The following is a 57671-nucleotide window of genomic DNA, read 5'->3' as shown; positions in this document are numbered from 1 at the left end:
GCGGTGACACCGGCATGTGCGAAGAAGTGGTCGAACTGGCCCGCGGGGCCGACGTCCTGCTCGCCGAGGCGTCGTGGACGCACAGCCCGGATCGGCCGAAGGGGGTGCATCTCTCCGGCACCGAAGCCGGCCAGGTCGCCCGCCGCGCCGAGGTCGGGGAACTGCTGCTCACGCACATCCCACCCTGGACCTCGCGGGAAGATGTGATCGCCGAGGCCAAGGCCGAGTTCTCCGGTCCGGTTCACGCGGTGACCGCGAGCGGCGTCTACGACGTCTGAAGCCGTGTGCCCGGGCTCTCGGACCGGACGACTAGGCTTTCGGCTGTGACAACACGAGATGACGGTAGGGCGGACGACGAACTCCGCGAGGTCAAGATCACCCGCGGCTTCACCACACACCCCGCAGGATCGGTGTTGGTCGAATTCGGCAACACCAGAGTGATGTGCACGGCAAGCGTCGAGGACGGCGTGCCCCGGTGGCGTCAGGGCTCCGGGCTGGGCTGGCTGACCGCTGAGTACGCGATGCTTCCCGCTGCCACCCACACCCGCAGCGGACGTGAGTCCGTGAAGGGCAAGGTGGGTGGCCGGACCCAGGAGATCAGCCGATTGATCGGCCGTTCCCTCCGCGCGTGCATCGACCTCGCCGCCATCGGCGAGAACACCATCGCGCTCGACTGCGATGTCCTGCAAGCGGACGGGGGAACCCGCACCGCCGCCGTCACCGGAGCCTATGTCGCGCTGGTCGACGCAGTCACGTATCTGCGGGCGGCAGGCCGGCTCGCAGATCCGCAACCGATTTCCTGCGGAATCGCCGCGGTGAGTGTCGGCGTGGTCGATGGTCGTGTTCGACTCGATCTGCCCTACGAGGAGGATTCCAGGGCAGAGGTCGACATGAACGTGGTGGCCACCGACACGGGCACTCTCGTCGAGATCCAGGGCACCGGTGAAGGAGCCACCTTCCCGCGCAGCACCCTCGACAAACTTCTCGATTCGGCTCTCGCGGGTTGCGAGCAATTGTTCGAAATCCAGAAGACCGCACTGGAACTGCCGTATCCCGGCGTCCTGCCCGAACCCAAGGTCGTGGTGCCGAAGAAGAAGTTCGGGAGCTAGTCCGGTGCCGGGAACACGGGTGCTCGTGGCCAGCCGCAACGCGAAGAAACTCCGGGAGCTCCATCGAGTACTCGACGCCGCGGGGGTGAAGGGTGTCGAATTGGTCGGTCTCGATGACGTACCTCCTTATCCCGAAGCTCCCGAGACAGGGGCGACGTTCGAGGAGAACGCGCTGGCGAAGGCGCGCGACGGGGCTCGGGCCACCGGGTTGGCCTGTGTGGCAGATGATTCGGGCCTGGAAGTGGATGCCCTGAACGGCATGCCCGGCGTGTTGTCGGCGCGGTGGTCCGGCACGCACGGCCGCGACGAGGCCAACACGGCGCTGGTCCTCGCGCAGCTCGGTGACGTTCCCGACGATCGTAGGGGAGCGGCGTTCGTCTCCGCGTGCGCGCTGGTTGTGCCCGGTGGGGAGGAGACGGTGGTCCGCGGTGAGTGGCGGGGGACTATTGCCCGCGAGCCGGTCGGTGACGGAGGATTCGGTTACGACCCGGTGTTCGTGCCGGAAGGAAGTAGCCGCTCGGCAGCACAGTTGTCGCCGGAGGAAAAGGACGCGGCCTCACATCGAGGTCGCGCACTGACCCAGCTCATTCCCGCGCTGGCCAAGCTCGCCGAGAGCTGACGCCCGTCGGGTACGACAAATGTGGACGGGAGGGTTTCATGTCTCCGATGATGGTGCCGCAAACACCGCTCGGATGGTTGGTCTACGTGATCGCTGTGATTACAGGTCAGCCGGTCATCATGTGACCGGCTGATCAACGCCGACTATTCGAACACTGATCAGATCCCGAAGTCGGAACGGACCTGCTTGGTGCGCTGATGCTCCACGTAGAACGACAGGAACGGAATGGTCCCGGCGAGCAGTGTTCCGACGGTGCGACCCGCGGGCCAGCGGACCTTCACTGCCAGATCCAGCGTGACCAGCAGGTAGACGAAGTACACCCAACCGTGCACTACGGCAATCCACGTGGGCAGATTCTCGACCTGGAAGATGTACTTGGCGACCATTTCCGCTGTGAGGACGAGCAGCCACACACCGGTGGCATAGGCAAGAACCCGGTAGCGCAGCAGCGCGGGAGCGATCTTCTTACGCTTGTCCGCGTCGACGACCGAACCGGACACAGTCTCGTCCTGACCCGTGCTCACGTGGTGCTCCTATCGTTCTCGCGAGCTGCCAGCTCGGCGAGATACTCGTTGTACTGCTGAACCTGGAGAATTTCGAGGTCATCCGAACCGTCTTCGGCGGCGACTGCGTCGACCGTGGGACGAGGGGGGAGCACATCGGCCGGAATTTCCCGCACCTCGTCGGCTGCCTTCTCTGCCTCCGCCGGATCGGCGTCCTCGAGCTGCACGAAACGCCGATACGCGTAGATGAAGAACACCGCGAACAAAGGCCACTGGAACGCATACCCGAGGTTCTGACCGTTGCCCCCCACCGCTTCGAAGCGCTCCCACTGCCACCAACCCAGCGCGAGGCACGTCGCAGCCCCGGCGACCACCAGCAGCACGAGTGCAGGTCGGCTTCGTCTACGGTTTCCGGACACGATGACGACGGTACCCGAAACGGTGATTGCCCTGCTAGGAGAGGTGGGCGGTATGGGCGCGGTCACACGCCCACACCGACCCGAACCGTGCGCGAGGGGGGATTCGAACCCCCACGCCCTTTCGGACATCAGGACCTAAACCTGACGCGGCTGCCTGATTACGCCACTCGCGCGCGATGACAGACTACGCCATGGACAAGGCACCCCAGCACGCGCACGTCAGCCGGCGCGCTCACTCCTGTCGCGGCTCTTGCGCCCTGCCCATGACGCAGTCTGGCTGTGACAGTTGGGGCACAGAAATCGAACTTCCCGCAAGCGGGAGTCCAGTGGGTCTCCACGGATGTGGTCCACGTGCAGTATCAGCGGGCGTCCGCACCACTCACCTTTCACACCGCAAGTCGCGCATGCGTACGCCACTCCTGCCTCGATCAGAGCCCGTCGCAGTAGGTGAGGCTGAACGCGTCCGCTGCCGGGTGGGCGACGAATCAGTATCTCCTGCCAAGTCATTCGATTGCGGGCAGGTTTACCCTTCGTGTGCGCCTGTCCCGTGAAGTGGGAGGTGTCAATCTCGAGCGCTCTGATCCGCCGACTCAGGTGAGCGTGTGTTCCACCCGCGGGTTTCAGTCCGAGGTAGCGCATGACGCCTGCGTAACTCGTCGATTCTGCGACCGCCCGCTCGAGAACCTCCCGGGTGTACTTCACCGTGCACCCGTAAGCCGTCGCTGAGCTCGCTGGTACCGCCAGATCGCGTGGGAGAGGGTGGCCGCGGTGACATCGAAACGGACGGCGGCGGCCGCGAGGAGTTCCTCGGCCATCGCATTCGTCACCTCCACCTCTGGCGCAACAGCGTCGATGACGAAATCGTGGAGGAGGCAACGGCTTTCGGGAGTGTGAAGGCCGAGTTGCACCACGAAGCACTCCCATGTGGCGCTGCCGAAGCCGGCGATCTGGACGAGTGCAGAGCGGAGCACGTCGTCGTCCCGCAAGTCGGAGGACTGCCTGCGTCCGGCGGTGACCAGCGAGCGGGCGGCAAGTGCGACGGCCTCCGCCTTGGTGGTGTAGTTGCCCGGGACCCGCTGCCGGTTGCCCAGCACGGCGATCAGCTCCGCTGGGTCGTCGGCGTACTCGGACAGGTCTTCGAGGTCGTCGAGCGGCACGCCTCGGTGCGCGCGCCAGCGCCCTATGACGGCACGCACCCCGGAAGCCGGCGTGCCGTAGGTGGCGCGGGCGGAGAACGCCGCGTCGAGCAGCCCGGCCTCGATCTCGCGCGGCCAGCCCTCCGTCCAGTGTGGCCATGCGCCCGGAGGTAGTTCCGCGGCGATGTAGTCGATCAGGTCACGAACGTGTGCAGTGCTCATTGTTTCCCCCCGGAGAACGATGTGTGTGCGTGGATCGACTCGAACATTAGTTCGAGGGTCCGACACGCTCGAGGATCGAGCCGGCCGGACACGGTGACGTCACGGCGGATGGGCACGACCTAGGCGCTTCGTCAAGGTGGTAACAGATTGATAACGATTAATATGAGGCTTTCCTCAGGTTCTAGGACGTCCTTGCACCGCCGCGTCCAGCGACGACGTGACCTACCCGAGAGTCACTTTTCGAACGCTCTGTGATCGACATCACGCGTATGTGGCGCCATGTCGAGCTCATGGCGCTGCACTCGCCGCGAACGTGAGGAATTCCTCATGATTCTGTGTCAACCTTGTACAGCCCGGAAGTGCTGATCAGAGCCGATGCAGCAGGCACACGATGCCGAGGGCGGCAGACCAGCAATCCCCACCTCCCCGTAGGGGTGACCAGGAGAGGACTTACGCGTGACGATTGACGACACGACACCCGCAGGAAATGGAAGAAACTCGAAGGGTTCGCGGCGCATCGGCGTAGACCGGGACGACACTCGGTCGTCGAGCAAGACCACACTCGCCGACCGTCTGGTCGGCGGCGAATCGTATGCCCTCGCCTTCGGTGGCCAGGGTGCGCCCTGGCTGAGCTCGCTCGAGGAGCTGAGCCGCGACAACGGTCTCGAGCCGGCTTTGACCAAGCTCGTGAACGAGGCCGCCGAGTACCTCGCCCCGGTGGCGCAGGAGCTGCTCGTCGTGCGTCCGGTCGGATTCGACCCCATCGCGTGGATCCTCGAGCAGGAACTCGCCGACGAAGAAGACGGTGCCCCGGCGGCCGGACCTTCAGCCGCTGCTCTCACGTCTGCAGCAGTCTCCCTTCCCGGTGTCTTCCTGACACAGATCGCCGCGCTGCGTGCGCTGGCGGCTCAGGGCCTCGATCCCACCGTGACGGCACCCGTGTCGGTGATCGGCCACTCCCAAGGACTTCTCGCTGCGGAGGCCGTTGCGACCTCCGGCAACAAGGACGGCGAACTTCTCGCCCTCGCTCAGCTGATCGGTGCCGCTGCCGGACTGGTGGGTCGTCGTCGCGGAGTGATCTCTGCGGCCGACTCCACCCCGATGCTTGCCGTGTCCAACGTCGACCCGGCGCGCCTGCGTCAGATCGTCGAAGAGCTCGCCGAGGGCCTCGAGCCCGAGCGCGCCGCTGTACTCGGCATCCGTAACGCCCGGCGCCGCGTCGTGCTGTCCGGCCCGCCGGCCCAGCTGGCACGGGTGCAGCAGCGCTGCGAGCAGATCGAGGCGGACGAAGCCCGTGAGCGCGACGCCAAGAAGCGTGGCGGCTCCATCTTCTCGCCCGTGTTCGAGCCGCTCCCCGTCGAGATCGGCTTCCACCACCCGGCTCTCGCGGAGACCGTCGATATCGTCGGCCAGTGGGCCGCCCGTTGCGGTCTCGATGAAGACAAGGCTCGCGCCCTCACGAGTGCCTGCCTCGTCGACCCCGTCGACTGGGTCGAGGCCGTCGACAGCACCATCGACGCCGGCGCCTCCTGGATCCTCGATCTCGGACCCGGTGACCTCCTCACCCGCATGACGTCGGCCAGCGTGCGAGGGCAGGGCGTCGGCATCGTCGCCGCTGCCACCCGCGGCGGCCACCGCAACTTGCTCACTCCGGGTGCGGCACCCGAGGTGCCCGCTGCGTGGACCGAATTCCTTCCGAAGCCGGTCGCGCTGCCCGGCGGACGTATCGGCGTCGAGACCGCATTCACCAAGCTGACCGGTCGTTCGCCGATCCTGCTCGCCGGCATGACCCCCACCACGGTCGACCCGAAGATTGTCGCCGCAGCTGCCAACGCAGGTCACTGGGCCGAGCTCGCCGGTGGTGGCCAGGTGACCGAGCAGATCTTCGCCGACCACGTCGAGGAGCTCACCGGGCTGCTCGAGCCGGGTCGGGCCGTGCAATTCAACTCGATGTTCCTCGACCCCTACCTGTGGAAGCTCCACGTCGGTGGCAAGCGCCTCGTCCCCAAGGCCCGCGCCGCCGGTGCCCCGTTCGACGGCGTCGTCGTCACCGCCGGCATCCCGGAGCTCGAGGATGCCGTCTCGATCATCGAGGACCTCACCGAGGCCGGATTCAGCTACATTGCGTTCAAGCCGGGCACGGTCGCGCAGATCCGTTCGGTGATCCGCATCGCCAACGAGGTTCCCTCGTTCCCCGTCATCGCCCACATCGAGGGCGGCCGCGCCGGTGGTCACCACTCGTGGGAAGACCTCGACGACCTGCTCCTCGACACCTACGCCGAGCTGCGTACCCGACCGAACCTGGTCCTGTGCGTCGGTGGCGGCATCGGCACGCCGGAGCAGGCTGCCGACTACCTGACAGGCCGCTGGTCCGTCGCGCACGGCTTCCCGGCGATGCCGCTGGACGGCATCCTGGTCGGTACCGCCGCCATGGCCACACTCGAGGCGACCACGTCTCCCGAGGTGAAGCAGCTCCTCGTCGACACCCCCGGTACGGCGGACTGGGTCGGTGCGGGCACCGCCGAGGGCGGTATGGCCTCCGGTCGTAGCCAGCTCGGCGCCGACATCCACGAGATCGACAACGCCGCGTCCCGCACGGGCCGCCTGCTGGACGAGGTCGCCGGTGACGCCGACGCCGTTGCCGCGCGTCGCGACGAGATCATCGAGGCACTGAACGTCACGGCGAAGCCGTACTTCGGCGACGTCGAGACGATGACGTACGAGCAGTGGCTGCGCCGCTACCTCGAACTGGCCGTCGGCATCGACGCCGCGAAGGCATTCGACTGCGGTTCCGACCTGCAGGACGCCATCGACGAGGCCACCACCAGCCCTTGGCTCGACATCACCTGGCGCAAGCGTTTCGGTGAGATGCTGCAGCGCACCGAGTCGCGTCTGCACCCGGTCGACCGCGGACCGATCCCCACCCTGTTCGCCGACGACGCGATCCTGGAGCGTCCCGAGGCTGCCATCTGCGCACTGCAGGCTCAGTACCCGGACTACGCGACCACGGTTCTGCACCCCGCCGACGTGTCGTTCTTCGTCTCGCTCTGCAAGACGCCCGGCAAGCCGGTCAACTTCGTTCCCGTGGTGGACGGCGACGTCCGCCGCTGGTGGCGCTCCGATTCGCTGTGGCAGGCACACGACCCCCGCTACACCGCGGACCAGGTCTGCGTCATCCCCGGCACCGTCGCCGTCGCCGGCATCACGCGCGTCGACGAGCCCGTCGGTGAGCTGCTCGACCGCTTCGAGAAGGCCACCTACGACGAGCTGGTCACCGCCGGTGCGTCACCGCTGTCGCTGCTCGCGCGCCGTCACGCCGACATCGCGCGGGGCCTGCTCGACACCGTCCTGTCGGCTCCCGACATCCAGTGGGCCTCGCGTCTGACTCTGAACCCGGTTCGCCGGCTCGGCGACCTCGACAAGTGGTCGGTCGAATCCGACACCCGCGCGGTGCACGAGACCACCGGTGCCGAGCTCTCCGTGATCGGCGACGAGCAGGTGCTCCTCACTGTTCCGCTGGTGGCGGGCAAGTCCGTCCAGATCACCATCACCGTTCCGGCCTCCGTCGCGGACGGTGGCGCACCCCTGGTCACCGAGGCCGATGCCGAGAAGTCGATGACCGCACTCCTCGCGGTCGCGGCCGGTCAGGAACTGCCGGCCGTCAAGAACGGTGTCGCTCGCCTCAACCTGGCCTGGACCCCGGATCTGATCGCCGACCACGCCGGTGTCACCGGTTCGGGTCTGCCCACGACGCTGAGCGTCAGTGGCAAGGCGGTCCCGGACGTGGTCGTCGGCGCCTGCTGGCCGGCCGTGTTCGCCGTGCTCGGTGCCGCGAAGACCGAAGACTCGCTCTCGGTCATCGAAGGCATGCTCGACCTGGTCCACCTCGATCACAGCGTCGACTTCGTGGGTGAATTGCCTTCGGAGACCAGTATTCTCGTCGTCAAGGCCGAGGTCGCCTCGGTGCTCGACACCGATCTGGGCCGCGTCGTCGAGGTCAAGGTCGAGGTCGGCGCCATGCTCGGTGAGGGCCTCGACGCCCCCGCCGTCGTCACCCTCTCGGAGCGCTTCGCCATCCGCGGCCGCACCGGCAAGGGCGAGCTGTCCGATCCGCCCCGCGCCGGTGGTTCGCTCAGTGACGAGGCCGTGGACACCCCGCGTCGTCGTCGCCGCGACACCACCATCGTCGCGCCCCGCAACATGGGCTCCTTCGCTCAGGTGTCGGGTGACCACAACCCGATCCACACCTCCGACAACGCCGCGCTCCTCGCCGGCCTCGGCAGCCCGATCGTGCACGGCATGTGGCTCTCGGCCGCAGCCCAGCAGGTCGTCACCGCCGTGGACCCGGCCGAGACCAAGACGCCGCCGCGCCGTCTCACCGCCTGGACCGCCCGCTTCCTCGGGATGGTCCGCCCCGGCGCCGAGATCGACGTCCGCGTCGACCGCGTCGCCGTGGATCGTGGCGCCGAGATCGTCGAGGTCGGGTGCCGCATCGACGGTGAACTGGTGATGGTCGCAACGGGTCGCACCGCGGCTCCGAAAACCGTCTACGCGTTCCCCGGACAGGGCATCCAGCGTCCCGGCATGGGCCTCGACGCCCGCGCCCGCTCCAAGGCCGCCCGCGAGATCTGGGACCGCGCCGACAAGCACACCCGCAAGGCTCTCGGCTTCTCGATCCTCGCCGTGGTCCGCGACAACCCGACGGTCGTCAAGGCCCGGGGTGTCGAGCACAAGCACCCGGACGGTGTCCTGCACCTGACCCAGTTCACCCAGGTCGCGATGGCGACGCTCGGTGTGGCTCAGGTCGCCGAGCTCCGCGAGTCCGGTGCCTTCGTCGAGGGTGCCTTGCTCGCAGGCCACTCGGTCGGTGAATACAACGCCCTCGCGGCGGTCGCCGGTGTGCTTCCCCTGGAAGCCGTTCTCGAGGTGGTCTTCCAGCGTGGTTCCGCCATGCACGCCCTCGTGCCGCGCGACGAGGCCGGGCGCTCCGACTACCGGATGGCCGCTATCCGGCCGTCGCAGATCGGTCTCGCGGACGAGGACGTCGAGTCGTTCATCGGTGAGATCGCCGCGGCAACAGGCGAATTCCTGCAGGTTGTGAACCTGAACCTGCGTGGCTCGCAGTACGCCATCGCGGGCACGGTGGCCGGACTCAACGCGCTCGAGAAGGAAATCGACGTCCGCCGTGAGGCTTTCGGCGGCAAGCGCGCCTACATCATGGTCCCGGGCATCGACGTCCCCTTCCACTCGACGGTTCTGCGCGGCGGTGTCGACGACTTCCGTGGTCGCCTCGAAGAACTGCTTCCGCAGGACATCGACCCGGCCATCCTGATCGGGCGTTACATTCCGAACCTCGTGCCGAAGCCGTTCTCGCTGAAGCGTGAGTTCGTGCAGGAGATCGCGGACCTCGTGCCGTCGAAGCCGCTGCAGAAGGTTCTGAAGGACTTCGATTCGTGGGCGGCGCAGCCGTCGCAGCTCACGCGCATCGTGCTCACCGAGCTTCTGGCTTGGCAGTTCGCGAGCCCGGTCCGGTGGATCGAGACGCAGGACCTGCTGTTCGCCGACGAGTCCGAAGGTGGACTGGGTGTCGAGCGCTTCGTCGAGATCGGTCTGGGCTCCGTCCCGACCGTCGCGAACCTCGCCTCGCAGACCCTCAAGTTGCCGGGACGCTTCGGCTACCCGGTCGAGGTCCTCAACATCGAGCGTGAAGCCGCCATCGTGTACTCCACCGACGTGGATCCGGCGCCGGTCGAAGACGACGAGCCGGCAGCACCGGCAGCCGAGGCGCCCGCCGCGTCGGCAGCCCCCGCTGCCGCTCCGGCCCCCGCGGCAGCCCCCTCGGGTGGTCCGCGTCCCGACGACATCGCCTTCAAGGCAGCCGACGCCACCAAGGTTCTGATCAGCCTGTGGACCAAGTTGCGTCCCGATCAGGTCGGCCCCGTCGACACGATCGAGGCTCTGTGCGACGGCGTGTCCTCGCGGCGTAACCAGCTGCTCGTCGACCTCGGTTCCGAGCTCTCGCTCGGCGCGATCGACGGTGCCGCCGACGCCGACATGGGCTCGCTGGCTGCCACGGTCGACTCGCTGGCCCGTACGTACAAGCCCTTCGGGCCGGTGCTGTCCGACTCGATCAACGATCACCTCCGCAAGGTCTTCGGCCCCTCGGGTCGACGTCCGGCGGCCATCGCGGACCGAGTCAAGAAGGTCTGGGAGCTGGGTGACGGCTGGGCGCACCACGTCACCGCGGAGGTGGCGCTCGGAACCCGCGACGGTTCCAGCATCCGCGGCGGTGACCTCGGTGGCCTCGCAGGCGGCGGTCTCGCCGACGGCGCCGCAGTAGACGCTGTCATCGACAGCGCAGTCGCCGCAGTGGCCTCGCGCCGCGGGATCAGCGTTTCGCTCCCGGCAACGGGTGGCGGAGCCGGTGGCACCGTCGACGCCGCGGCACTGGGTGAGTTCACCGAGCACATCACGGGCCGCGACGGCGTGCTGGCCTCGGCCGCCCGCCTCGTGCTCGAGCAGCTCGGCTTCGCCGGTGACACGGCGACGGCAGCGGCGCCGACCGACACCGAACTCGTCGACCTCGTGTCCGCGGAACTCGGTTCGGACTGGCCGCGACTGGTGGCTCCCGCATTCGACGGAAAGCGGGCGGTCCTGCTCGACGACCGCTGGGCATCCGCCCGGGAGGATCTGGCCCGTCTGTGGATCGACGCGGCCGGCTCGGGATCGCTCGAGATCGAAAGTTTCGCCGGTGCAGGTAAGTCAGTTGCGGCGCAGGCCGCATGGTGGCAGGCCCGCGCTACCGACGAGGGTCGCGCGGCTCTGGCCGAGAAGTACGGGCGTATCGCCGCGGCGGCAGCCGCAATCGGTTCGGAGGCGGCAGCTGTCGTCACCGAAGAGACCCCGGAATGGGCAGACCAGGTCGCCGTCATCACCGGTGCCAGCAAGGGGTCCATCGCGGCCGCGGTCGCAGGCAAGCTCCTCGCGGGCGGCGCGACGGTCTTCGTGACCACCTCGCGTCTCGACGACAAGCGTCTCGGCTTCTACCGCGACCTCTACCGCCGCAATGCTCGCGCCGGCGCCGCCCTGTGGGTGGTTCCCGCGAACATGGCGTCGTACACGGACATCGACGCGCTCATCGAGTGGATCGGTGAGGCCCAGTACGAAACGGCCGGTGGATCGAAGAAGCTCATCAAGGAAGCGGTCACCCCGACCTTGCTGTTCCCGTTCGCCGCGCCCCGCGTGGCCGGTGACCTGGCCGACGCCGGCGCCCGCGCCGAAATGGAGATGCGAGTTCTCCTGTGGTCGGTGGAACGCCTGATCGGTGGACTGTCGAAGATCGGCTACGACCGTGACGTCGACACTCACCTGCACGTGGTTCTGCCCGGCTCCCCGAACCGCGGTCTGTTCGGTGGCGACGGCGCGTACGGCGAGGCCAAGGCCGCGCTCGACGCAGTGGTCGGCCGCTGGAAGGCCGAGCGCAACTGGGCCGAACGCGTCACCCTGGTGCACGCTCTCATCGGCTGGGTCCGCGGAACCGGACTGATGGGCGGCAACGACCCGCTCGTCGAGGCCGTCGAAGGTGCCGGAGTCCGTACCTGGTCCACCCAGGAAATGGCCACCGAGCTGCTGCAGTTGTGCGAGCCCGAGGCACGTCGCCTCGCGTGCGCCGAGCCGCTCGCCGCCGATCTGACCGGTGGACTCGCCCAGGCGAACCTGGACCTGCCCGCGCTGGCGAAGCAGGCTCAGGAAGCTGCTGCTGCCGAGGCCGACGAGGACACGGCTGAGCTCGACACCATCGCGGCTCTGCCCGCCCCGCCGCGGGTCTCGGAGTCGGCGGCACCGGCCTGGTCGGGAGTCACTGCGGCCCCGGAGGACCTCGTGGTCATCGTCGGTGCCGGTGAGCTCGGACCGTTCGGCTCCTCACGTACCCGCTTCGAGATGGAGGTCGACGAAGAGCTTTCGGCGGCAGGCGTTCTCGAACTCGCGTGGAACACCGGACTGATCGTGTGGGAGACCACACCGTCGCCCGGGTGGTACGACGCCGAGACCGGGGAACTGGTTCCGGAAGCCGAGATCGCGGACCGGTACCACGACACCGTCGTCGAACGGTGCGGTATCCGCCGCTACGTGGACGAAGGCGCGATGGTCGATAACACCGCACCGCTGCTCACGTCGGTCTTCCTCGACAAGGACCTGAGCTTCGTCGTCAGCACCGAGGCGGAGGCGCTGGCCTTCGTCGAGGCCGATCCGGACAACACGGTCGCGACTCCGGTCCCGGACAGTGGGGACTGGCAGGTCACCCGCCGGGCCGGTACCGAAATCCGCGTGCCGCGCAAGATGAAGCTCACGCGCAGCGTGGGTGGTCAGATCCCGACCGGATTCGACGTCACGAAGTGGGGCATCCCCGCCGACATGGCCGACTCCGTCGACCGCGTGGGCCTGTGGAACATCGTCGCCACGGTGGACGCGTTCCTCACCGGTGGGTTCACGCCCAGCGAACTGCTGCGGTGGGTGCACCCCTCGCTGGTCGCCAACACCCAGGGCACCGGCATGGGCGGCATGAGCTCGATGAGGTCGTTGTACATCGACACGCTGCTCGGTGAGAACCGGCCGAACGACATCCTGCAGGAAGCTCTGCCGAATGTTATTGCGGCGCACGTCGTCCAGTCCTACGTCGGCGGTTACGGCGCCATGGTTCACCCGGTTGCGGCGTGTGCCACGGCTGCGGTGTCCGTCGAAGAGGGCGTCGACAAGATCAAGCTCGGCAAGGCGCAGTTGGTCGTTGCCGGTGGCTTCGACGATCTGAGCACGGAAGGCATCATCGGATTCGGTGACATGTCCGCCACCGCGAAGACCGACGACATGCACGCCAAGGGAATCGAGGATCGCCGCTTCTCGCGGGCCAACGATCGTCGACGCGGCGGATTCGTGGAGTCGGCCGGCGGCGGCACGATCCTTCTCGCTCGCGGTGACGTGGCACTCGAGATGGGCCTGCCCGTCCTCGGTGTGGTTGCCTACGCCAGCTCGTTCGCGGATGGTGTCCACACATCGATCCCGGCTCCCGGAATCGGTGCGCTCGGTGCGGGTCGTGGGGGAGCGAATTCGCAGCTCGCTCAGTCCCTCGGCAAGCTCGGTCTCGGTGCCGACGACATCTCGGTGATTTCCAAGCACGACACGTCCACCGCGGCCAACGATCCCAACGAGGCGGAGCTGCACGAGCGTCTCGCCGGGGCCCTCGGCCGCAGCGAAGGTGCGCCACTGTTCGTCGTCTCGCAGAAGAGCCTCACCGGACACGCCAAGGGTGGTGCCGCAGCATTCCAGCTGATCGGTCTCTGCCAGGTGCTGGACAACGGTGTCGTCCCGCCGAACCGCAGCCTCGACTGCGTCGACGAGAAGATGGCCGAGTTCGAACACCTCGTGTGGGCTCGGGAGCCGCTCCGATTCGGTGAGCAGTTCCCCCTGAAGGCCGGTCTGCTCACGAGCCTGGGCTTCGGTCACGTCTCCGGACTGATCGCCGTCGTGCACCCGCAGGCGTTCGTCGAGGCAGTCCCGGCGGACAGGCGGGAGGCGTACCTCGCGCAGGCGCGCAAGCGCTCCGTCGAGGGTCAGCGTCGTCTGGTGAAGGCCATGGTCGGTGGCGGCAGCCTGTACGAGCGTCCTGCCGATCGTCGCTTCGGCGGCGACAGTGTGCCGGCCGCCGCGTCCCGTCAGCTGGAAGCGGACGTCCTGCTCACCGAGGCAGCACGCCTGGGAGCGGACGACGTGTACAGCTCGGGTCTGCCCGGCTGCAAGTAGGAACAGGATCGATGGGAGTTCTGGGAATCGGCTTCGACCTCGTCACGGTGTCGGAGTTCGCCGAGCAGCTGGACCGGCCAGGTACGGCAATGCTCGACAACTTCACACCGGGCGAACGTCGAGACGCCGTGACCCGGAGCTCCGATCCGGCTCGGCATTTCGCGGCCCGATGGGCGGCGAAGGAGGCGGTGATCAAAGCATGGTCCACCGCCAACTTCGCCAGCCCGCCGGTGCTGCCCGAAATGATCCACCACCTGATCGAGGTGGTGACGGATGCGTGGGGACGACCGAGCATCCGCTTACGCGGAGACGTCGCCGAGCATCTGACGGACGTGAAGATTCATATCTCGCTCACGCACGACGGCGACACCGCTGGTGCATTCGCGGTGATCGAAGCGGCGTAGGCGCTCCGCGCCCGTGCGCCTTTCTGGTAGCAGGAGCAACCAGAAAGGCGCACGGGACCGGAGGTCCTAGCCGGTGGTCGTAGTGGTGCGAGATTCCTTTTCGGCGACGAGCAGGTACGCCACCATCAGCCGTTTCAGCTCGGCGACGGCATCGGCGTGGCTCTGGTCGTCCTGCACCGAGAAGTTCAGCATCGAGTAGACGACGTGAACGAGAACCTCGGCCATCATCGTGCGCCGCTCCCGCGTGGTTTGCGGGGTGAGCGGTGCGAGCATCCGCGAGACCTGCTCCGCGAACGCCTTCTCATGGATGGCCCCCGTGGCGCGGGTCGACGGGGTCGACTGCATCGCCAGCCACACCTCGCGTCGTGACGGATCCGACATCCACAAACCGGCCATGTGGTCGACGAAGGCGTTGAGGAAGCGTAGCCAGTCGAGAGACGGAACCTCACCGTTGAACTGCGCGAGTTCGTGTTGAACGCCGACGAGGTCCTGCCTGTTGAGCTCGCACACGATCACATACTTGTTCGCGAAGAACTGGTAGAGCGTGCCGATCGGCACATCGGCACGAGCGGCTACCTCCTCGCAGGTGAACGACTCGAATCCCACATCCACCAGCAATTCCCGCGACGCGGCGAGTAGCGCATCGAACTTGCGGCGACTACGTTCCTGGGTCGGACGTCGGCGGGGCAGGAGCTCCTGCGGGTCCGACTGCAGCTCCAGCGCCGGGTCCACACGGCGCGGTGCTTGCTTGCTGGCTGAAGACTCCACCGCCCCAGGCTATCGGTCTTTGCTCCGGATTCCGAAGACCCGTCCCGGTGGCTCGTCGGGTTTTGCCAGGACGTGGCCACCGATCGGGTGGTTTTCCCGGGCGAACAATGTGATGGCCCACAAATAGCCGACGACAGGAATTCCGCCACATCACCACCCGGCGACGAGAGCGACTGAGACCGGTTGGTTGGCGGCGTTCAACGTCCCCTGAAAGTCGCACCCGGCCCGCGGAGGAGTTCGGGCGTACTGCGCCGAAGGCCGGGTGGGACGGAATGCGCTCAGACGGAAAGGTCCCGTCGCAGCTTGGCCACATGGCCGGTGGCGCGAACGTTGTACTGCGCGACCTCGATCTTGCCCTCCTCGTCGACGAGGAAGGTGGAACGGATGACGCCCTGAACGGTCTTGCCGTACATCTTCTTCTCCCCGAATGCGCCCCACGCCTCGAGTGTGGACTTGTCCGGGTCGGACAGGAGCGGGAACGTCAGTTCCTCGGTGTCGCGGAACTTGGCCAGCTTGGCCGGCTTGTCGGGGGAGATGCCGATCACGTCGATGCCGGCTCCGTTGAGTTCCACCAGATTGTCGCGGAAGTCGCACGCCTGCTTGGTGCAACCGGGGGTGCTGGCGGCCGGGTAGAAGTACACGACGACCTTGCGTCCGCGGTAGTCGGCGAGGGACACCTCGTTGCCGTCGGCATCGGGGAGGGTGAAGGCGGGTGGAGTGTCTCCGGGAGAGAGTCTGCTGTTGTCGGTCACGACACGTCACGCTACCGGGACGGCCCGACACCGGCGGTACATCCAATGGGGGAGACGGAGTCGCGGGTGGCGTGTTCTCGTCTACGGTTGACGCAAGTGTGGGATCTTCGCGATAGCGTCGCTCTCGCTGATCGAACCATTCGAACAAGTTGGAGGATACGTTGCCCAGGGACACCGACAGCATCGAGCGTGAAATCGAGAACGCGCGCAATCAGCTCGCAAGCACACTCGACGAATTGACGGTCCGCACCAACCCGAAGCGTCTCGTGGAGAACACGAAGCAGACGCTGATCGCGAAGTTCAACGAGCCGGCGGTCAAGTACGGACTGATCGCCGTAGGTGCGGTGGTGGGGCTCCTGGTGCTCCGCAAGGCGCTGCGCTGACCGATTCGTGGTGACGCCGCCGGGACTGTGACCGCACATCCCGGCGGCTGTTCGCTTTTCGGGCGGAACAACAAGCGCAAGAAGAAAGGCCCTCACCTTCCGAAGAAGGTGAGGGCCTTTCCTGCAAGTGCGCCCACAGGGACTCGAACCCCGGACCCAGTGATTAAGAGTCACTTGCTCTACCAACTGAGCTATAGGCGCTCGCTCTTGCGAGACAGAACAGTAGCGGACCGCTTCTCGGGAATGCAAATCGCCTGGTCGACGCCTCGCTTACCTCCCCGGCACGAGATACAACCCGTAACAACAGCACCGCTGGTCACGATTGATATTCGAACGTTACTGGCACGCCCGGCGCTTGGTTGGAACCGGTCTCCGGCGGCTGGCATCATTGGAGACCACACGGTCTCGACGTGCTGATTCGTCTCGCGATGGCGAGGGGCGTGCCGGCTTGAACGTGACATCGGAGCGAGGACGTGAAGTGGGGTTAACCATGGGTGTGGGGCGCGGTAGGCGCATGCGTGCGCGATCGGTCTCGAAGACCGCGACGATTGTGGCGGCATCACTCGTATTCGCATTGTCGATCGCGGGATGCACGGTGTCCGACGCCGGCACCGTCACCTCGGAAGGGGAGGCGCCGATCGACTCCAATCCGGTCACCGAGTTGATCAAACCGAAGGTGACCGCATCGGCCACCGACGGAGCTGTCGGCTTCTCGCCGGGTCAGCCGGTCACCGTGTCGGTCGCAGACGGGACGCTGGCCGAGGTCACGATGTACAACCCCGAGGGTGTGCCGGTCGACGGCGCGATCGCACCCGACGGTCTGTCGTGGGTCAATACGGAACCGCTGGGCTACGACAAGGAATACCGGCTCGAAGCCAAGGCGAACGGACTCGGCGGTGCGACCACGTCGACGTCGGTGTTCACCACCAGCGCGCCCGGTAACGTCACCAAGCCTTACGTGATGCCGGGCGATGGTGACGTGGTGGGCGTCGGCCAGCCGCTCGCCGTGCAGTTCGACGAAAACATCCCCGACCGACGGGCTGCCGAGGCTGCCATCACCGTCACGACGAATCCGCCCGTGGAGGGCGCGTTCTTCTGGGTCAACAACCGTGAGGTGCGGTGGCGTCCGCAGAACTTCTGGGCGCCCGGCACGACCGTGGATGTCAAGGTCGCCGTGTACGGCCGAGATCTCGGAGACGGACTGTTCGGACAGGAAGACGTCCACACCACGTTCACGATCGGTGACGCTCTCATCGCGACGGCCGACGACAACACCAAGCAGGTCACGTTCGAACGCAACGGTGAAGTGATCATGACGATGCCCACATCGATGGGTAAGGACGACACACCCACCGACAACGGCGTCTACATCATCGGCGACCGGTTCGCGAATCTCGTGATGGACTCGTCCACCTACGGAGTGCCCGTCAACTCTCCGCAGGGGTACAAGACGCCCGTCGACTGGGCCACGCGAATGTCCTACAGCGGCATCTTCTTCCACTCGGCGCCGTGGTCGGTGGGACAGCAGGGCTATTCCAACGTCAGTCACGGTTGCCTCAACCTCAGTCCCGCCAACGCGAAGTGGGTGTACGACAACACCAAGCGGGGAGACATCGTCGTCGTGAAGAACACGGTCGGCGGCACACTGTCGGGCACCGACGGCCTCGGCGACTGGAACATTCCCTGGAACGTGTGGAAGGCGGGCAACGCCAGCGACTGAGTCCCTGGGACTGAACGCAGACAAGAAAGCCCCCGGCCGAGGCCGGGGGCTTTCTGTTGGGGTGAGTGACGGGACTCGAACCCGCGACAGCCAGGATCACAACCTGGTGCTCTACCAACTGAACTACACTCACCATACGCTTTCGGCAGCCACCCGGAGGCGGTTACTTCGGCGAGGAAGATACTAGCGCGTCCGATGCCCGAGAAGCCAATCGGTATGTCAGGCGGGCCCGAGTTCTTCGACGATGGCGGCGATGTCGCTGGTAGACGGGCCGGGGTCGGGCACGAAGGCCGTTTTTCGGTAGTACCGCAGTTCGCGGATCGACTCCTTGATGTCGGCGAGGGCCCGGTGGGCGAGGCCCTTTTCGGGCTGCCCGAAGTAGATCCGGGGATACCAACGACGGCACAGCTCCTTGATGGAGCTCACATCTATCATCCGGTAGTGCAGGTAGGTGTCGAGGTCGGGCATGTCGCGCGCGATGAATCCGCGATCCGTTGCAATGGAGTTACCGGCGAGCGGTGCGGTGCCCGCCACGGGAACATGCTCGCGGATGTAGGCGAGCACCTGCTGCTCGGCGTCGGCGAGCGTGACCGTCGACTTGCGGACTTCCTCGGTCAGTCCCGAAGTCTGATGCATCTTGGTCACGACATCCGGCATGGCGGCGAGCGCTTCGTCGTCGGCGTGGATGACGATGTCGACACCCTCACCGAGAACGTTCAGCTCGCTGTCCGTGACCAGAGCGGCGATCTCGATCAGCTTGTCGGTACCGAGCCGGAGGCCCGTCATTTCACAGTCGATCCACACAAGTTTGTCCTGCACCAGGAACACAGTAGTCACGTGGGTCACGGGCTAAGGTCTGCGGTGGACACTTTCTCCCGACGTTCGTGATCCGAGGAGGGCTTCGATGACCCAGCAATCGCAGAACGGCGGGGCCGCCCCGACTCCCGCGCAGAAGGCGGAGGCGGCCAGAGCTGCCGCGGTCGAAGCGGCGAGGATTGCCGCCGAGGCCGCGGCCGCCGCGGAGGTGGCGGAGAAGGAAGCGCGGGAGGCGGAGGCGCAGGGCGCGACTGCCGCACCGCCTCTGTCGGGGCCTGCCGCAGAAATCGCGACGGGGTACTCGTCGGCTGGTGTAGCGCTCGAGCTCGGTACCGTCCTCATCGACGGAGTTGTCGATCCCGCGGCCAGGGTCCGGATACCGCTCGCGACGATCAACCGGCACGGCTTGGTGGCCGGTGCAACCGGGACCGGTAAGACCAAGACCCTGCAAGGAATAGCCGAGCAGCTGTCGGCGGCAGGGGTTCCCGTGGTGATGGCCGATGTGAAGGGCGACCTCTCCGGCTTGTCGAGGCCGGGAGAGACGAACGAGAAGATCACCGCTCGCGCCGCCGAAACCGGCGACGGTGACTGGGCGCCGGCGGGTTCGCCAGTGGAGTTCCTCTCCTTGGGTACGGAGGGTGTCGGCATCCCCGTGCGGGCCACCATCACTGCGTTCGGCCCGATCCTGCTCAGTAAGGTGCTGGGCCTCAACGCCACTCAGGAGTCGACTCTCGGGCTCATCTTTCACTGGGCCGACACTCGGGGTCTGGCGCTGCTCGATCTGAAGGATCTGAGGTCGGTCATCGCTCACCTCACAAGCGACGACGGCAAGGCCGACCTGGCGGTCATCGGCGGAGTGTCGCCGGCCACGGCGGGTGTGATCCTCAGGGCACTGGTCAATCTCGAGGCGGAGGGCGGTGACACCTTCTTCGGTGAACCCGAGTTCGCCACCGAAGATCTGCTCCGATTCGACAGTGACGGGCGAGGCGTCATCACGCTGTTCGAACTGGGCGCGCAGGCCGCCCGTCCCGCCCTCTTCTCCACCTTCCTGATGTGGGTACTGGCCGATCTGTTTCAAACGTTGCCCGAGGAAGGAGATCTGGACAAGCCGAAGCTCGTCTTCATCTTCGACGAGGCGCATCTCCTGTTCACCGACGCGTCGAAGGCGTTCCTGCAGCAGGTGGAGCAGACGGTCAAGCTGATCCGCTCCAAAGGTGTCGGCGTCTTCTTCTGCACTCAATTACCGACGGACGTCCCCAATGCGGTGCTGTCACAACTGGGTGCACGCATCCAACATGCGTTGCGCGCGTTCACGCCGGACGATCAGAAGGCGCTGAACAAAACGGTACGCACGTACCCGAAGACGCAATTCTATGATCTGGAGAAGGCGCTCACATCCCTCGGTATCGGCGAGGCGATCGTGACGGTGCTCTCCGAGAAGGGTGCGCCGACGCCGGTGGCGTGGACCAGGATGCGGCCACCACGTTCACTCATGGACACCATTGGCAACGACGCCATTCGGGCCGCGGCGGCGTCGAGCCCGCTGGCGCAGAGATACGGTCGGACCGTCGACCGCGAATCGGCGTACGAGAAGCTGACCGCGAAGGTCGCGGGAGCGCCTGCGACCGATGAGGACATCGATCTGCCATCGCTGCCGGGCCTGCCCGCGCCTGCGGAGCCCGACGGGCCGAACATGGCCGAGCAGATTCTGGGAAATCCGGCGGTCAAGAGTTTCCTGAGGTCGGCGGCCTCGGCCGCAGGACGAGAGATCTCGCGCAGTATCTTCGGCACCGGGCGCCGCCGACGGCGCTGACATCGGCTGCGCTCGGGGCGAACGTACCGTTCAGCGCGGTGGAAGCGTCGAACGGTACATTCGCCGCCGTCTAGTTGCCCAACTTCTTGTAGAAACTTCCCACGATCGGCGCCACGACGGCGCGCGGACTGTACTGTCCCGCAACGGACATCGCCTTACTGATGATGCCCGGCACCACACGCATCTTGTTGTCGGCCAAGCCGTCGAGCGACACCTTGGCGGTGTATTCGCTGGAGATCCACAGGAAGTCGGGGACCAGCTTGTCGACGATGGACGCGTCCGCGGGGTCGGGTTCCTCGGTGCGGACCGGTCCCGGGGCGAGCAGAGTCACGCTGACCCCGGAGCCCTTGAGTTCGCCGCGCAGCGACTCGGAGAAGGTGTTGACGAAGGCCTTCGTAGCCGCGTAGGTGGCGTTGTGGGGGATGGGCATGTTGCCTGCCGCCGATCCGACCATCAGGATCGCGCCGGACTTGCGTTCCAGCATGCCCGGAAGCACGGCGAGGGTGAGATCATGAACGGCAACGGCATTCAGTTCGACCTGCGCCCGTTCGTAGGCGGGATCGAGGTCGGCGACCGCGCCGAACGTTGCGATGCCGGCGTTGTTGCACAGCACGCTGATCTCCCGACCGGCGATCTCGTCGACCAGGGCGGAACGTGCGTCACGATCGGACAGGTCGCACGCCCGCACGTCCACCTCGACACCGTGTTCGGCGCGGAGCGTCGCCGCCAACGACTCCATTACCTCGCCGCGCCGGGCGACGAGGATGAGGGAATGCCCACGGGAGGCGAGATCCCTGGCCAGCGCCTCGCCGATACCGGACGAGGCGCCGGTGACGACGGCGCGGGCACTGGGGGTGGGGTTCGGCAAACTCACGGTCAGTCAGCGTAGTGCGTCAGATGCGCGCCGCGAGCCGGGTGCCCTGTTCGATGGCGCGTTTGGCATCGAGTTCGGCTGCGACGTCGGCGCCGCCGATGACATGGGTGCTGACCCCGGCGACGGTCAGCTCGTCGACCAGGTCGCGCACGGACTCCTGACCTGCGCAGATCACCACGTTGTCGACGGCGAGGGTGCGGGGCTTCTCGCGTTTGTCGCCGAAGGTGATGTGGAGTCCCTCGTCGTCGATGCGCTCGTAGTTGACGCCGGACAACTCGTGCACGCCCTTGTTCTTGAGGGCGGCGCGGTGCACCCAGCCCGTCGTTTTCGCGAGCCCCGCCCCGATACGCCCGCTCTTACGCTGGAGGAGGTACACCTCACGAGGCGACGGCTCGGGTATGGGTGTGGTGAGGGCGCCGGCTGCGGCCTCGGGTTCGGTGACCCCCCACTCCTGCTTCCATTCCTTCAGGTCGAGAGTCGGTGAGTGTTCGTGGGTGAGAAACTCGCTGACGTCGACGCCGATGCCGCCGGCACCGATCACGGCAACCGACTTTCCGACGGACTTCCGACCGCGCACCACCTCTGGGTACGTGAGCACTGTGGGATGGTCGATGCCGGGAATCGACGGGAGGCGCGGGGTGACGCCGGTGGCGATCACCACCTCGTCGTAGTGGCCGACGAGTTCGACCGCTGCGACGCGGGTGTCGAGCCGGACATCCACACCGGCGAGTGCGAGTTGCCGGTTGTAGTAGCGAATGGTCTCCGCGAACTCCTCCTTGCCGGGGATCTTGCGGGCGATGCCGAACTGGCCCCCGATTTCGGAGTCCGCCTCGAACAGCGTCACCGTGTGGCCCCGCTGCGCTAGGCCGAGCGCCGCGGACAATCCCGCGGGGCCGGCGCCCACAACTGCGACGCGCTTCGCGGTCCGGGTGGGGGAGAGCGTCAGTTCCGTCTCCCGGCCCGCACGCGGATTCAGCAGGCAGGACACGTGCTTGCGGACGAAGGCGTGGTCGAGGCACGCCTGGTTGCACGCGATGCAGGTGTTGATCTCGTCCGAGTTTCCGGCTTCGGCCTTGCGGACCCAGTCGGGGTCGGCGAGCATCGGGCGGGCCATCGAGATCAGCTGAGCATCACCGCGGGTGAGTATTTCCTCCGCGACCTCGGGCATGTTGATCCGATTGGACGCGGCCACCGGAATGTTCACGTGCTTCTCGAGCTTGCCGGTGATGTCGGCGAACGCCGCGCGCGGCACCGACGTGACGATGGTGGGGACGCGGGATTCGTGCCAGCCGATGTCGGTGTTGATGATCGTGGCACCGGCAGCTTCCACGTCCTTGGCCAGAGCGACGATGTCGTCCCACGTCTGACCGCCTTCCACGAGATCGGCCATCGACAAGCGGAAGATGATGATGAAGTCGCGGCCCACGGCGGCCCGGGTGCGGCGAACTATCTCGACGGCGATCCGGCGGCGGTTCTCAGGCGTACCACCCCACTCGTCGGTCCGCTTGTTGGTGCGTTCGCACAGGAACTGATTGATGAAGTAGCCCTCACCCGCCATGATTTCGACGCCGTCGTAGTTCGCCCGCTGTGCCAGCCGCGCGCACCGCACGAAGTTGCGGATCTGCCAGCGGACGCCGCGGCCGGTGAGTCTCCGGGGGCGGAACGGGTTGATCGGGGCCTTGATGGAGGAGGCGGAGACGCTGAACGGCTGATAGCTGTAGCGGCCTGCGTGCAGAATCTGCAGGGCGATCATGCCGCCCTCGTCGTGTACGGCCTGGGTAATCGCACGGTGCCGCCGGGCTTCCACGCGGTTGGTGAGCTTGGCCCCGAAAGGCAGCAGCCAGCCGGTGCGGTTGGGGGCGTACCCACCGGTGACGATCAGGGCGACACCACCGCGGGCGCGCTCGGCGAAGTACGCCGCCAGTCGAGGTACGTCCTTGGCGCGGTCTTCGAGACCGGTGTGGATCGAACCCATGATCACCCGGTTCTTCAGAGTCGTGAAGCCGAGGTCCAGCGGGGCGAGGAGCTGGGGAAACTGTGTCATGCGGCGTGTCCTTACTGCGAGAGGGCGTCGAGTACTTCTTGGCACCAGCCGGCGAACCCCTCTTCGACGCGGATGCCGCCGCGCAGGACGAGGTACTGGTGAAGGGCGGTGCCGGAGAGTTGGTCCGGCACCGGGAAGTCACGTTTTTCGATCATGCGGTAGATCTCGAGCCGGGCAGCGTGGCCGTCGCGGTGCCGGGCGACTTCGGCGGCCAGTGCGGGAATGTCCCCTTGCTGGGCGGCGCGGATCTTGACCGCAAGCTCGTTACGAAGGTGATTCGGTTCGGTGGGCTCGGCGATCCAACGCTGCAACTCGGCGCGACCTGCCGCGCTGACCCGATACACCTTCTTGTCCGGCCTGCTGTCCTGCGCTACGACTTCGGCATCCACCCACCCGGCTTCGTCCATGCGCTTGAGCAGCCGGTAGATCTGCTGGTGAGTGGCGCTCTGGAAGAAGCCGATCGATTTGTCGAATCGGCGTGCCAATTCATAGCCCGACCCGGAATGTTCGGTGAGGGAGACGAGAAGCGCATGTTCGAGTGCCACCCAGAAAGTATGTATGCAACGAAGTGCCTATGCAACTAAGTGCACGCAATCCGCTCGGTGCGAGTGGGACGTTGCGTCGGAGAGTACGAACGACCCGTTCGCTCACATAGGCTCGCGACATGAGCACCGAAGTTCGTCCGCCCGCCGGGATCGGTGAGGCTGCGACGCGCAAACAGGTCGTCGCGTGGGGTCTGTGGGACTGGGGGTCAGCCGCCTTCAATGCGGTGATCCTCACGTTCGTCTTTTCCGTTTACCTCACCGACGCAGTGGGGGAGGACCTCGAAGGATCGATCTCTGCGAGCACCTGGCTCGGGTGGTCGCTGGGGATCGCCGGATTCCTTATCGCGGTGCTGGCGCCGGTCACCGGGCAGCGATTCGACGCCGCAGGACGGCGCAAGCGCGCGCTCGGTGTCCTCACCTTCGCGACCGTGGCCTGCATGGCCGGCATGTTCTTCGTCCGCGACTCGGTCGAGTACCTCTGGCTCGGTCTGGTGTTGCTTGCTGCCGGTTCGGTGATCTTCGAGCTCGCCGGTGTGCCGTACAACGCCATGTTGCGGCAGGTGTCGACGCCGTCGAATATAGGTCGGGTGTCCGGCTTCGGTTGGGCAATGGGCTATTTCGGCGGGATCGTGCTTCTTCTGTTGTGCTACTTCGGCTTCATCGCCGGTGACGGGGACACCCGCGGAGCGCTGGGGTTCACTACGGACGGTGGCCTGAACATCCGGATGGTGGCGCTGCTCGCGGCGATCTGGTTCGCCGTCTTCGCGATACCTGTGCTGCTGAAAGTTCCCGAACTGCCGCGGCCCCAGGTCGATCCGGGCGCCGACAAGGCCGGTTTCGTGGAGTCGTATCGGATTCTCTGGCGAGATTTGCGCAGCCTCTGGTCTGTCGACCGCCGCACCGTGTACTTCCTCGGCGCCAGTGCGCTCTTCCGCGACGGACTGGCCGGGGTGTTCACGTTCGGTGCTGTCCTCGCCGTCAATGTGTACGGCATCAGTGCCGGAGATGTGCTGCTGTTCGGTGTCGCGGCAAATATCGTCTCCGCCGTCGGCGCACTCACGGCAGGCCGCTTCGACGACCGGGTGGGTCCCAAGACGGTCATCGCGGCGTCGCTGGCCGCGATGACCGTCGTCGGCATCATCTTGACGTTTGTGTCCGGACCGGGAATGTTCTGGATCTTCGGTCTCCTGCTGTGCCTTTTCGTGGGACCCGCGCAGTCCTCGTCGCGCACGTTCCTCGCGAGGATCACGCCGCCCGGCCGCGAGGGGCAGATGTTCGGTCTGTACGCGACGACCGGACGCGCGGTCTCGTTCCTGTCGCCGACGCTGTTCGGACTCTTCGCGTGGTGGTTCGGCGCAGACCGGGCCGGGATCGTAGGTTTGCTGATCGTGCTGGCCCTCGGACTCGCGGCCCTGACCGTGGTGCGTGCCCCGGAGCGGAGCTGACGCCTCCCGCGTCAGCTCCCAGAGACGACAATCAGCGGGCGGCCATTCCGGCCCGCCGAAGTATCGCCTCGGCGAGGTCCTCGGGGCACTGCTCGGGGATCCAGTGCGTCGCGTCGTCGAGGACGACGAACTCGTATGGTGCGTCCACGAACTCGCCACACTTCTCGGCTCCGGCGCGGCCCAGCGCTGTGTCGCCGGTACTCCAGACGTAGGTGGTGGGGATCGTGACGGCGGGGGTCTGGTCAAAATCTCTTGTCATTGCCCGGTACCAGTTCAGGGCCCCGGTGAGCGCGCCCGGCTCGGTGAGGACTGCGACATGCCGGTCGACGAGTTCGGGCGGGACGACATCGCCGAACATCGCCCGCAGCGACTGCGCGTTCTCGCGCAGGAGCACATGTTCGGCCTTGCCCTCCATCCGCAGCAGGCGAATGTAGGACGACCGTTCTTTCTGGTCGGCGTCCTCGCGCAGCGCCCAGCCGAAGGCGCCCGGATGAGGCACCGAAACGGTCGTGAGTGAAGTGATTCGGCCGGGGTGTCGCGCCGCCACGACCCACGCAACGATGGCGCCCCAGTCATGGCCTACGAGATGCGCTTTCTCGAGGCCGAGTGCGTCCAGGAGAGCGATGACGTCCCCGACGAGGTGGTCGATGCGGTAGGCGTCGGTACCCTCTGGCCGCGCACCAGCCGAATATCCACGCTGATTCGGTGCATAGGTCCGCATCCCGGACTGTGCGAGGAGGGCGGCGACCGGCGTCCAGGACGCAGCGCTTTCCGGAAACCCGTGCAGGAGAACGGCTGCTTCACCGTCGGAAGGGCCATTGACGGTGACGTCGAAGGTCAGGTCGCCGATGGGGATGGACACGTGTTCGGAGGTTGGCAGCATGCCCCCACCGTACGGCGGCAGGGTCAACTCCTCCGAGGATTCCACGCCGTCATGCCGAGCATGATGAGCCGTAGCTGGCGTTCGGCGCGGGCGACCACCTCGGCTTCGGTACGCACGCCGGGACGGTCGGCTTCGAGGAGGTCGACGACGACGGCGAACATCGTGGAGACGATCAGGTCGGCCGCCATCTCGAGGTCGTCGGCGTCCCACGACTCGAGGCCGCCGATTCGCGTGAGATCCACGGTCAGCTCGCTGACGAACAGTCGCATCTCGGTGGCGATGGCGCGGCGGATCTCGGGAACACCGCCGTAGCGCTCCCGACTGAGGAAGCGGAACTGTGCCTCGTGAGTGCGGACCTGGCGGACGAGGATGTCGAGAGACGCGCCCGCGCTCTTGGTACTCGGGTTGCGGCGGGCATCGCGCAGCATCTGTCGCAGCATTCGCATGCTCTCCTCGACGAGAACGACGCCGAGTTCCTCGATGGACGCGAAGTGCCGATAGAACGCAGTGGGCACGATTCCTGCATGGCGGGCAATTTCCCGCAGGCTCACACCCGCGAAGCTCCGATCCGCCATGAGGTCGAGGGTGCCGTCCAAGAGGGCCTTCCGGGTGCGCTCTTTACGTGCTGCCCTGCTCTCGGGTTCCGCACCGGTCGACTGACTCACGGCACCGAGTCTATTCGTGGCGACGGGAGCGTCGATCACGAGGACGTCGGCTGCCGCACCGTCCGTAACCACGGGCTGACCGTATTGCTCGTCCGTCATGTCTTTCCGATCTGTGCGAGGTGACGGCACTCGCGTGTGTGCCTGCCGTCACATTTCGATTGACAACTACCTGTCTGCACCTGTCACACTATTGTCAGTGTACAACCGTGCACTCAAATGGAGGAGGCTGCCGTGTCAGTTGCTCACACCAGTCGTCCGGCGGAGGGACGCAGGTTCTCGCTGCTGTCGTTGTTCGAGGCGATGGCCACTCCGCATCAGCTCGACCGTTACCTCGAACTCGTCACGCCGATGGTCACCGTGCGTGATCTGCGAGCCGAGGTGCTCGCGGTCGATCGGTCGACCGCGGACACCGTCACGCTCACGCTGCGCCCGACCCGTCAGTGGCGCGGATTCCGCGCCGGACAGTTTGTGCAGGTAGGGGTAGTGATCGACGGAGTTCGCCACACTCGTTGCTACTCGCCGGCCAACGCTCAGTCGTCGCCGGACGGCACCATCGAGTTGACGATCAAGGCGCACCCCGACGGCCTCGTGTCGCAGTATCTTCACGAAAACGCCCGGCCCGGACTGATCCTCGACCTGTCGCAGGCAGCGGGGGAATTTGTCCTGCCGACCACCCGGCCGCGCCGAGTTCTGCTCGTGAGTGGTGGCAGCGGGATCACCCCGGTCCTCTCGATGCTTCGCACTCTCGTCGAGGAGAAGCACGCGGGAAGCGTGACTTTTCTGCACTACGCGTACACCGAAAACGACGTCGCCTATCTGGACGAGCTTCGCGAGCTTGCCGACGCCAACCCCAACGTCAACCTCGTGCTGGCGTACACCGATCAGGAGACCGGCGGACATCTGCACGGCTTCTTCGGGCAGAAGCATCTCGATGCGGTCGCGCCCTGGTACGCCGAGGCCGAGACCTTTCTCTGCGGTCCGCCCGGCCTGATGCGTGGTGTTCGGGAGGTGTACCGGGAACTCGGCATCGAGGACCGTCTCCACACCGAGGAGTTCGCTCCCGCCGCGACGCCGGTCGAGGGTGAGGCCGGTGGTGAGCTGTCCTTCACGGCCAGTGGAGTCACGGCCGACAACTCTGGTGGGACCCTGCTGGAACAGGCCGAGGCCGCCGGACTTCATCCCGAGTACGGCTGCCGGATGGGCATCTGCTTCTCCTGCACCGCGGTGAAGAAATCGGGATGCACCAAGAACGTACGTACCGGCGACACCGATACCGATCCGGACAAGGCCATTCAGTTGTGTGTCTCGGTCCCTGTCGGCGACGTCGCCCTCGACATCTGACTCACTCGACATCACACACTTGGAGACCGACATGTTTGGACTCTCACTTTCGTTCCTGCCGTTCGTCGACGGCTCGGACGACACACGTTCGACAGCCCCCGTTGTGCTCACGCACGACCAGGTCGAGGAAATCGGCCGGGAACTCGACGCACTTCGTGATCGCACCGTTGCCGATCTCGGCGCGGAGGACCGCGAGTACATCTACAAGATCATCAAGGCCCAGAGGGGCTTCGAGGTCGCCGGCCGCGGGCTGATGTACCTCGGATTCTTTCCGCCCGCCTGGATCGCGGGCGTCGGTGCCCTGGGGATCTCGAAGATCCTCGACAACATGGAAATCGGCCACAACGTCATGCACGGCCAGTACGACTGGATGCGTGAACCGGGACTGAACTCGCGGGTCTTCGAATGGGACACCGTGTGCCCGGCCGACCAGTGGAAGCACTCCCACAACTACATGCATCACACGTACACGAACATCCTGGGGCGCGACCGGGACATCGGTTACGGCATCTTGCGGATCGACGAGGCCCAGAAGTGGAATCCGTACTACCTCGGCAACCCCGTCTACGCCTTCCTGTTGATGATGCTGTTCGAGTGGGGCGTCATGTTGCACGACCTCGAGGCCGAGAACGTCATTCAGGGCAAGAGGAAGTGGCACGACGTCAAGCCGCTACTCAAAGGGTGGTGGAACAAGGCCGGGCGCCAGGTGCTCAAGGACTACGCGATCTTCCCTGCACTGACCGGACCGTTGTTCATTCCCACGCTGCTCGGCAACGTCACCGCCAACCTGATCCGCAACGTGTGGGCGTACTCGATCATCTTCTGCGGCCACTTCCCCAGCGGTGTCCAGAGTTTCACCGAGGACGAGACCGCGGAGGAGACTCGCGGCGAGTGGTACGTGCGGCAGATGCTCGGCAGCGCCAACATCGAGGGCAGTCCGCTGTTCCACATCATGTCGGGCAACCTCTCTCACCAGATCGAGCATCACCTGTTCCCGGACCTGCCGGCCCACCGCTACCCGGAGCTCGCCCCCCAGGTAAGGGCGCTGTGTGAGAAGCACGGACTTCCCTACAACACCGGTGGCTTCTTCAAGCAGATCGGCTCCGTGTGGGGGAAGATCTTCAAGCTGGCGCTCCCGCCCGGCCTCCTCTCGTCCGACACCCCTCCCGGTGTTATCGTCGAGCGGCAGAAGACTGCAGCCTGAGAGGCGAAACACATGGTGGGGAAGTTCGAACGGCGCAAGGACACCGTGCAGGAACTGACGGAATCCGCGGCCACGCACGTGGGACACATCGCGACCATCATCGCCGGCGCGGTTCGCGACGTCACCCGGGAGATCGGTGACTGGGTGTCGGACGGAATCGAGATGCGGGAGGCCGCGAAGAAGGCCCGCGAGGACGAAGGCTTGGACGACAAGCCGATCGACTGATGACGAGACAGGAGGGCACGGCCGATGCGGCCGTGCCCTCCTGTCGTCTCGGGACCGCTCGGTCAGATGACGCCGAGTGAGATCATTGCGTCGGCCACCTTGACGAAGCCGGCGATGTTCGCGCCGTGGACGTAATCGCCGGGCATCCCGTACTCGTCGGCGGTGGCGACGGTGCGGTCGTGGATGCCGCGCATGATCCCGGCCAGTCGCTCGTCGGTGTACTCGAAGCTCCACGAGTCGCGGGACGCGTTCTGCTGCATCTCGAGTGCCGACGTTGCGACACCGCCGGCGTTGGCGGCCTTGCCTGGTGCGAAGGCCACGCCGGCGTCGCGAAACACCTGTACTCCCTGAGGGGTAGTCGGCATGTTCGCGCCTTCGGCGACGGCCTCGACGCCATTGGCCACCAAAGTCTTGGCAGCTGCTTCGTCGAGTTCGTTCTGGGTGGCGCAGGGAAGTGCGACATCACATCGGACGTCCCAGATCGATCCGTTCGGAACGAATCTCGCGTGCGGCACGGTATCGGCGTATTCGCCGATGCGCCCGCGCCGCACTTCCTTGATCTCCTTCAGGAGGTCGACGTCGAGGCCCTTCTCGTCGACGACATATCCCGACGAATCCGAGCACGCAACCGCGACGCCGCCGAGCTGGTGGATCTTCTCGATGGCATGGATGGCGACGTTTCCGGAGCCGGAGATCACCACCGTCTTCCCGTCCAACGAGGTGCGTGCTGCGTGCAACATCTCGGCGACGAAGTAGGCCACTCCGTAACCGGTGGCCTCGCGCCGCACCTGTGAACCGCCCCAGGTGAGGCCTTTGCCGGTGAGGACACCCGACTCGTAGGAGTTGGTGAGGCGTTTGTACTGACCGAACAGATAGCCGATCTCGCGTCCACCGACACCGATGTCACCGGCAGGGACGTCGACGTACTCGCCGATGTGGCGGTGCAGTTCGGTCATGAAGGACTGGCAGAAACGCATGATCTCGGCGTCCGAACGGCCCTTGGGGTCGAAGTCGGAACCCCCTTTGCCACCGCCGATCGGGAGTCCGGTGAGTGCGTTCTTGAAGATTTGCTCGAAACCGAGGAACTTCACGATTCCGAGATTCACGCTCGGGTGGAAGCGGAGACCGCCCTTGTAGGGGCCGAGCACACTGTTGTACTGCACCCGAAATCCGCGATTGACGTGCACACTTCCGGCGTCGTCCACCCAGGGCACTCGGAAGATGATTTGTCGTTCGGGCTCGCACAGGCGCTCGATCAGCCCGGAATCCGCGTAGTGCGGGTGATGGTCGAGAACGATCTGAAGCGACTCGAACACTTCTGCCGCCGCCTGATGGAACTCCGGTTCGCCCGCATTGCGTAGGCGGACCTGTTCATAGATTTCGGCTACTCGGTCGCGCGTTGACACCCACATCCACCCATCTGCCGCTGTGAGGCTTTCTTTACCTTACATTTAGGCGAACTATAGACGTCGGTGAGAAAGTGCAGGTGCCGGCGCCGGGATCAGGTGGTTCGGCTGTGTGAACGAGCCCGCATCGCGACGGCGGCTTGGTCGACCTCGCCGCCGCAATGCCGGCAGCGATGTTCGAGTTCGAGCACATGTCCGCAGTCGTGCAGTAGCTCGGAGGCCGGCTCCTCCACCGCCCACTTGCTACCCCACTCGAACAGCGACAGCAGGAGCGGCCGAAGCTCCTCCCCGGCCCGGGTCAGGTGGTACTCGAACCTGGGAGGCCGCTCGGAATACTGCCGGCGTTCGATGACGCCTACCTCTTCCAGCTTGCGAAGGCGTGCGGTGAGGATGTCACGCGAGACGCCGATGTAGCCGGCGATTTTGTCGAAGCGATGCACTTCGTAGCTCAGCTCGCGAATGACGAGCATGGACCAACGGTCGCCGATGAGTTCCATGGTGGCGGCGATCGCGCAGGGGCGCGGCGCCAGCGGCATGCGGTCCATGGCCATCTTCGGCGTCGTTCGATCGGCTCGACCCTCGTTCATGTCTCCATCATAGAGGGTTGTGTTTTCCAACTCATGGCGAATACGCTGACCGGACACAGTCAGTTGGATATCCAGACTTACTCGAAGGGGTCTTCATGACCAAGATTCACGACCGATCTGTCCTCGTCACCGGGGCCAATCGCGGCCTCGGCCGCGCTTTCGTCACTGAGGCCCTCTCGCGCGGGGCGCGAACTGTCTACGCGGCGGCACGCGACGTGTCGACGATCGTCGACCACCCCCAGGTGGTACCGGTGACCCTGGATGTGACCGATCCCGAATCCGTCTACGCTGCAGCGCAATACGTGGGCGACATTGGTGTGCTGATCAACAATGCCGGAATTTATCTCGGCGAGTCACTACTCACCGGTGACCTCGGCAAGATGCGCCGCGAACTCGAAACCAACCTCTTCGGCCCCCTGAATGTGACCAGGGCGCTCGCCCCCATCATCGCCGCCAACGGTGGTGGTGCGGTGCTCAACGTCCACTCGGTGCTGTCGTGGCTGGCGGTGGGTGGGTCGTACAGCGTCTCCAAGGCGGCGATGTGGAGTGCCACCAACGCGATGCGCCTGGAGCTCGCGGAACGGAACATTCAGGTGGTCGGGCTGCATCTGGCGTACATGGACACCGACATGACCGCGGGCCTCGACGTCCCCAAGATCTCGGCACCCGAGGTTGCCCGGTTGGCGTTCGACGGCGTGGAGTCGGGCGCCACGGAGGTGCTGGCCGACGATGTCAGCCGTACTGTGAAGGCGGCACTCGCCGGGGAACTCGAGGGCCTGTATCCGCAGCTCGCGGCCCAGGTCGTTGGGTAGGACGCGAAATAAGGAAACCCGCCACTCGCGGAGGCAGGTGACGGGTTCCCGAGCATCCGTCCTGTCGGGTGGGACGGTGCGACAACAGACTAGACGGTCTGTTTGCTACGCGCGAGTATCAGGGGCTGGGTTCGGAAGCGGGATGAAATACCTACCGGGCGCCTGCGGCCCTTTCGGGGGAACAGAGACATCGACTCGCGCCTGTTCCTACGGCGTCGCGCGCCTGCTGCGCAGCGCGATGCGGACGGAAACGCCGCGGATCGTGGGTTCGATCGTGCTCGGTGCACAGGCCACATCCGGTTCCCGCGACGGCGGGAAACCGGATGTGTGCCTATGCGGTGGCGCACTTGTGCCTAATGTGCCCCCGGCAGGATTCGAACCTGCGACCAAGAGATTAGAAGGCTCTTGCTCTATCCCCTGAGCTACGGAGGCGCGGTCGAAATATTACCTGTTGCCCGGACGCCGCTCGAGGACGGCTGCACAGCTCGTGTCGTCAGCTGATGGCAGCAGCCCATACCAGCATCCCGGCCAGAACGAGCTCCACGACAAAGTAGAACCAGACGGGGTAGAAACGCTGGGGTCGATCGACGAGCCCGGCGACGATGCGCCCCGCGGCCATGCCGACGAGAGCCACGGCCACCACGACGGCGGCCACCGATCTGATGCCCTCGACGTCGAACGCGGCGAATCCGAGCAACGCAGCCACCGCGACGCCGAATCCGCCGTACACCGCACGAACCTCGGCGCGGGCGGTCGGCGAGTCGGCGGTCAACCCGAACGGCGCCACGAGACGGGCAGGCGTGACCAGGCCGTAGAGGCCCATCCCTGCGAAGAACAACGCCACCAGAATGATCAGAAGCGCGGCCATACTGTCTCCTCGACTCCGCGGAAGGGGCTTCCGCCGACGGTAGCGGAGCATCCGCCGACCCTCGGTCTCCGACACGGCGTCGTAGGTCCTACCCTGGAGGTATGGCTACACCCCAGCTCACGGCCTCCGACTCGACGTCCAACAGTCCGGCTCGGGCCGATTCCACGGCCCTGTTCGTCGTGGCGGGACTCATTGCCGGGCTGGTCGCTGCACTCGTCGTCGGCTTGTCTGCCGCTCAGGCCCTCGTGCTGCTCGGTATCCCGGATCCGGGACCGGTCACCACCTATGGGCTGCCTGCGTTGCGGGCGGTGTCGGAGATCGCGGCCGTCGTCACCATCGGATCACTCCTGCTCGCCGCCTTCTTCGTACCGCCGCAGAAGTCGGGGGTACTGGACGTGGACGGCTACCGTGCGGTCCGGACGGCGTCTTATGGCGCCATCGTGTGGGCGGCGTCCGCGCTGGTCCTCGTTCCACTGACGCTGTCGGACACCTCCGGGCAACCGTTCACGGAAGCGGTGAAGCCGAGCAACATGTTCGCCGCGATCGACCAGGTGGAACTGGCCGGGGCGTGGCGCTGGACGGCGATCATCGCGATCGTCCTCGCGATCGTGTCCCGGTTGGTGCTGCGATGGTGGTGGACGCCGATCCTGCTCGTCGCAGGCATCTTGGGGTTGATGCCGCTGGCACTGACGGGGCACTCGTCCTCCGGCGGCTCCCACGACCTGGCTACCAACAGCCTGATCCTGCACCTGGTTGCGGCATCGCTGTGGGCAGGCGGGCTGTTCGCCCTGCTCGCGCACGCCCGTCGGCGAGGCGCCCACACCGATGTCGCGGCGAGGCGTTTCTCCTCGGTGGCAACCGTGTGTTTCGCCGTGATGGCAGCCAGCGGCGTGATCAACGCCCTAGTGCGTGTGCCCATCGGCGACCTCGTCGACACCACCTACGGGCGCCTGGTGGTGGCCAAGACGGTCGCGCTCGTCCTCCTCGGCGGGTTCGGCTGGGCGCAACGCCGCCGGGCTCTGCCCGCACTGCAGAAAGACCCCTCGAACCGCGGCAACCTCATCAGGTTCGCGGGCGCGGAAGCCATTGTCTTCGCCGCGACGATCGGTCTCGCTGTCGGATTGGGTCGGACGCCCCCGCCTGCACCGACTAGAGCACCGACTCTCACCGAGGTCGAACTCGGTTACAACCTCTCCGGACCGCCGACGTTCGCCCGACTGATGTTGGACTGGCGGTTCGATCTGCTCTACGGCACCGCTGCACTGGTGCTCGCCCTCGTCTATGTACTCGGTTTGCGCAAGCTCCACCGCCGCGGTGACAGCTGGCCGCTCGGCCGGACGCTCGCCTGGATGTGCGGATGCGCTGTGCTTCTCCTGGCCACGTCGTCCGGGGTGGGGCGCTACGCACCCGCGGTGTTCAGCGTGCACATGGGTGCGCACATGGCGCTGTCCATGCTGGCCCCGGTTCTCCTCGTTCTCGGGGCTCCGATCACTCTCGCGCTGCGAGCACTCGATCCGGCGGGCAAGGACGGTGTGCCGGGGCTACGGGAATGGATCCTGGCCGCGCTGCACAGCCGGTTCTCGCAATTCATCACTCACCCCCTCGTCGCGGCGGCTCTGTTCGTCGGCGGCTTCTATGCGCTGTACCTCGGCGGAATCTTCGGCGCCACCGTCGACTCACACTCCGCCCACCTCTTGATGAACCTGCACTTCCTGCTCAGCGGGTACCTCTTCTACTGGGTGGCGATCGGTGTCGACCCCTCCCCGCGCCAGCTGCAGCCCGTGACGAAACTCGCGATGGTGTTCGGGTCGCTGCCGTTTCACGCCTTCTTCGGGGTCGCGCTGATGAGCATGGGCGCCGTCATGGGCGAGTGGTACTACCGTTCGCTGGGCCTCGGCTGGAACTCGGACCTGGTGGGGGACCAGAAACTGGGCGGCAGCATTGCTTGGGCCACGGGCGAAATTCCTCTGGTGCTCGTCATGATGGCGCTCCTCATCCAGTGGTCGCGCAGCGACGACCGCACCGCGCGACGCGTGGACCGGGCGGCCGACCGGGACGACGACGCGGACCTCGCCGCCCACAACGCCATGTTCGCTGAGCTCGCGAAACGCGACCGCGAGGCTGGACTCTGACCGCTAGCACGCATCCCCGACACGACGGGCTGGTCATTCCCGGTTTTCGGTCGGTTATTCACACCCGGCCCGTTTCTCCACAGATTGTCGCGGGCGACGATTGCGCGGTTCCAGAGAGGCAGGCTGTGTCCAACGGCAATTGCAGAACGACACAGGAGGAGCGCGATGTACGAGACACACGGCACGGTGGTCGGCACGGTCATCACTACACCGGTCACACGATCCGGATCCGCCGGCGAGGAGTTTCTCGCCTTCCGGATGGCAAGCACGGTACGCCGCCGCGACTACACGACGGGGGAGTGGCGCGACGGCAGCACGCTGTACCTCACGGTCACCTGCCGGCGCCGGCTGATGTCCGGCGTGGTGCAGTCGCTGGCGAAAGGGGATCCGGTGATCGTCACCGGTGAACTGCGGACCAACGAATACACGACGCGAGACGGCGTCGCACGGACCGACCTCGAGTTGAGCGCCACCGCGGTCGGACCCGATCTTGCGCGGTGCACAGCCGTCGTCGACCGGGAACCCCGGACCGTTGCGCCTGTGGAAGCAATGGAAACTTCTTCCACGGAATCTGCCTCCACGGATTCGGTCTCCACAGAACAGGCAGCCGCAGAGACGCTCGTCGCCTGATGCGGCGCCGGGCACCCGCGCAGCCGGGTGCCCGGGCGAGCCGGAAAGCATCCGTTCACCTCTTCCCACGATCCGCAAATGTGGGTTCGACGCCCTACACCATTAGGCTGGCCACATGGCTGAGTTCATTTACACGATGAAGAAGGTGCGCAAGGCGCACGGTGACAAGGTCATCCTCGATGACGTCACGATGAGCTTTTACCCCGGCGCCAAGATCGGTGTGGTCGGCCCGAACGGCGCGGGTAAGTCCAGCATCCTCAAGATCATGGCGGGGCTGGATCAGCCGGGCAACGGTGAGGCATTCCTGGCTCCCGGTGCCTCCGTCGGAATCCTGATGCAGGAGCCCAAGCTCGACGAATCCAAGACTGTTCGCGAGAACGTCGAGGAGGGCATGGGCGAGACCATGGTCCAGCTCAAGCGGTACAACGAGATCGCCGAGCTGATGGCAACCGACTACTCCGACGAGCTGATGGAGGAGATGGGCAACCTTCAGGAAAAGCTCGACCATGCCGATGCATGGGAGATCGACTCCCAGCTCGAGCAGGCCATGGACGCTTTGCGTTGTCCGCCGCCGGAGGAGATGGTCACGCACCTCTCCGGTGGTGAGAAGCGCCGCGTCGCGCTCTGCAAGCTGCTGCTCAGCAAGCCCGACCTGCTGCTGCTCGACGAGCCCACCAACCACCTCGACGCGGAGAGCGTCCTGTGGCTCGAACAGCACTTGGCGGCCTACCCCGGCGCCATCCTGGCCGTCACCCACGACCGGTACTTCCTCGACCACGTCGCGCAGTGGATCTGTGAGGTCGACCGCGGCCGCCTGTACCCGTACGAGGGCAACTACTCCACCTACCTGGAGCAGAAGGCAGCGCGGCTCGAGGTTCAGGGCAAGAAGGATCAGAAGCTACAGAAGCGACTGAAGGAGGAGTTGGCTTGGGTCCGCTCCGGAGCGAAGGCCCGCCAGGCCAAGAACAAGGCTCGCCTCGACCGGTACGAGGAGATGGCGAACGAGGCGGAGAAGACCCGCAAGCTGGACTTCGATGAAATCCAGATTCCGGCGCCGCCGCGCCTCGGTGACGTGGTGGTCGAGGTATCGAACCTCGACAAGGGTTTCGACGGCCGTGTGCTGATCAAAGATCTGTCCTTCACACTTCCGCGGAACGGAATCGTCGGCGTCATCGGTCCCAACGGTGTCGGTAAGACCACACTGTTCAAGACCATCGTCGGTCTCGAGGAACCGGATGCCGGTGAGGTGAAGATCGGTCAGACCGTCAAGCTCAGCTACGTAGACCAGAACCGCACCGGGATCGACCCCGACAAGACGGTGTGGGAGGTCGTGTCGGACGGTCTCGATCACATCGTCGTCGGACAGACCGAAATGCCGTCCCGCGCGTACATCAGCTCATTCGGCTTCAAGGGACATGACCAGCAGAAACCTGCCGGTGTGCTTTCCGGTGGTGAGCGGAACCGGTTGAACCTGGCAATGACCCTCAAGCAGGGTGGCAACTTGATCCTTCTCGACGAGCCGACCAACGACCTCGACGTCGAGACGCTCGGCTCGCTGGAGAACGCGCTCGAACAGTTCCCCGGCTGCGCCGTCGTGATCTCCCACGACCGGTGGTTCCTCGACCGGACCTGCACCCACATCCTCGCGTGGGAAGGCGGCTTCGGTGACAACGAGGCTGCCTGGTACTGGTACGAGGGCAACTTCGAGGGCTACGAGGAGAACAAGGTCGAACGCCTCGGACCGGACGCGGCACGTCCGCACCGTGTCACGCACCGCAAGCTCACCCGGGACTGACGTGGGAGAGCCGGCAGTCTTCACCTACGAAGTGCAGGTGCGGTGGGGCGACTCCGACAGACTCGGGCACGTCAACAACACCCGATTCGTCGAGTACATGCAGGAAGCGCGAATCCATTTCCTGACGACGGAATTGGCTGCTGCCGGTGCACGTCCCGGTGCGATGGTGGTGCGCAAGATGGACGTCGAGTTCCTGCGCATCATCACCGACGACTCCGGTCCGTTGAAGGTCGACGTGACAGTGCAGCACGTGGGCACCTCGTCGTACACGATTCGGCATGTCGTCACCGACCGATCCGGGGCAGTGTGCGGGACGGGTGACGCCCTGCTGGTGGCCTTCGACGTCAAGACCGAACGCTCACGCCCGCTGTCCGACGCCGAACGTGCCGGGCTGGGGCGTTACCTCGCACCGGTCAGTACCGGCTGACCAGCGGGGTACGCGGCGGCCTGAAGTTCACCCTCCGTTCCGACCGCCGCGGGATAGTCTCGAGGAGTACTGCCCGCGGCGATCGGACGAAGAGGATGTGGTCACCGATGACGGAATCGGCAGCGCTGAGGGATGCGGAGTGGGCCCGGAACCTGCCCGAGGCGCTGAGATCTCAGGTGCCGGCCCTCGCTGCCACGTACTTTCGGCATGTCGATCGTGGCGACAGTGAAAGCGCGGTCAACGGTGCCTCCGACGCCGTGCTCGCCGCCCACCTGACACTGGCACTGCAACGCCCGCCGGAGCGGGCCGTCACCCGGGTGTATCGCCCCGGAGACGGCCACCACCTCGGCGCATCCCTGCAGATCGTCAACGACGACATGCCGTTGCTGGTGGAGTCGATCACCGGGCTGCTCAACCGACTCGGTATCGGCATCAGCGAATTCGTCCACCCCATCATCTCGGTACACCGCGATCCCATCGGCGCGCTGCGCGGAATCCTGCTCGGCGACAAGGACACTGACACCACCGAGCATCGCCTCACCGAGTCCTGGATTCACGTTCAACTCGACCCGCGCGCAGAAGCCACCGTCCTGGACAGGCTGGAGACGGAAGTCGGGAACGTCCTGTCGGATGTTCGCCAGGTGGTCCGGGACACCGACGCCATGCGGACTCTCCAGCGGAACCTGGCCGACCAACTCGAGGCGTCGGCGCCGAGGCCGGGTGCGACGAAAGAAGACCTGGAAGACTGCGCCGACCTCCTTCGGTGGATGTCGCAGGGCAATTACGCAGCGCTGGGGTACCGCCGATTCGAACTGGGCGAGCCCGACTCGTCAGGACAGCGGAAACTCGAGGTCGTCCCGGGTAGCGGACTCGGACTGCTGCGGTCCGACACCGTCACCGACGGACAGTTCGGCCTGCCCCCGGCGGCGGAGATTCCAGACCGCCCGCTGCTGGTTCTGACCCAGGGGTCGTTTCCGGCCACCGTGCACCGTTCGGTGTACCCGTTCTATGTCGGGGTCAGCATTCTCGACTCGAACGGCACCATCGTGGGCGAGCACCGGTTCCTCGGTGTCTTCACGGTCACCGCACTGCACGAGAACGTCCTCGACATCCCGGTCATCGCCCGCCGCGTGCGTGCAGTGATCGATCGGGCAGGCTTTCAGCTGAACTCGTACTCCGGGCAGGCCATGCTCGAGGTCATCCAATCGTTCCCGCGGGCGGAACTGTTCTCCAGCGACGCCGACACGTTGTTCGACACCGTCACGGCCGTGCACAGCATCGGGTTGCGCAGGCAGCTCCGTCTGTTCGTGCGGGAGGACTTTCTGGGCAGGTTCGTCTCCTGCCTGATCTACCTTCCCCGGGACCGATACACGACGCGCGTGCGGATCGCGATGCAGAACATTCTCCTACGGGAACTGGGAGGGGGCACACTCGAGTACACCGCACGGGTCACGGAACTCGACCTTGCACTGTTGCACGTCACCATCCGCAGGACTGCTGAGGAGATGGGCACCAGACTGGCTCTGTCGGACGTCGATCGTGAGCGCATCCAGGCGATGCTGTCCGAGGCGAGCCGCAGCTGGGACGATCATCTCGGTGATCTCGTCGCGGTCACACCCGGGGCGGATTCGGTTCTGGTGCAACGTTATGCGGACGCTCTGCCCGAGGGGTACAAGGAAGACTTCGACCCCGCGCGTGCTCTGGACGACCTGGTGCGACTCGAATCGCTGGACGAGGGCACGATCGATCTTCATCTCTACCGTGACCCCGACGCCGTGGTCGGTCACTGGCGTCTCACGCTGTACGTCGGGGGCGAGGGAATTTCGCTGAGCAAGGTGCTTCCCGTCCTGCAGAGTCTGGGAGTCGAGGTACTCGACGAACGGCCCTATGCGGTTCCCCGGCCGGACGGCTTCAGTTGCTGGATTTATGATTTCGGGCTGTCGGTTCCGGCCGAGTTGCTGCGCGATTCGGTGGAGGACGACCTGGACGCCGAGTTGGCGGACGAGGGTGCGAGCTCGGCGCCGAAACTGCAGGAACGGTTCACCGAAGCTTTCACCGCTGTGTGGTTCGGACGTTCCGAGGCGGACCGGTTCAACGAACTGGTCCTCCGGGCCGGGTTGGCGTGGCGGCAGGCGGCAATTTTGCGCGCGTACGCGAAATATCTGCGGCAGGCCGGGTTTCCTTACAGCCAGTTTCACATCGAGGGCGTGGCACTGGCCAATCCGCGTTCGGCGTGCACCCTGGTCGAACTGTTCGAGGCCATGTTCGATCCCGAAACTCCCTCCGTCGAACGGGTGTCCGAGCTCGAGACGCGGCTGCGGCACTTCATCGACAGAGTCGTCAGCCTCGACGCGGACCGCATTTTGCGGGGCCTCTTCGGCCTGATCCAAGCCACCTTGCGTACCAATTACTTCGTCACGGACGAGGCCGGCAACCGACGCGAGTATCTGTCCGTCAAGCTCGATCCGTCGAAAATTCTGGAGTTGCCGAAGCCGCGCCCGAAGTTCGAAATCTTCGTCTACTCACCGGATGTCGAGGGCGTCCACCTACGATTCGGGCCGGTAGCCCGTGGTGGTCTTCGCTGGTCGGACCGACGCGAGGATTTCCGCACCGAGATCCTGGGCCTGGCGAAGGCGCAGGCCGTGAAGAATGCCGTGATCGTGCCAGTCGGTGCGAAAGGCGGATTCGTGGTCAAGAATTCGCCGGTTCCCACGGGCGATGCGACGCTCGACCGGATGCAGGCGCTCGAGGCCGGTCAGAACAGGTACCGCACCTTCATCTCCGGGCTGTTGGACCTCACCGACAATGTCGACCAGGCGTCGGGCAAGGTGGTACCGCCCCCCGGGGTCGTGCGCCGGGACGGTGACGACCGGTATCTGGTCGTCGCCGCAGACAAGGGCACCGCCAAGTTCTCGGACCTCGCCAATTCCGTTGCCCAGCAGTACGGATTCTGGTTGGGTGACGCTTTCGCCTCCGGTGGGTCGGCGGGATACGACCACAAGGAAATGGGCATCACCGCGCGGGGTGCGTGGGAGAGCGTGAAGCGGCATTTCCGGGAAGTGGGGTTGGACACGGCGCGCGAGGATTTCACCGTCGTCGGTGTCGGGGACATGAGCGGTGACGTCTTCGGAAATGGAATGCTGCTGAGCCGGCACATTCGTCTGGTCGCGGCATTCGACCATCGCCACGTTTTCCTCGACCCCGATCCCGATGCAGCGCGGTCCTTTGGGGAGCGATCCCGCCTGTTCGCTCTGCCTCGTTCGTCGTGGGCCGACTACGACACCAGCCTGATCAGCGACGGCGGGGGCGTGTGGGACCGGACTCGCAAATCGGTTCCGATCAGCGCTCCGGCACGCGCAGCTCTCGGGCTGGACGACACGATCACCGAACTGTCCCCGCCGGAACTTGTCCGTGCGATCCTGCGGGCACCGGTCGACCTGTTGTGGAACGGCGGTATCGGCACATACATCAAGGCGTCGGGCGAAACCAATGCGATGGTCGGCGACAAGAGCAACGACGCCGTCCGGATCGACGGCAACGAGGTGCGTGCCCGAGTCGTGGGGGAGGGTGGCAACCTCGGGGTGACCGCTCTGGGACGAATCGAATACAGCCAGAACGGTGGACGAATCAACACCGACGCCATCGACAACTCGGCAGGGGTCGATTGCTCCGACCACGAAGTGAACATCAAGATCCTGCTCGATTCCCTCGTGAACAGTGGCGCGTTGCCGTCCGAGGAGCGCAACCCGCTCCTGGCCTCGATGACCGACGAGGTCGCCGACCTCGTCCTCGCCGACAACGTCGCACAGAACAACCTGCTCGGTGTCTCACGGACGAGTGCGGTACCGATGCTCACCGTGCACCGGCGGCAGATCGCCGACCTGGTGAAGCGGCGCGGACTCGATCGGAAAATTGAGGTGCTGCCCACCGACGCCGAGATCACGCGCCGCCGTCAGGCCGGTCAGGGTCTGACGTCGCCGGAACTCGCCACGCTCGTCGCCCATGTGAAGCTGGCGCTGAAGGATGATCTCCTCGCCACCGACCTGCCCGACAGCGACACGTTCGCGCCGCGCCTCCCGCGCTACTTCCCGAAAATACTGCGGGAGCGCTTCCGGACAGCGATCAAGGCGCACCCCCTGCGCCGGCAGATCGTGGCGACCATGCTCGCGAACGAGACCATCGACAACGGCGGCATCACCTTCGCGTACCGGTTGGCGGACGAGTCCGGAGCGAGCAGCACCGACGCCATTCGTGCCTACGCCGCAGTCACCGAAATCTTCGCCCTCCCCGATGTGTGGGCGCGCATCCGGTCCGAACACCTGCCGGCCGCACTCGAGGACGATCTGATTCTCGAATCGGGGCGGGTCCTCGATCGTGCGTCGCGGTGGTTCCTCACCAACCGGCCGCAGCCGCTGGCCGTGGGAGCCGAGATCGCGCGTTACTCCACCGATGTCCGGAAGATGTCCCCTAAAGTCCCACACCTACTCAAAGGCCATCAGGTCGAGGACCTCGAAACCCGGGTACGGCCGCTGATTCTCCGCGGGGCGCCCGAGGACATCGCCTTCGAGGTATTCCGCCTACTCGATCTGTACTGCCTCCTGGACATCAGCGACGTGTCGGACATCGCCGAACGGGATATCGACGAGGTGGCCGAGCTGTACTACGAACTCGACGCCCACCTCGGGATCGACTGGCTGCTCAGCGCTGTCTCCACGCTGGCTCGCGGTGACCGGTGGCATTCACTGGCGCGGCTGGCGTTGCGGGACGACCTCTACAGTTCGCTGCGGCAGCTCACGATGGAGGTGCTCCTCGGCGGCGAGCCGGACGAAAGTCCGCGCGAGAAGATCGACGACTGGGAATCGACCAATGCCTCCCGACTGGGTCGGGCGAGGTCCGCTCTCACCGAAATTTTCGAGTCTGGGACCCTTGACCTCGCGACGCTCTCGGTGGCGGCGCGTCAGGTACGCAGCATGGTGCGAGGTGTGGGCACCCGATCGGAGGTATGACGTTGAGCGAGGGTTTTCACGCGGAGGTCGAAGTTCGTTGGTCGGACATGGACGTCTTTCAGCACATCAACCACGCTCGCATGGTCACCTTGCTGGAGGAAGCGCGGATTCCCTGGCTGTTCGAGAATGATCGTCCGACGGTCACGCTGCGCGACGGTGCCGTCGTCGCCGACCTCCACGTTCGTTATCGCGGGCAGCTTCGGCACAGCGACTCTCCACTCGACGTCCTGATGTGGGTGCAGAAGGTGCGGGCGGTCGATTTCACGATCGCGTACGAAGTGCGCCCGAAGGGGGTCGACATATCGGTGCCGGCGTCGATCGTGGCGTCGACGCAGATCGCGGCCTTCGACATCGATACGCAGCGGCTGCGCAGGCTCACCGCCGTCGAGCGCGAGTATCTGGAGAGCTGGCAGCGTGTATGAGCGGACCCTGTCCATTCCGGATTCCACGGAGCGGGGTGACCTCGCCACGTTCGTCGCACGCGTCGTCCGTTTGGACGAATCCGCGGTGGTCCGCCTGCGCCAACGGGGCGCGAATCGGCTGACCGTTTGGGCGGCAACAGGATTCGATGTCCTCGCAGTGCGCACAGTCGGTGGGTCCGTCTCCCCGGACGATACGTCCGCCGCCGGTGACCAGCTGCTGACGGCACTGCGATCGGTGAACGCGGGTGACATCGACCCCGGATACTCGATGGACTCGGCGTGGCGGGGCGCACTGCCGCCCGCGGAGGGTTTCGTGCACATCGACGACGTCCCGGCGCGGGTGCTGGTCGACCTCGCCCAACGCGGAGCCGCCCTGGCGCAGGAGCACGGAAGCAGTCAGGGTCCTCCCGCGTCGCTGCTCGATCAAGAGGTGCTGCAGGTGCACGGTGCCGGGCAGACGGTGGGTGTGGCCATGCGGGTGGTGTTCGCCCTCACAGCACTCGGATTCATTCCGCACGCGGGCTCGGATCGCTTGACTGCCGACATCGACCTCGAACGCATCGACGCCTCGGAGCTGGTCCGGGTCCGCGCCACCGCGTCGTGGCTGCGGGTGGATGCCCGGTTCGGGTCCGTCTACCGTCACCGCGGCGGGACGATCCCGCTGTCGGTCACCCGGTAGCACCTGACGGTGTTCGCAGTGTGCTCACCGCGAGGACGGCAAGTGACGCGACCACCGAGGCCATCCCGATGCCCGCGACGACGGTCAGTTCCTCGCCGAGTATCGCGGTACCCAGGAGCGCCGCGACGACGGGCTCGGTGAGCGTGAGCGTGGCAACCGTGGCGGGCGGGAGACGGCGCAGCCCGGCCGCGAACAGTAAGTAGGCCAGCACCGTCGGAACGAGCACCAGATAGCCGGCCGCGGCGGCCCCCGCTGCCGTGTTGAGACCGCCGGGCCAGGTCGCGATCAGAACGGGCAGCAAGAACAAGCCGCCGAGCCCGAACATCTGTCCCATGGCGGCCTCGGGACCTGCCCCAGCTTCCATCAGGGACGAGCCCGCCACCGTGTAGGTGGCGTAGCCGAGGCCCGCGATCAGTGCGGGGACTGCGCCGGCGAGCATGTCGGACGAGTCGGTGTTTGCGCCGGTCCCCGCCACGATTAATGCCATTCCGGCCACTGCGATCACCGTGGATACCGCCCATAACGGGCCGGGCCGGTGTCGATGGACCGCCCATTGGAGTGCGCCGGTGAATGCGGGGCCGGAGCCGAGCGCGATCATCGTCCCGGCCGCGACCCCCGCGCTCTGCACACCACTGAAGAACCCGAGTTGGTAGGCGGCCACACCCAGTCCGCCGCACACGGCCGGCAGGTACCGACGGGCTCCGGGTGCGCATTCGAATCCGAGGCCTCCCCGTAGCGCCGCGAAGGCGGCGAGAAGAGCCCCGGCTGCGGCTACCCGGGCAGAGCCGACTGCCAGCGGGTCGAGATCGAACCCGAGTGAACGGGAGGCGAGTGCCTGAGCGGTCCCTGTGGTTCCGAACAGGATCGAGGCGGCGACGACGGCCGCGACGGCAGGGGTGCGCGTCAGATGAGCCACGCAGCAGCGTCAGGGGGCAGCTGCCCGTCGACGAGGGGCGCGCTGCTCAGAAGTACTTCGCCCGGCGGCAGCGAGATGGGTGCATCGGTGGCATTCAGCGCGCAGATGAGACCACCGCCACGACGGAACGCGAAGCAGCCGGGGGGACTCCCGTACCAGTCGACGCCGGGACCGGAGAACTCCGGGCGGAGCTCGCGCAGTTCGAGCGCAGCGCGGTAGAGGGAGAGAGTGGAGGTGACATCCTCGAGCTGCGCCTCCGCCGTGAGCGACGACCAGTCCTCGGGCATTGGAAGCCACGTCGACGCGCCGGTGGTGAACCCGAACGGCGGTTCGGTGCCCTCCCAGGGGAGCGGGACTCGGCACCCGTCACGACCCCGTTCGGTGTGTCCGGAACGCTCCCACACCGGGTCCTGCAGGGCGTCGTCGGGAAGGTCTACGTTGGGCAACCCCAGCTCGGCGCCGTTGTAGATGAACGTGGTGCCGGGCAGCGCCAGTTCGACCAGAGCCATGGCGCGGGCGCGGGCGAGGCCGATCACACCACCGCCGTAACGGGTGACCTCCCGGTCGACGTCATGATTGGACAGCGTCCAGGTGGGCGTGGCACCCACCTGTTCGACCGCTGCCAGGGAATTCTCGATGGCCTCGCGCACGGATTCCGCCGAGAATTCGGCCTCGGCAAGGCGGAAATTGAAGCCGAGATTCAGCTCGTCGGGGCGGATGTACTCACCGAAGCGCACGTTGTCGCGCACCCAGATCTCCCCGACCGCCATGGCGCCGGGGTATTCGTTCAGGATCTTGCGTATCCCGCGGTGGATGTCATGGACGGACGGGTGGTTGAACCGCGGGTCGTCATCGGCGTTCTGCAGAAGTGCGTTGGTGTCCCAGTCGTGGTCCGGCAAGCCCTCGGGTTTGGCCATTCCGTGGGCGACGTCGATGCGGAAACCGTCGACGCCCCGATCGAGCCAGAATCGGAGCGTCTTCTCGAGGTCCTCGAACACCTCGGGGTTGTTCCAGTTCAGGTCGGGCTGTTCCGCGGCGAACAGGTGCAGATACCACTGCCCGGGCCGGCCGTCGGGCTCGGTGATCCTCGTCCATGCGGGACCACCGAAGATGCTCGGCCAGTTGTTCGGCGGTTCGGAGCCATCCGGTCCCCGGCCGTCCCGGAAAATGTAGCGGTCCCGTTCGGGGCTGTCCGGCGACGCCTGGAGGGCGGCTCGAAACCACTCGTGCTCGATGCTGGTGTGATTGGGGACCAGGTCCATCGTGACTTTGATCTGGCGAGCGTGCGCGGCTTCGATCAAGTCGTCCATGGCGTCGACGTCGCCGAACAGCGGATCGATGTCGCGAGGATCGGACACGTCGTAACCGTGATCGGCCATGGGTGACCGCATCACCGGGCTCAACCAGAGGGCGTCGACACCCAGCAGTTCCAGGTATCCCAGTTTCTCCTGCACACCTCGGAGGTCGCCGACACCGTCACCGTTCGCGTCGGCGAACGAGCGCGGGTAGATCTGGTAGAAGACCGCTTCGGACCACCAGGGTGCCGGCTGCATGTCGTCGGCGGACGTTTCGGCGGGAGTACTCACAAACGCCCATCGTGCCAAAGGTTCGCGTGCACCACGAGTCGACCGGCGGAATCGACGCGGCGCCCGTTCAGAACGCGGAGTTCACCATCGACGCCGCAGCCATCTCCATGTAGTCGGTCAGGGCGCGCCGATGTGCGTCGTCCAGGGTTTCCGAATCGATGGAGGCAATGGCCGTGTGCATGCATCGCAGCCAGGCGTCGCGCTCGAGGGGGCCGATCTTGAAGGGGTGGTGGCGCATCCGCAGGCGCGGATGTCCCCGTTCGTCGGAATAGGTGTGCGGTCCACCCCAGTACTGCTCGAGAAACATACGCATCCGGCGCTCGGCCGGACCCAGATCTTCCTCCGGGTACAGGGGCCGGACGATGTCGTCGTTGGCGACTTCCTCGTAGAACCGCGCGGTGAGCTTGCGGAACGTCTCCGCTCCGCCCACCGCCTCGTAGAAGGTCTGCTGCACGTCAGTCATGGCATCTCCCATTGTGCACGTGCCTTCGGGGAACTCGTGCCGCCGGATACCCCGGCCGTTCCCGGCAGGGCGTTTCCACGGCGGCGTCACCGTCCGTTCATCCGCCGTCCCTGCAAGTTTGTCGAAAAATGGGCGTGCACGGGCAGGCATTTCATGATGCACTTGGTGGCAATCTCTCGGAGGTCGCATGAAGAATCGACACAGCGCCCGCGCGCACCGACAACGTGTGCCCACTGATGCCCGGAGTGCCGAGGTGTCAGGGGCGTTTGCACTACAAGTGATTACCGAAGGCTCCGCGCAGCGCGCAGGGCCTTCTTTCCCGGTCGAGAACGCGGTACCCCTCTGGGTCAAGCGTCGGGTGCTGCTGCTCAATGTCACCTATGAGCCCCTCACCGCCCTCCCGGCCCGACGCGCAGTCGTCCTCATGACCTGCGGAAAAGCCGACACGGTCCACGAAGATCCGCAGGCGCCGGTCGTGCACTCCGAGCAGTGGTCGGTGCAGGTACCGTCCGTGATCCGTCTCCGGAACTATGTCCGTGTGCCCTATCGCGCCCGCATCCCGATGACCCGTGCGGCACTCATGCACCGCGACCGGTTCCGCTGCGCGTACTGCGGGGCCAAAGCGGAGACCGTCGATCACGTCGTTCCCCGCAGCCGCGGTGGGGAGCACTCGTGGGAGAACTGCGTGGCCTGCTGCGCGCCGTGCAACCATCGCAAGGCGGACAAACTCCTCAGCGAACTCGGATGGACGCTGCGGGCCGCCCTGGTACCGCCCTCGGGTCCGCACTGGCGTCTGCTGGCATCCACCAAAGATCTCCATCCTTCGTGGATGCCCTACCTGGGCGAAGGCGCAGCCTGACACTCCGGTCGCTCGCTCGCGGAGAACTTCGGCCCTGACGCTTCGTCGCACACGGTTCTCGGCTACCGTTTGCCGTGTGAGCATTCTCGAGACAGTGCTGATATTCGTAGGAATCCCGGCGTTGATCACCGCTTTCTTCGCGGCGATGTCGTTCGTCGGCAAGAAGACGTCCGGTCCCGTGCCGCCTGCATTCCACCTCGGTGAGGAATGGACGCACGCACCCGTGTTGTGGAGTGCCGTCGACGAGGTGACCACCCATGGTCACCACGGGGGGCACCATTCCGCTGTGGCCGGCTCGGCAGATCTGATTGGAGGCAGGGCAAGTGGCAAGTGGTGATCTGATTCCCGCGTCCCGGGTATCCGAGGAAGATCTGCCCGTGGGCCACGTGGTGACGGCCAGTGGCCGGATCTCGGGCGTGCACCGCGCGGGTGAGCCTTTCGAGGACGACCTGCCGTTCACGACGGACGAACTCGTCCGCCTCGACGATGCTCTCACCGAAGGCACCCGGAAGACGAAGGTACGGTTCAACGCCTACATCGGCGATCTCGGCGTCGACACCGCTGTCGGAGCGGATGCACTGTTCCCGAGCACGCCGGAGGCGGAGCGTTCCGTTCTGATCGCAGTCTCGCCGAACCAGCGGACGGTCGAGATCCGCAGCGGCGTCGCGGTGGCCGATCGCGTGACCGACCGTGTTGCCCAGCTCGGCGCCACCGCCGCCGTCGCCTCGTTCGGCGACGGCGATCTGATCGACGGACTCGTCAGCGCGATCCGCGTGATGAGTGCGGCGATCTCTTCCCCGTAACTCCGGTAGTACCTGCTTTTCCGACGGCCCGGCGAGATTCAGTCCACTGAACCGCGCCGGGCCGTCGGCTGTCGAACAGGTGCCGGGAGGGGGTCGAGCGCCTTCCGCGAGGAGGACACTCGACTTCTGTCGGTGGTCGATGCGAACATATGTTCGTGTCGTCGTCTTCGCGCTCCCGGATCTCGAGCGGTCCCGACGCGACCATCTTGCATGCCGACCTCGATGCGTTCTATGCCTCGGTGGAGCAGCGAGACGATCCCAGCCTGCGTGGCCTGCCGGTGATCGTGGGGGGCGGTGTCGTACTGGCAGCCAGTTACGAGGCAAAGGCCTACGGGGTTCGCACGGCCAGCAGCGCATCTCGGGCGCTTCACCTGTGCCCGCATGCAGTCGTGGTGCCTCCGCGTATGTCGGCGTACGCGGCCGCGAGCAAGGCCGTGTTCGACGTGTTCGCGCACACCACCCCGCTCGTGGAAGGCCTGTCGATCGACGAGGCTTTCCTCGACGTCGCCGGCCTACGCAAGATCGCGGGGACTCCGGTCGAGATCGCCGCACGACTGCGCCGCGAGGTGCGCGAGCAGGTGGGCTTGCCCATCACCGTCGGCGTTGCCCGCACCAAATTTCTCGCGAAGGTTGCGAGTGCGGTGGGAAAGCCCGACGGCCTGTTGCACGTGCCGCCCGATCGGGAACTGGAGTTCCTCCATCCGTTGCCGGTCGAACGGCTGTGGGGCGTCGGTGCCATCACGTCCGGAAAGCTCCGCGACGCGGGGATCGGGACAGTGGGTCAGTTGGCCCACTACCCGGAAGAGGTGTTGGTCACCATCGTCGGCCCGGCCGCGGGGCACCACCTACACGCGCTCGCGTGGGCCCGCGATCCCCGTCCGGTGGAGGTCGGACGAAGGCGGAGATCGGTGGGCGCCCAGCACGCGCTCGGTAGGCGCCCGAAGTCGCGGGAGGACGTCGACGCTGCCCTCGTCACCTTGGTCGATCGGGTGACGCGCCGGCTTCGCCGCGGTCGACGGGTCGGGCGAACGGTGGTACTCCGGCTGCGTTTCGACGACTTCACCCGGGTCACCCGCTCGCATACCCTCGTGCAGCCGTCGGCGCAGACGCAGACCATCCTTCTCTCGGCGCGGGGCTTGCTGGACAAGGCGATGCCGATGATCGAGTCGAAGGGAATCACCCTCGTCGGTGTCGCCGTCGCGAATCTCGAGGACGACTGTCCGCAGCAGCTGGCGCTGCCGTTCGACCCTTATTCCAGCAGTTCCCTCGACACCACACTCGACAGCGTCCGCGACCGCTTCGGGTCTTCGGCCGTCACGCGTGCCGTACTCCTCGGCCGGGACCCCGGCATTTCGGTGCCGATCCTGCCGGACTGACACGTCCTCTGACAGGCTCGTCGTCCTCGTCGTCCTCGGCGGACGCTGCGGGGCGAAGGAACCTTTCGGCGCACCTGACGCGTCGAAAGATCCATTCGCCCCGCGACGCGGTCAGCTCGCGTCGAACTTGCGTGCTGCCAGGGAGCGGACGATGCCCGCGCGGCCTTCCACCACCAGCCGGCGTAGAGCGGGCGGGTGGTCACCGGCCAGGAACTCGTCGGCCGCTGCCACCGACTTCTCGCTGATCGACCAGGACGGGTACAGGCCGACCACGACGGTCTGTGCCACCTCGCTCGACCGCCGCTCCCACACCGCGGGAATGTCCGCGAAATAGCGGGCCACGTACGGCTCGAGCAGTTCCGACTGACCCGGTCCGGAGAACCCGCCGATGATGGCGCGGGCGGTGATGTTCGGCAGCGAGTCGTCGCCGATCACCTTGGTCCAGGCCTGTTCTTTGACGGCCGCCTGCGGCCGGAGCGTGGCCACGGCCGCAGCCTGACGGGCCCCTGCGGCCGTGGGATCGCGCTTGGCTTCGGCGTCGATGAACGGCGATTCGACGCCGTCCGCATCGATCTCACCGGCTCCGGCCAGTGCCCCCACGATCCGCCAACGGAGATCGGTGTCGACCACGAGGCCGGGCAGCCCGACGGTGTCGGGTTCCGCGTCGAGCAGCTCCTGCAGGACCTCGGTGTGCCACGCCGACAGCTGCGCACCAGTCAGCGCGTTCACGAACGCCAACTGGTGGTCCGACCCTGCCGCGGCCTCCCGGGCCAGTTCGAGGAGCCGGTTCGCGAAGTCGGGCCACCCGTGCTCCTTCGCCCACTCGGGGTCGGCGTAGCTTCCGAGCGCGGTGTGCGCCTGCATCAGGAGCCGCTGCACCACACCGACTTCGGTTTCGGCGCTGATGCCGCGCTGCACCAGAGCGACGAAGTCCCGTGCCTTCAGCTCTGCCTGACGTGTCATCTCCCACGCTGCGGACCAGACGAGGGTGCGGGGGAGCGATTCCGCAATGTCCCCGATCCGCTCGATGGCCGTGGCGAGGGAGTCCGGATCGAGGCGCACCGAGCAATAGGTGAGGTCGTCGTCGTTGACCAGGATCAGTTGGCCCCGCTCCACACCCACCAGTTCGGCGACGTCGGTGCGTTCCGTGGCCTCGAGGTCGAGTTCGGCCCGATGGGTACGCACCAGCTTGCCGTCTCGATCGCCGTAGACGCCGACGGCGATGCGGTGCACGCGGCGTTCGCCGGCACCCGGTGCGGCACCTTCCTGAATGACGCTGAAGCGAGTGAACTTACCGTCGGCGTCCACCTCGAAGTCGGGGCGCACGATGTTGAGGCCGGTGGTCTTGAGCCACTGCGCACCCCAGTCCGACAGGTCGCGGCCCGAGGACTTTTCGAGCGCGCCCAGCAGGTCGTCGAACGTCGCGTTGCCGAACGCATGCTCGCGGAAGTAGTCCCGCAGCCCCGCCAGGAACGGCTCCAGCCCGACGTAGGCGACGAGCTGCTTGAGGACGGACGCGCCCTTGGCGTAGGTGATGCCGTCGAAGTTCACCTCGACGGCGGCGAGATCGGGGATGTCGGCGGCGATCGGGTGCGTGGACGGCAGTTGGTCCTGGCGGTAGGCCCACGACTTCTCGACATTGGCGAAGGTCGTCCACGCGCTGGTGTACTCGGTCGCCTCGCTCTGGCACAGCACCGATGCGAAGGTGGCGAACGACTCGTTGAGCCACAGGTCATCCCACCAGCGCATGGTGACGAGGTCGCCGAACCACATGTGCGCCATCTCGTGCAGTACGGTCTCGGCCCGGCGTTCGTACGACGCCCGGGTCACCTTGGACCGGAACACGTAGTCCTCGAGGAAGGTGACGGCGCCGGCGTTCTCCATTGCCCCGGCATTGAACTCGGGCACGAAGAGCTGATCGTATTTGCCGAACGCGTAGGGCGTGCCGAAGTTGCGGTGATAGAAGTCGAAGCCCTGCTTCGTTTCCGTGAAGAGGCGCTCGGCGTCCATGTGCTCGGCAAGCGAGGCGCGGCAGAAGATTCCGAGAGGAATGGCACCGTGCTCGTCGGAGTACGTGTCGGTCCACTCGGCGTAGGGTCCGGCGATGAGCGCCACCAGGTAGGTACTCATCTTCGGGGTGGTGCGGAAGAGATGGCGTCCGGCCTCGGCCTTGACGGATTCGACGGTGGCAGAGTTCGAGATCACCTTCCAGTCGGCGGGGGCGGTGACGTGCACATCGAACGTCGACTTCAGATCCGGCTGATCGAAGCAGGCGAACATTCGCTTGGCGTCGGCAGTCTCGAACTGCGAGTACAGGTAGACGGCCTGATCGGTGGGATCGACGAATCGGTGCAGTCCCTCCCCGGTATGGGAGTAGACGCAGTCGGCCTCCACGACCAGTTCGTTCTGCTCGGACAGGTCGGTGAGCGCGATACCGGTGGCCTCGTCGTAGTCCGCCACGTCGACAGGTGAACCGTTCAAGGTGGCCGAATGCACACGGGCCGCAACGATGTCGATGAAGGTGGACGTGCCGGCGACGGCGCCGAAGGTGACGGTGGTGCGTGAGCTGAACGTCTCCACACCGGGCTTCCCGGCCCCGTCGGTGAGATCGAGTTCGATGAGGTAGTTGTCGACGGTCAGCAACCGGGCGCGTTCGGCTGCCTGCTCGCGGGTCAGGTTCGGTGGGGCCACAGAGGTCTCCTCGGGGATGGGCGGCGGTGCTCGTACTCGATGCTGCCATCCCATCACGAGTGGACCGGGGCCGTTAACCGGAGACGTCGACCAAAGGGACTGCCGGATCGGCCAGACGGTCGGGGTCGACCGGAGCCGACGAGGACACCAGTTGCTTGATCTGATCTGTCACATCCCAGATATTGACGTTCATTCCGGCGAGCACCCGGTTACCGGAATCGAGCCAGAAAGCGATGAACTCGCGGGTGGCGTAGTCGCCGCGCACGATGACCCGGTCGTAGGAATCGTGCGGTGCGTATCCCACGTACTCCATGCCGAGGTCGAACTGGTCGGTGAAGAAGTACGGCAGGTTGTCGTACTGCGCCGTGTGGCCGAGCATCGTCGCTGCGGCGACTGCGGGCTGGTTCAGCGCGTTCGCCCAGTGCTCGACCCGGATTCGTGTTCCGAGCCGAGGATGCAGATGCGCGGCGATGTCGCCCACGACGACGACGTCGGGATCACTGCTCTGCAGTCCTGCGTCGACGAGGACGCCGCCGCCGTCGACGTCGAGTCCCGCCTGCTCGGCGAGTTCGATGTTCGGGGCGGCGCCGACCGCTACCAGGACCGCGTCGGCGGGCAGCACGGTGCCGTCGCCGAGTCGCACGCCGGTTGCCCGGCCGTCCTCGACCAGTATTTCCTCGACCTTGGCGGCCAGATGCAAGTGGACGCCGTGCTCGCGATGCAGCTCCGCGAAGACCGTCCCGATCTCCGGGCCGATCGAGCCGCTCAGCGGGACCTCCGCAGCCTCCACCAGTGTCACGTCGGCGCCTCGTTCCCGGGCCGACGCGCCGACTTCGAGCCCGATCCAGCCGGCACCGATCACGACCAGACGGCCGTGCTCGCCGACTGCTTCGATGAGGGCGTCGGACTCGTCGACAGTGCGAAGGTAGTGAACCCCTGCAGCGTCCGACCCCGAGATGGGTGGCCGGCGAGACCGGGAGCCGGTGGCGAGTGCCAGCTTGTCGTACGAGAGGGTCGAACCGTCCGGGAGCGTCACGGTGTGGGCGGCGAGATCGAGGGCGGTGGCAGCGGTGCCGAGCCGCAAATCCACATGGTGGTCGCGGTACCAGTCGCCGCGGTGCACGATGAAATCGGCGAGCGCCTTCTTGCCTGCGAAGTGTTCCTTCGACAGTGGAGGCCGCTCGTAGGGGAGGTGATCCTCCTCGGACAGGAGGATGATCGAACCGTCGAAGTCTCTGGCGCGCAACGCTTCCGCGGTTTTCGCGCCTGCGAGACCACCGCCGACGACGATGAACGTACGAGTGGAAGACATGGGGAACTCCCTTCCAGCCGGTGCCACTGGCTGATCATCTCGACCCTACTGCGGCGCAGCGGACCGGCGGGAAGGATTGGCCGCGACTCCGTGTTGACACCCGTAGACCTGGAATGGGCCGACGACACCACCGAGAAGGAGTAACACGTGAGTGCAGGTACGAACGCTGGAACCACGAAGGACACCGCGGATTTCTGGTTCGATCCGCTGTGCCCCTGGTGCTGGATCACGTCCCGATGGATCCTCGAGGTCGCGCAGGTCCGTGACATCGAGGCCAACTTTCACGTGATGAGCCTGGCGGTTCTCAACGAAGGTCGGGACCTGCCCGAGCAGTATCAGGAATTGATGGAGAAGGCGTGGGGGCCGGTGCGAGTGCTGATCGCGGCTGCGCAGCAGCATGGCGACGACATTCTGCTGCCCCTGTACACGGCGATGGGCACGAAGATCCACAACGAAGGCAACAAGGATTTCGCCGACGTCGTGGTCAAGTCTCTCGCCGAGGTGGGACTGCCCGCCGAGCTTGCGGGCGCAGCCGAGTCGGACCGGTACGACACCGCGTTGCGTGAGAGCCACGCTGCGGGCATGGACGCCGTCGGACCCGATGTCGGAACACCGACCATCCACGTCAACGGTGTCGCGTTCTTCGGCCCGGTGCTCTCACGTATTCCGCGCGGTGAGGACGCCGGCAAGGTGTGGGACGGCGCTGTCGCGTTGGCCGGCTACCCGCACTTCTTCGAGCTCAAGCGCACGCGCACCGAAGACCCTCAGTTCGACTGAGGTTCGTTCACATCCGGGCGGGCCCGGCCGGGTCGATCGCGTACTGCAGCTGCTGCGGATCGCGGTAGATCTGGCCGGGCTTGACGAAGAGATGCCCGTGTCGGGTGCGGTTACGCAGCGCTGCCGCCCGCCAGGTGAGAACCGGATGTCCGGACAGCAGATTGACGAACCACGGAAAGAATCCGCGTTCGGTGGTGGCCCTATCGGCGAGTTCGTCGAAGCCGACGACGCTGACGAGGTATTTGCCCGCACCGAGGACGCCCATCGCGCCGCGAGCGCCCTGGGGCCGCACGCAGAAGCCGTGATTGTCCGCGGTGTACTCCATGGACCGGAACAGCGCCGATCCGACGACGGGAATGTAGTTGGCCGCGAACTGTCCCAGCTGCCGCCAGTAGGAGGCGTGACCCGCCGCGATGTGTCCCACCTCGTGGCCGATGATGAAGGCGAGGGCGTCCGGTTCGCGCGCCTCCCCACCGATCTCGAAGAGGTCGCTGTACACCACGACGAAACGTCGGAATCCGTGCCCGGACGCGAACGCGTTGATCCGGCCGTTCCCGAGCACCACATAGGCGTCGGGCGGCTCGGCCATTCCGAACCGTGCCGCCGCCTCGGCCACCATGCGGTAACCGTCCGGGAACTGGGTGGGCGTCATCTTGATGCCGTTCACCTGTTGCGAGCCGTACAACTGCCCGCGAGCGATGGCGATGAGGATCGGGGCGACGAGTACGACCACAACCCAGGTGGAGACCACACCGAGTACGAGCGACACGATCGCCGCCGTGTAGGCCACGACGGTGAGGGCGACGGCGCACACCAGAAGCGGAATCTCCCACGAATGCCGCGCCGGGCGGTCGTTCGGCATCAACCCCGGGGCAGGCAGCGGGGGAGGTGTCCATCCCATTCCGCTGTTCCACTGCGGCTGCCCGGATGCCGGCAGGTGTCCCGGATGCACGTGTCCCCAGTTCTGTCCGTTGTCGGGATACATGCTGATCACGATAGGCGCACCGGGGTCGTGAGACGATTCGCTCCCACCGCCTGACAGAATCTCCAGTCATGCGCGTATACCTGGGTGCCGACCATGCCGGATTCGAACGTAAGAACGAGATCATCGAACACCTCACCGCCACCGGTCACGAGGCCGTCGACTGCGGTGCTCACGTCTACGACGCCGTCGACGACTACCCCGCCTTCTGCATCGAGGCGGCTCGCCGGGTGGTCGAGGACGAGGGCAGTCTCGGCATCGTTCTGGGCGGCAGCGGCAACGGCGAGCAGATCGCAGCCAACAAGGTGCCCGGCGCCCGCTGCGCGCTCGCGTGGAGCGTGGAGACGGCTCAGTTGGCGCGTCAGCACAACAACGCCCAGCTGATCGGGATCGGCGGACGCATGCACTCACTCGAGGAGACCCTGGCGATGGTCGACGCCTTCCTCACCACGGAGTGGTCGAACGAGGAGCGGCACCAGCGCCGGATCGACATCCTCGCCGAGTACGAGAAGACCGGCGTCGCCCCGGCAGTGCCCGAGGCCTGACGAGAGAACTTCCATGCCCGAGGGCCCCACACTTCACCGGCTGGCACGCTTGCATCAGCGCCGATTCGGTCGTGCTCCGGTGCGGGTGTCCAGCCCGCAGGGCAGGTTCGCGGAAGAGGCGGCGATTCTCGACGGGCGCGTCCTCCTGAAGGCGGAGGCGTGGGGCAAGCATCTGTGGCACCACTACGAGGGCGGGTTCGCCGTCCACGTTCACCTCGGTCTCTACGGCACCTTCACGGAGGCGCCCGTTCCGATGGACCCGCCGGTGGGCCAGGTCCGGATGCGGATGGTCGGTGCCGAGTTCGGCACCGACCTTCGAGGTCCCACCGCGTGTGAATTGCACGACGAACTTCAGGTCGCCGCTGTGGAGGCCAGGCTCGGACCTGATCCACTCCGCACGGACGCAGATCCCGAGAAGGCGTGGAAGCGGATCGCCTCGTCGAAGACGGCAATCGGAGCCCTGCTCATGGACCAAGCCGTCGTCGCAGGAATCGGCAACGTCTACCGGGCGGAGGTGCTCTTCCGGCATTCGATCCACCCCGAGCGGCCCGGCCGCGAACTGTCCCACGACGAGTGGGACGCAGTGTGGGCCGATCTCGTCGACCTCATGAAGCTGTCGGTGCGCCGCGGTCAGATTCATGTGGTCCGGCCCGAAGACGACCACGGCGAACCGCCCTACGCGAAGGGGCGTCCCCGAACCTATGTCTATCGTCGGGCAGGGGAGCCGTGCCGGATCTGTGGAACAGCGGTTGCCCATTCGGTCATGAAGGGGCGCAACCTCTTCTGGTGTCCCACCTGCCAGCCGTCCTGACCCGGCGGCGTCGCGCACACCAATTCCCGGTCACGAGACGGCGACTCAGATGTCGAAACCGCCGAAACCGCCGTCGCCGCCGAAGCCCATGAACCCAT

At 66.0% G+C, this 57671-nt stretch carries 49 protein-coding genes and 4 tRNA genes (2 of these 53 only partly in view); 27 read left to right on the top strand and 26 right to left on the bottom strand.

Annotation, left to right across the window (positions count from 1 at the left end; all coding sequences use genetic code 11):
• The 3 genes in view from L1080_RS14575 to rdgB are tightly spaced (at most 45 nt apart) and all read left to right on the top strand, a layout consistent with a single transcriptional unit that may run on beyond the window.
• A protein-coding gene (locus L1080_RS14575) for a cyclic nucleotide-degrading phosphodiesterase (RefSeq protein WP_204164907.1) crosses the window boundary here: on the top strand, positions 1-278 show its 3' portion. The gene continues 481 nt to the left of window position 1, outside the view; 278 of the gene's 759 nt are visible here — the last part of the coding sequence; the start codon falls outside the window, past its left edge; its stop codon occupies positions 276-278.
• A gap of 45 nt (positions 279-323) precedes the next feature.
• A complete protein-coding gene (gene rph, locus L1080_RS14570) occupies positions 324-1109 on the top strand; it encodes a ribonuclease PH (RefSeq protein ID WP_159921260.1) in 786 nt (261 codons plus the stop codon).
• 4 nt (positions 1110-1113) lie between these two features.
• Complete coding sequence (gene rdgB, locus L1080_RS14565) at positions 1114-1728, top strand: RdgB/HAM1 family non-canonical purine NTP pyrophosphatase (protein ID WP_159921262.1); 615 nt, start codon at positions 1114-1116, stop codon at positions 1726-1728.
• A gap of 158 nt (positions 1729-1886) precedes the next feature.
• Here rdgB and L1080_RS14560 read toward each other — a convergent pair whose 3' ends face one another.
• The 5 genes from L1080_RS14560 to L1080_RS14540 all read right to left on the bottom strand — a co-directional run bounded on the left by L1080_RS14560 (position 1887) and on the right by L1080_RS14540 (position 4008).
• Positions 1887-2252 carry a DUF3817 domain-containing protein gene (locus tag L1080_RS14560; protein WP_109328772.1) on the bottom strand — a complete coding sequence of 122 codons (366 nt, stop codon included), beginning with the start codon at positions 2250-2252 and terminating at the stop codon, positions 1887-1889.
• Positions 2249-2650 carry a transcriptional regulator gene (locus L1080_RS14555; protein WP_159921264.1) on the bottom strand — a complete coding sequence of 134 codons (402 nt, stop codon included), beginning with the start codon at positions 2648-2650 and terminating at the stop codon, positions 2249-2251. The genes L1080_RS14560 and L1080_RS14555 overlap by 4 nt, the downstream gene beginning before the upstream one ends.
• An 88-nt stretch (positions 2651-2738) precedes the next feature.
• Positions 2739-2823: transfer RNA gene (locus tag L1080_RS14550), tRNA-Leu, on the bottom strand.
• Between the two features lie 46 nt (positions 2824-2869).
• Positions 2870-3352 (bottom strand): HNH endonuclease signature motif containing protein, encoded by a 483-nt coding sequence (locus L1080_RS14545; RefSeq protein WP_159921266.1) that lies wholly within the window; start codon positions 3350-3352, stop codon positions 2870-2872.
• The gene (locus tag L1080_RS14540) at positions 3349-4008 is read right to left on the bottom strand and encodes a hypothetical protein (RefSeq protein WP_250771239.1); all 660 of its coding nucleotides are present in this window, start codon (positions 4006-4008) and stop codon (positions 3349-3351) included. The genes L1080_RS14545 and L1080_RS14540 overlap by 4 nt, the downstream gene beginning before the upstream one ends.
• Before the next feature lie 456 nt (positions 4009-4464).
• Here L1080_RS14540 and L1080_RS14535 point away from each other — a divergent pair, with 456 nt between their 5' ends.
• Positions 4465-13806 (top strand): polyketide synthase, encoded by a 9342-nt coding sequence (locus tag L1080_RS14535; RefSeq protein WP_308202143.1) that lies wholly within the window; start codon positions 4465-4467, stop codon positions 13804-13806.
• An 11-nt stretch (positions 13807-13817) separates the two neighbouring features.
• Positions 13818-14210 carry a holo-ACP synthase AcpS gene (acpS, locus tag L1080_RS14530; protein ID WP_109328781.1) on the top strand — a complete coding sequence of 131 codons (393 nt, stop codon included), beginning with the start codon at positions 13818-13820 and terminating at the stop codon, positions 14208-14210.
• A gap of 66 nt (positions 14211-14276) precedes the next feature.
• On the opposite strand, the gene L1080_RS14525 is transcribed toward acpS, so the two are convergent.
• Positions 14277-14978 (bottom strand): TetR family transcriptional regulator, encoded by a 702-nt coding sequence (locus tag L1080_RS14525; protein WP_109328783.1) that lies wholly within the window; start codon positions 14976-14978, stop codon positions 14277-14279.
• A gap of 278 nt (positions 14979-15256) precedes the next feature.
• Positions 15257-15730: a thioredoxin-dependent thiol peroxidase gene (gene bcp / locus L1080_RS14520; protein WP_159921272.1), complete on the bottom strand. Its 474-nt coding sequence runs from the start codon at positions 15728-15730 to the stop codon at positions 15257-15259.
• Positions 15731-15891: 161 nt separating this feature from the next.
• On the opposite strand from bcp, the gene L1080_RS14515 reads away from it, so the two are divergent.
• The gene (locus L1080_RS14515; RefSeq protein ID WP_109334997.1) at positions 15892-16113 is read left to right on the top strand and encodes a DUF3618 domain-containing protein; all 222 of its coding nucleotides are present in this window, start codon (positions 15892-15894) and stop codon (positions 16111-16113) included.
• 128 nt (positions 16114-16241) lie between these two features.
• Here the strand turns inward: L1080_RS14515 and L1080_RS14510 are convergent.
• Positions 16242-16314: transfer RNA gene (locus L1080_RS14510), tRNA-Lys, on the bottom strand.
• Between the two features lie 289 nt (positions 16315-16603).
• Between L1080_RS14510 and L1080_RS14505 the strand changes: the two genes are divergently transcribed.
• A complete protein-coding gene (locus L1080_RS14505; RefSeq protein WP_159927078.1) occupies positions 16604-17833 on the top strand; it encodes a L,D-transpeptidase in 1230 nt (409 codons plus the stop codon).
• Between the two features lie 57 nt (positions 17834-17890).
• Here L1080_RS14505 and L1080_RS14500 read toward each other — a convergent pair.
• Positions 17891-17966, bottom strand: a tRNA-His gene (locus L1080_RS14500).
• An 86-nt stretch (positions 17967-18052) separates the two neighbouring features.
• Positions 18053-18652, bottom strand: coding sequence for an oligoribonuclease (gene orn / locus L1080_RS14495; protein WP_109334998.1), 600 nt, complete (start codon positions 18650-18652; stop codon positions 18053-18055).
• Positions 18653-18737: 85 nt separating this feature from the next.
• Here orn and L1080_RS14490 point away from each other — a divergent pair, with 85 nt between their 5' ends.
• Complete coding sequence (locus tag L1080_RS14490) at positions 18738-20462, top strand: helicase HerA-like domain-containing protein (RefSeq protein ID WP_250771243.1); 1725 nt, start codon at positions 18738-18740, stop codon at positions 20460-20462.
• A gap of 70 nt (positions 20463-20532) precedes the next feature.
• Here L1080_RS14490 and cmrA read toward each other — a convergent pair whose 3' ends face one another.
• From cmrA to L1080_RS14475, 3 genes are read right to left on the bottom strand one after another with little or no spacing between them, the layout of a single operon-like run.
• The gene (cmrA, locus tag L1080_RS14485) at positions 20533-21336 is read right to left on the bottom strand and encodes a mycolate reductase (protein ID WP_250771246.1); all 804 of its coding nucleotides are present in this window, start codon (positions 21334-21336) and stop codon (positions 20533-20535) included.
• 19 nt (positions 21337-21355) lie between these two features.
• Positions 21356-23380: an NADPH-dependent 2,4-dienoyl-CoA reductase gene (locus tag L1080_RS14480; RefSeq protein WP_250771249.1), complete on the bottom strand. Its 2025-nt coding sequence runs from the start codon at positions 23378-23380 to the stop codon at positions 21356-21358.
• 11 nt (positions 23381-23391) lie between these two features.
• Entirely contained in the window at positions 23392-23925 is a 534-nt protein-coding gene (locus tag L1080_RS14475) for a PadR family transcriptional regulator (RefSeq protein WP_250771252.1), read from the bottom strand.
• Positions 23926-24044: 119 nt separating this feature from the next.
• On the opposite strand from L1080_RS14475, the gene L1080_RS14470 reads away from it, so the two are divergent.
• Positions 24045-25370 carry an MFS transporter gene (locus L1080_RS14470; RefSeq protein WP_250771255.1) on the top strand — a complete coding sequence of 442 codons (1326 nt, stop codon included), beginning with the start codon at positions 24045-24047 and terminating at the stop codon, positions 25368-25370.
• A 31-nt stretch (positions 25371-25401) separates the two neighbouring features.
• Here the strand turns inward: L1080_RS14470 and L1080_RS14465 are convergent, their stop codons facing one another.
• Positions 25402-26253, bottom strand: coding sequence for an alpha/beta fold hydrolase (locus L1080_RS14465; RefSeq protein ID WP_250771259.1), 852 nt, complete (start codon positions 26251-26253; stop codon positions 25402-25404).
• A 23-nt stretch (positions 26254-26276) separates the two neighbouring features.
• Complete coding sequence (locus L1080_RS14460; RefSeq protein WP_250771262.1) at positions 26277-27017, bottom strand: TetR family transcriptional regulator; 741 nt, start codon at positions 27015-27017, stop codon at positions 26277-26279.
• Positions 27018-27149: 132 nt separating this feature from the next.
• On the opposite strand from L1080_RS14460, the gene L1080_RS14455 reads away from it, so the two are divergent.
• Genes L1080_RS14455 through L1080_RS14445 form a run of 3 tightly spaced genes read left to right on the top strand, consistent with a single transcriptional unit; the run spans position 27150 to position 29688 of the window.
• Positions 27150-28259, top strand: a complete 1110-nt coding sequence (locus L1080_RS14455; RefSeq protein ID WP_250771265.1) for a ferredoxin reductase — start codon at positions 27150-27152, stop codon at positions 28257-28259.
• A gap of 31 nt (positions 28260-28290) precedes the next feature.
• On the top strand, positions 28291-29463 hold the full coding sequence (locus L1080_RS14450; protein ID WP_250771268.1) for a fatty acid desaturase family protein: 1173 nt from the start codon (positions 28291-28293) through the stop codon (positions 29461-29463).
• A 12-nt stretch (positions 29464-29475) separates the two neighbouring features.
• Positions 29476-29688 (top strand): hypothetical protein, encoded by a 213-nt coding sequence (locus L1080_RS14445; RefSeq protein WP_109328805.1) that lies wholly within the window; start codon positions 29476-29478, stop codon positions 29686-29688.
• Positions 29689-29750: 62 nt separating this feature from the next.
• Here L1080_RS14445 and gdhA read toward each other — a convergent pair whose 3' ends face one another.
• Both gdhA and L1080_RS14435 read right to left on the bottom strand, forming a co-directional pair.
• Complete coding sequence (gene gdhA, locus L1080_RS14440; protein WP_159921290.1) at positions 29751-31094, bottom strand: NADP-specific glutamate dehydrogenase; 1344 nt, start codon at positions 31092-31094, stop codon at positions 29751-29753.
• Positions 31095-31189: 95 nt separating this feature from the next.
• Positions 31190-31681: a winged helix-turn-helix transcriptional regulator gene (locus L1080_RS14435; RefSeq protein ID WP_159921292.1), complete on the bottom strand. Its 492-nt coding sequence runs from the start codon at positions 31679-31681 to the stop codon at positions 31190-31192.
• Between the two features lie 95 nt (positions 31682-31776).
• Here L1080_RS14435 and L1080_RS14430 point away from each other — a divergent pair, with 95 nt between their 5' ends.
• The gene (locus L1080_RS14430) at positions 31777-32493 is read left to right on the top strand and encodes an SDR family oxidoreductase (protein ID WP_250771271.1); all 717 of its coding nucleotides are present in this window, start codon (positions 31777-31779) and stop codon (positions 32491-32493) included.
• A gap of 359 nt (positions 32494-32852) precedes the next feature.
• Here L1080_RS14430 and L1080_RS14425 read toward each other — a convergent pair.
• Positions 32853-32925, bottom strand: a tRNA-Arg gene (locus L1080_RS14425).
• 61 nt (positions 32926-32986) lie between these two features.
• Positions 32987-33361: a DUF4345 family protein gene (locus L1080_RS14420; protein WP_159921296.1), complete on the bottom strand. Its 375-nt coding sequence runs from the start codon at positions 33359-33361 to the stop codon at positions 32987-32989.
• Between the two features lie 101 nt (positions 33362-33462).
• Between L1080_RS14420 and L1080_RS14415 the strand changes: the two genes are divergently transcribed.
• The 7 genes from L1080_RS14415 to L1080_RS14385 all read left to right on the top strand — a co-directional run bounded on the left by L1080_RS14415 (position 33463) and on the right by L1080_RS14385 (position 44452).
• A complete protein-coding gene (locus L1080_RS14415; RefSeq protein WP_250771274.1) occupies positions 33463-35493 on the top strand; it encodes a cytochrome c oxidase assembly protein in 2031 nt (676 codons plus the stop codon).
• Between the two features lie 165 nt (positions 35494-35658).
• Positions 35659-36123: a single-stranded DNA-binding protein gene (locus tag L1080_RS14410; RefSeq protein ID WP_250771277.1), complete on the top strand. Its 465-nt coding sequence runs from the start codon at positions 35659-35661 to the stop codon at positions 36121-36123.
• A 115-nt stretch (positions 36124-36238) separates the two neighbouring features.
• Positions 36239-37918: an energy-dependent translational throttle protein EttA gene (gene ettA, locus L1080_RS14405; protein WP_109328817.1), complete on the top strand. Its 1680-nt coding sequence runs from the start codon at positions 36239-36241 to the stop codon at positions 37916-37918.
• Between the two features lies 1 nt (position 37919).
• The gene (locus tag L1080_RS14400) at positions 37920-38345 is read left to right on the top strand and encodes an acyl-CoA thioesterase (protein WP_109328819.1); all 426 of its coding nucleotides are present in this window, start codon (positions 37920-37922) and stop codon (positions 38343-38345) included.
• Positions 38346-38452: 107 nt separating this feature from the next.
• Complete coding sequence (locus L1080_RS14395) at positions 38453-43351, top strand: NAD-glutamate dehydrogenase (protein ID WP_250771280.1); 4899 nt, start codon at positions 38453-38455, stop codon at positions 43349-43351.
• Entirely contained in the window at positions 43348-43773 is a 426-nt protein-coding gene (locus L1080_RS14390; RefSeq protein WP_159921304.1) for an acyl-CoA thioesterase, read from the top strand. The genes L1080_RS14395 and L1080_RS14390 overlap by 4 nt, the downstream gene beginning before the upstream one ends.
• Entirely contained in the window at positions 43766-44452 is a 687-nt protein-coding gene (locus L1080_RS14385) for a hypothetical protein (protein ID WP_250771284.1), read from the top strand. The genes L1080_RS14390 and L1080_RS14385 overlap by 8 nt, the downstream gene beginning before the upstream one ends.
• Here L1080_RS14385 and L1080_RS14380 read toward each other — a convergent pair.
• The 3 genes from L1080_RS14380 to L1080_RS14370 all read right to left on the bottom strand — a co-directional run bounded on the left by L1080_RS14380 (position 44442) and on the right by L1080_RS14370 (position 47417).
• Positions 44442-45368 carry an EamA family transporter gene (locus L1080_RS14380; protein WP_250771289.1) on the bottom strand — a complete coding sequence of 309 codons (927 nt, stop codon included), beginning with the start codon at positions 45366-45368 and terminating at the stop codon, positions 44442-44444. The two genes, L1080_RS14385 and L1080_RS14380, sit on opposite strands and share 11 nt — an antisense overlap.
• Positions 45356-46954 (bottom strand): glycoside hydrolase family 13 protein, encoded by a 1599-nt coding sequence (locus L1080_RS14375; protein WP_250771292.1) that lies wholly within the window; start codon positions 46952-46954, stop codon positions 45356-45358. Before L1080_RS14375 ends, L1080_RS14380 begins: the two co-directional genes overlap by 13 nt.
• A gap of 67 nt (positions 46955-47021) precedes the next feature.
• Positions 47022-47417, bottom strand: a complete 396-nt coding sequence (locus L1080_RS14370) for a globin (RefSeq protein ID WP_159921312.1) — start codon at positions 47415-47417, stop codon at positions 47022-47024.
• A gap of 187 nt (positions 47418-47604) precedes the next feature.
• Here L1080_RS14370 and L1080_RS14365 point away from each other — a divergent pair, with 187 nt between their 5' ends.
• From L1080_RS14365 to dinB, 4 genes are all read left to right on the top strand, one after another.
• Entirely contained in the window at positions 47605-48276 is a 672-nt protein-coding gene (locus tag L1080_RS14365) for an HNH endonuclease (protein ID WP_201453553.1), read from the top strand.
• 76 nt (positions 48277-48352) lie between these two features.
• Positions 48353-48613, top strand: coding sequence for an aa3-type cytochrome oxidase subunit CtaJ (ctaJ, locus tag L1080_RS14360; RefSeq protein WP_250771295.1), 261 nt, complete (start codon positions 48353-48355; stop codon positions 48611-48613).
• The gene (locus tag L1080_RS14355; RefSeq protein ID WP_109328834.1) at positions 48600-49079 is read left to right on the top strand and encodes a DUF5130 domain-containing protein; all 480 of its coding nucleotides are present in this window, start codon (positions 48600-48602) and stop codon (positions 49077-49079) included. The genes ctaJ and L1080_RS14355 overlap by 14 nt, the downstream gene beginning before the upstream one ends.
• 149 nt (positions 49080-49228) lie before the next feature.
• The gene (dinB, locus tag L1080_RS14350; RefSeq protein ID WP_250771299.1) at positions 49229-50455 is read left to right on the top strand and encodes a DNA polymerase IV; all 1227 of its coding nucleotides are present in this window, start codon (positions 49229-49231) and stop codon (positions 50453-50455) included.
• A 111-nt stretch (positions 50456-50566) separates the two neighbouring features.
• Here the strand turns inward: dinB and pepN are convergent, their stop codons facing one another.
• A complete protein-coding gene (gene pepN / locus L1080_RS14345) occupies positions 50567-53146 on the bottom strand; it encodes an aminopeptidase N (RefSeq protein WP_250771303.1) in 2580 nt (859 codons plus the stop codon).
• A 73-nt stretch (positions 53147-53219) separates the two neighbouring features.
• Entirely contained in the window at positions 53220-54458 is a 1239-nt protein-coding gene (locus tag L1080_RS14340; protein ID WP_159921320.1) for an NAD(P)/FAD-dependent oxidoreductase, read from the bottom strand.
• A gap of 147 nt (positions 54459-54605) precedes the next feature.
• Between L1080_RS14340 and L1080_RS14335 the strand changes: the two genes are divergently transcribed.
• Positions 54606-55235, top strand: a complete 630-nt coding sequence (locus tag L1080_RS14335; RefSeq protein ID WP_109335002.1) for a mycothiol-dependent nitroreductase Rv2466c family protein — start codon at positions 54606-54608, stop codon at positions 55233-55235.
• Between the two features lie 7 nt (positions 55236-55242).
• Here the strand turns inward: L1080_RS14335 and L1080_RS14330 are convergent, their stop codons facing one another.
• Complete coding sequence (locus tag L1080_RS14330; protein ID WP_159921324.1) at positions 55243-56220, bottom strand: M48 family metallopeptidase; 978 nt, start codon at positions 56218-56220, stop codon at positions 55243-55245.
• Positions 56221-56288: 68 nt separating this feature from the next.
• Here L1080_RS14330 and L1080_RS14325 point away from each other — a divergent pair, with 68 nt between their 5' ends.
• Positions 56289-56762, top strand: a complete 474-nt coding sequence (locus tag L1080_RS14325) for a ribose-5-phosphate isomerase (RefSeq protein WP_159921326.1) — start codon at positions 56289-56291, stop codon at positions 56760-56762.
• 13 nt (positions 56763-56775) lie between these two features.
• Complete coding sequence (locus L1080_RS14320; RefSeq protein ID WP_250771306.1) at positions 56776-57573, top strand: Fpg/Nei family DNA glycosylase; 798 nt, start codon at positions 56776-56778, stop codon at positions 57571-57573.
• A gap of 45 nt (positions 57574-57618) precedes the next feature.
• Here L1080_RS14320 and L1080_RS14315 read toward each other — a convergent pair whose 3' ends face one another.
• Positions 57619-57671, bottom strand: the 3' end of a protein-coding gene (locus L1080_RS14315; protein WP_250771309.1) for a DUF1542 domain-containing protein. 760 nt of this gene lie beyond the right edge of the window; only the last 53 of its 813 coding nucleotides appear in the window; the start codon falls outside the window, past its right edge — the gene reads right to left on this strand; the stop codon is at positions 57619-57621.

It is taken from the genome of Rhodococcus sp. MSC1_016, assembly GCF_023667485.2.
Classification (GTDB): Bacteria; Actinomycetota; Actinomycetes; order Mycobacteriales; family Mycobacteriaceae; genus Rhodococcus_F; species Rhodococcus_F oxybenzonivorans.
The sequence above is the reverse complement of the archived record's forward strand: the minus strand, read 5'-3'. Positions and strand labels throughout refer to the sequence as shown.

Excerpts from the sequence above, each read along its gene's own strand:
- L1080_RS14540 (WP_250771239.1), bottom strand. The coding sequence starts at position 4,008 with ATGAGCACTGCACACGTTCGTGACCTGATCGACTACATCGCCGCGGAA.
- acpS (WP_109328781.1), top strand. The coding sequence starts at position 13,818 with ATGGGAGTTCTGGGAATCGGCTTCGACCTCGTCACGGTGTCGGAGTTC.
- L1080_RS14505 (WP_159927078.1), top strand. The coding sequence starts at position 16,604 with ATGGGTGTGGGGCGCGGTAGGCGCATGCGTGCGCGATCGGTCTCGAAG.
- L1080_RS14490 (WP_250771243.1), top strand. The coding sequence starts at position 18,738 with ATGACCCAGCAATCGCAGAACGGCGGGGCCGCCCCGACTCCCGCGCAG.
- L1080_RS14480 (WP_250771249.1), bottom strand. The coding sequence starts at position 23,380 with ATGACACAGTTTCCCCAGCTCCTCGCCCCGCTGGACCTCGGCTTCACG.
- L1080_RS14470 (WP_250771255.1), top strand. The coding sequence starts at position 24,045 with ATGAGCACCGAAGTTCGTCCGCCCGCCGGGATCGGTGAGGCTGCGACG.
- L1080_RS14465 (WP_250771259.1), bottom strand. The coding sequence starts at position 26,253 with ATGCTGCCAACCTCCGAACACGTGTCCATCCCCATCGGCGACCTGACC.
- L1080_RS14460 (WP_250771262.1), bottom strand. The coding sequence starts at position 27,017 with ATGACGGACGAGCAATACGGTCAGCCCGTGGTTACGGACGGTGCGGCA.
- L1080_RS14450 (WP_250771268.1), top strand. The coding sequence starts at position 28,291 with ATGTTTGGACTCTCACTTTCGTTCCTGCCGTTCGTCGACGGCTCGGAC.
- L1080_RS14445 (WP_109328805.1), top strand. The coding sequence starts at position 29,476 with ATGGTGGGGAAGTTCGAACGGCGCAAGGACACCGTGCAGGAACTGACG.
- L1080_RS14435 (WP_159921292.1), bottom strand. The coding sequence starts at position 31,681 with ATGAACGAGGGTCGAGCCGATCGAACGACGCCGAAGATGGCCATGGAC.
- L1080_RS14430 (WP_250771271.1), top strand. The coding sequence starts at position 31,777 with ATGACCAAGATTCACGACCGATCTGTCCTCGTCACCGGGGCCAATCGC.
- L1080_RS14420 (WP_159921296.1), bottom strand. The coding sequence starts at position 33,361 with ATGGCCGCGCTTCTGATCATTCTGGTGGCGTTGTTCTTCGCAGGGATG.
- L1080_RS14415 (WP_250771274.1), top strand. The coding sequence starts at position 33,463 with ATGGCTACACCCCAGCTCACGGCCTCCGACTCGACGTCCAACAGTCCG.
- L1080_RS14410 (WP_250771277.1), top strand. The coding sequence starts at position 35,659 with ATGTACGAGACACACGGCACGGTGGTCGGCACGGTCATCACTACACCG.
- ettA (WP_109328817.1), top strand. The coding sequence starts at position 36,239 with ATGGCTGAGTTCATTTACACGATGAAGAAGGTGCGCAAGGCGCACGGT.
- L1080_RS14395 (WP_250771280.1), top strand. The coding sequence starts at position 38,453 with ATGACGGAATCGGCAGCGCTGAGGGATGCGGAGTGGGCCCGGAACCTG.
- L1080_RS14390 (WP_159921304.1), top strand. The coding sequence starts at position 43,348 with ATGACGTTGAGCGAGGGTTTTCACGCGGAGGTCGAAGTTCGTTGGTCG.
- L1080_RS14370 (WP_159921312.1), bottom strand. The coding sequence starts at position 47,417 with ATGACTGACGTGCAGCAGACCTTCTACGAGGCGGTGGGCGGAGCGGAG.
- L1080_RS14365 (WP_201453553.1), top strand. The coding sequence starts at position 47,605 with ATGAAGAATCGACACAGCGCCCGCGCGCACCGACAACGTGTGCCCACT.
- dinB (WP_250771299.1), top strand. The coding sequence starts at position 49,229 with ATGTTCGTGTCGTCGTCTTCGCGCTCCCGGATCTCGAGCGGTCCCGAC.
- L1080_RS14340 (WP_159921320.1), bottom strand. The coding sequence starts at position 54,458 with ATGTCTTCCACTCGTACGTTCATCGTCGTCGGCGGTGGTCTCGCAGGC.
- L1080_RS14330 (WP_159921324.1), bottom strand. The coding sequence starts at position 56,220 with ATGTATCCCGACAACGGACAGAACTGGGGACACGTGCATCCGGGACAC.
- L1080_RS14325 (WP_159921326.1), top strand. The coding sequence starts at position 56,289 with ATGCGCGTATACCTGGGTGCCGACCATGCCGGATTCGAACGTAAGAAC.
- L1080_RS14320 (WP_250771306.1), top strand. The coding sequence starts at position 56,776 with ATGCCCGAGGGCCCCACACTTCACCGGCTGGCACGCTTGCATCAGCGC.